General features: G+C 64.8%; 52 protein-coding genes and 1 tRNA gene (1 of these 53 cut by a window edge). 12 read left to right on the top strand and 41 right to left on the bottom strand.

Annotated elements, in window-relative coordinates:
* Positions 1-422: 422 nt before the first annotated feature.
* The 10 genes from FGS76_RS09495 to FGS76_RS09540 form a co-directional block, all read right to left on the bottom strand.
* A tRNA-Arg gene (locus tag FGS76_RS09495) sits at positions 423-499 on the bottom strand.
* Positions 500-604: 105 nt separating this feature from the next.
* Positions 605-1,084 (bottom strand): bacterioferritin, encoded by a 480-nt coding sequence (gene bfr / locus FGS76_RS09500; protein WP_138772399.1) that lies wholly within the window; start codon positions 1,082-1,084, stop codon positions 605-607.
* A gap of 226 nt (positions 1,085-1,310) precedes the next feature.
* Positions 1,311-1,544: a bacterioferritin-associated ferredoxin gene (locus FGS76_RS09505; RefSeq protein WP_138772400.1), complete on the bottom strand. Its 234-nt coding sequence runs from the start codon at positions 1,542-1,544 to the stop codon at positions 1,311-1,313.
* A 146-nt stretch (positions 1,545-1,690) separates the two neighbouring features.
* The gene (locus FGS76_RS09510) at positions 1,691-2,563 is read right to left on the bottom strand and encodes a hypothetical protein (protein WP_138772401.1); all 873 of its coding nucleotides are present in this window, start codon (positions 2,561-2,563) and stop codon (positions 1,691-1,693) included.
* Positions 2,564-2,744: 181 nt separating this feature from the next.
* Positions 2,745-3,713 (bottom strand): ferrochelatase, encoded by a 969-nt coding sequence (gene hemH / locus FGS76_RS09515; protein ID WP_138772402.1) that lies wholly within the window; start codon positions 3,711-3,713, stop codon positions 2,745-2,747.
* A gap of 195 nt (positions 3,714-3,908) precedes the next feature.
* A complete protein-coding gene (adk, locus tag FGS76_RS09520) occupies positions 3,909-4,565 on the bottom strand; it encodes an adenylate kinase (protein WP_138772403.1) in 657 nt (218 codons plus the stop codon).
* Between the two features lie 102 nt (positions 4,566-4,667).
* Positions 4,668-5,693, bottom strand: a complete 1,026-nt coding sequence (locus tag FGS76_RS09525; RefSeq protein WP_240692491.1) for a tetratricopeptide repeat protein — start codon at positions 5,691-5,693, stop codon at positions 4,668-4,670.
* Positions 5,690-6,106, bottom strand: a complete 417-nt coding sequence (locus tag FGS76_RS09530; RefSeq protein ID WP_138772404.1) for a cytochrome c-type biogenesis protein — start codon at positions 6,104-6,106, stop codon at positions 5,690-5,692. Before FGS76_RS09530 ends, FGS76_RS09525 begins: the two co-directional genes overlap by 4 nt.
* Positions 6,103-6,657, bottom strand: a complete 555-nt coding sequence (locus FGS76_RS09535) for a DsbE family thiol:disulfide interchange protein (protein WP_138772405.1) — start codon at positions 6,655-6,657, stop codon at positions 6,103-6,105. Before FGS76_RS09535 ends, FGS76_RS09530 begins: the two co-directional genes overlap by 4 nt.
* The gene (locus FGS76_RS09540; protein WP_138772406.1) at positions 6,654-8,624 is read right to left on the bottom strand and encodes a heme lyase CcmF/NrfE family subunit; all 1,971 of its coding nucleotides are present in this window, start codon (positions 8,622-8,624) and stop codon (positions 6,654-6,656) included. The genes FGS76_RS09535 and FGS76_RS09540 overlap by 4 nt, the downstream gene beginning before the upstream one ends.
* A gap of 356 nt (positions 8,625-8,980) precedes the next feature.
* On the opposite strand from FGS76_RS09540, the gene fabA reads away from it, so the two are divergent.
* Together fabA and fabB are read left to right on the top strand one after the other, a co-directional pair.
* On the top strand, positions 8,981-9,502 hold the full coding sequence (gene fabA, locus FGS76_RS09545; RefSeq protein WP_138772407.1) for a 3-hydroxyacyl-[acyl-carrier-protein] dehydratase FabA: 522 nt from the start codon (positions 8,981-8,983) through the stop codon (positions 9,500-9,502).
* A 47-nt stretch (positions 9,503-9,549) separates the two neighbouring features.
* On the top strand, positions 9,550-10,761 hold the full coding sequence (fabB, locus tag FGS76_RS09550) for a beta-ketoacyl-ACP synthase I (protein WP_138772408.1): 1,212 nt from the start codon (positions 9,550-9,552) through the stop codon (positions 10,759-10,761).
* Positions 10,762-10,906: 145 nt separating this feature from the next.
* On the opposite strand, the gene FGS76_RS09555 is transcribed toward fabB, so the two are convergent.
* From FGS76_RS09555 to cysM, 7 genes are all read right to left on the bottom strand, one after another.
* Positions 10,907-11,971, bottom strand: a complete 1,065-nt coding sequence (locus FGS76_RS09555; RefSeq protein ID WP_138772409.1) for a porin — start codon at positions 11,969-11,971, stop codon at positions 10,907-10,909.
* A 249-nt stretch (positions 11,972-12,220) separates the two neighbouring features.
* Positions 12,221-13,252 carry a porin gene (locus FGS76_RS09560; protein ID WP_138772410.1) on the bottom strand — a complete coding sequence of 344 codons (1,032 nt, stop codon included), beginning with the start codon at positions 13,250-13,252 and terminating at the stop codon, positions 12,221-12,223.
* A gap of 257 nt (positions 13,253-13,509) precedes the next feature.
* Complete coding sequence (gene mazG / locus FGS76_RS09565) at positions 13,510-14,304, bottom strand: nucleoside triphosphate pyrophosphohydrolase (RefSeq protein ID WP_138772411.1); 795 nt, start codon at positions 14,302-14,304, stop codon at positions 13,510-13,512.
* Positions 14,305-14,513: 209 nt separating this feature from the next.
* Positions 14,514-16,757: a GTP diphosphokinase gene (gene relA / locus FGS76_RS09570; RefSeq protein WP_138772412.1), complete on the bottom strand. Its 2,244-nt coding sequence runs from the start codon at positions 16,755-16,757 to the stop codon at positions 14,514-14,516.
* Positions 16,758-16,769: 12 nt separating this feature from the next.
* Entirely contained in the window at positions 16,770-18,128 is a 1,359-nt protein-coding gene (gene rlmD / locus FGS76_RS09575) for a 23S rRNA (uracil(1939)-C(5))-methyltransferase RlmD (RefSeq protein WP_138772413.1), read from the bottom strand.
* Between the two features lie 91 nt (positions 18,129-18,219).
* Entirely contained in the window at positions 18,220-19,005 is a 786-nt protein-coding gene (locus FGS76_RS09580) for a 3'-5' exonuclease (protein ID WP_138772414.1), read from the bottom strand.
* Entirely contained in the window at positions 19,002-19,916 is a 915-nt protein-coding gene (cysM, locus tag FGS76_RS09585) for a cysteine synthase CysM (protein WP_170214445.1), read from the bottom strand. Before cysM ends, FGS76_RS09580 begins: the two co-directional genes overlap by 4 nt.
* Before the next feature lie 92 nt (positions 19,917-20,008).
* On the opposite strand from cysM, the gene FGS76_RS09590 reads away from it, so the two are divergent.
* Both FGS76_RS09590 and pdxJ read left to right on the top strand, forming a co-directional pair.
* Complete coding sequence (locus FGS76_RS09590; protein ID WP_138772416.1) at positions 20,009-22,738, top strand: response regulator; 2,730 nt, start codon at positions 20,009-20,011, stop codon at positions 22,736-22,738.
* A gap of 261 nt (positions 22,739-22,999) precedes the next feature.
* The gene (gene pdxJ, locus FGS76_RS09595; RefSeq protein WP_138772417.1) at positions 23,000-23,737 is read left to right on the top strand and encodes a pyridoxine 5'-phosphate synthase; all 738 of its coding nucleotides are present in this window, start codon (positions 23,000-23,002) and stop codon (positions 23,735-23,737) included.
* A gap of 47 nt (positions 23,738-23,784) precedes the next feature.
* Here the strand turns inward: pdxJ and recO are convergent, their stop codons facing one another.
* The 10 genes from recO to rpoE all read right to left on the bottom strand — a co-directional run bounded on the left by recO (position 23,785) and on the right by rpoE (position 33,015).
* Positions 23,785-24,447, bottom strand: a complete 663-nt coding sequence (gene recO, locus FGS76_RS09600) for a DNA repair protein RecO (RefSeq protein WP_138772418.1) — start codon at positions 24,445-24,447, stop codon at positions 23,785-23,787.
* On the bottom strand, positions 24,431-25,330 hold the full coding sequence (gene era, locus FGS76_RS09605; protein WP_138772419.1) for a GTPase Era: 900 nt from the start codon (positions 25,328-25,330) through the stop codon (positions 24,431-24,433). Before era ends, recO begins: the two co-directional genes overlap by 17 nt.
* The gene (gene rnc, locus FGS76_RS09610) at positions 25,327-26,010 is read right to left on the bottom strand and encodes a ribonuclease III (protein ID WP_138772420.1); all 684 of its coding nucleotides are present in this window, start codon (positions 26,008-26,010) and stop codon (positions 25,327-25,329) included. The genes era and rnc overlap by 4 nt, the downstream gene beginning before the upstream one ends.
* Positions 26,007-26,384 (bottom strand): DUF4845 domain-containing protein, encoded by a 378-nt coding sequence (locus tag FGS76_RS09615; RefSeq protein WP_138772421.1) that lies wholly within the window; start codon positions 26,382-26,384, stop codon positions 26,007-26,009. Before FGS76_RS09615 ends, rnc begins: the two co-directional genes overlap by 4 nt.
* 23 nt (positions 26,385-26,407) lie before the next feature.
* Positions 26,408-27,202: a signal peptidase I gene (gene lepB / locus FGS76_RS09620; RefSeq protein ID WP_138772422.1), complete on the bottom strand. Its 795-nt coding sequence runs from the start codon at positions 27,200-27,202 to the stop codon at positions 26,408-26,410.
* Positions 27,203-29,002 (bottom strand): translation elongation factor 4, encoded by a 1,800-nt coding sequence (gene lepA, locus FGS76_RS09625; RefSeq protein WP_138772423.1) that lies wholly within the window; start codon positions 29,000-29,002, stop codon positions 27,203-27,205.
* A 220-nt stretch (positions 29,003-29,222) separates the two neighbouring features.
* Complete coding sequence (locus tag FGS76_RS09630; RefSeq protein ID WP_138772424.1) at positions 29,223-30,740, bottom strand: DegQ family serine endoprotease; 1,518 nt, start codon at positions 30,738-30,740, stop codon at positions 29,223-29,225.
* A gap of 96 nt (positions 30,741-30,836) precedes the next feature.
* Entirely contained in the window at positions 30,837-31,799 is a 963-nt protein-coding gene (locus tag FGS76_RS09635; protein WP_138772425.1) for a MucB/RseB C-terminal domain-containing protein, read from the bottom strand.
* Positions 31,800-31,802: 3 nt separating this feature from the next.
* Positions 31,803-32,423 carry a sigma-E factor negative regulatory protein gene (locus FGS76_RS09640; protein WP_138772426.1) on the bottom strand — a complete coding sequence of 207 codons (621 nt, stop codon included), beginning with the start codon at positions 32,421-32,423 and terminating at the stop codon, positions 31,803-31,805.
* A gap of 4 nt (positions 32,424-32,427) precedes the next feature.
* Positions 32,428-33,015 (bottom strand): RNA polymerase sigma factor RpoE, encoded by a 588-nt coding sequence (rpoE, locus tag FGS76_RS09645; protein WP_138772427.1) that lies wholly within the window; start codon positions 33,013-33,015, stop codon positions 32,428-32,430.
* A gap of 149 nt (positions 33,016-33,164) precedes the next feature.
* Here rpoE and nadB point away from each other — a divergent pair, with 149 nt between their 5' ends.
* On the top strand, positions 33,165-34,772 hold the full coding sequence (gene nadB, locus FGS76_RS09650; protein WP_138772428.1) for an L-aspartate oxidase: 1,608 nt from the start codon (positions 33,165-33,167) through the stop codon (positions 34,770-34,772).
* A gap of 275 nt (positions 34,773-35,047) precedes the next feature.
* Here the strand turns inward: nadB and FGS76_RS09655 are convergent, their stop codons facing one another.
* Genes FGS76_RS09655 through FGS76_RS09665 form a run of 3 tightly spaced genes read right to left on the bottom strand, consistent with a single transcriptional unit; the run spans position 35,048 to position 37,190 of the window.
* Positions 35,048-36,508, bottom strand: a complete 1,461-nt coding sequence (locus tag FGS76_RS09655) for a protein adenylyltransferase SelO (RefSeq protein WP_138772429.1) — start codon at positions 36,506-36,508, stop codon at positions 35,048-35,050.
* Positions 36,509-36,550: 42 nt separating this feature from the next.
* On the bottom strand, positions 36,551-36,934 hold the full coding sequence (locus FGS76_RS09660) for a hypothetical protein (protein WP_138772430.1): 384 nt from the start codon (positions 36,932-36,934) through the stop codon (positions 36,551-36,553).
* On the bottom strand, positions 36,915-37,190 hold the full coding sequence (locus FGS76_RS09665; protein WP_138772431.1) for an FAD assembly factor SdhE: 276 nt from the start codon (positions 37,188-37,190) through the stop codon (positions 36,915-36,917). Before FGS76_RS09665 ends, FGS76_RS09660 begins: the two co-directional genes overlap by 20 nt.
* Positions 37,191-37,287: 97 nt before the next feature.
* Here FGS76_RS09665 and ygfZ point away from each other — a divergent pair, with 97 nt between their 5' ends.
* Positions 37,288-38,253 carry a CAF17-like 4Fe-4S cluster assembly/insertion protein YgfZ gene (gene ygfZ, locus FGS76_RS09670; RefSeq protein ID WP_138772432.1) on the top strand — a complete coding sequence of 322 codons (966 nt, stop codon included), beginning with the start codon at positions 37,288-37,290 and terminating at the stop codon, positions 38,251-38,253.
* A gap of 210 nt (positions 38,254-38,463) precedes the next feature.
* On the opposite strand, the gene FGS76_RS09675 is transcribed toward ygfZ, so the two are convergent.
* The 8 genes from FGS76_RS09675 to FGS76_RS09710 form a co-directional block, all read right to left on the bottom strand.
* Entirely contained in the window at positions 38,464-39,465 is a 1,002-nt protein-coding gene (locus tag FGS76_RS09675) for an NAD(P)H-dependent flavin oxidoreductase (RefSeq protein WP_170214447.1), read from the bottom strand.
* A 301-nt stretch (positions 39,466-39,766) separates the two neighbouring features.
* Positions 39,767-40,876, bottom strand: a complete 1,110-nt coding sequence (locus FGS76_RS09680) for an enoyl-CoA hydratase/isomerase family protein (RefSeq protein WP_138772434.1) — start codon at positions 40,874-40,876, stop codon at positions 39,767-39,769.
* Positions 40,877-40,897: 21 nt separating this feature from the next.
* Entirely contained in the window at positions 40,898-41,596 is a 699-nt protein-coding gene (gene ung / locus FGS76_RS09685) for a uracil-DNA glycosylase (protein WP_138772435.1), read from the bottom strand.
* Positions 41,589-42,242, bottom strand: coding sequence for a TetR/AcrR family transcriptional regulator (locus FGS76_RS09690; protein WP_138772436.1), 654 nt, complete (start codon positions 42,240-42,242; stop codon positions 41,589-41,591). Before FGS76_RS09690 ends, ung begins: the two co-directional genes overlap by 8 nt.
* A gap of 79 nt (positions 42,243-42,321) precedes the next feature.
* On the bottom strand, positions 42,322-43,833 hold the full coding sequence (lysS, locus tag FGS76_RS09695) for a lysine--tRNA ligase (protein WP_138772437.1): 1,512 nt from the start codon (positions 43,831-43,833) through the stop codon (positions 42,322-42,324).
* 4 nt (positions 43,834-43,837) lie between these two features.
* Positions 43,838-44,957 (bottom strand): peptide chain release factor 2 gene (prfB, locus tag FGS76_RS09700; protein WP_205717233.1). Its coding sequence is split into 2 segments (ribosomal slippage): positions 43,838-44,884 and positions 44,886-44,957, totalling 1,119 coding nucleotides; the frame shifts between segments, so codons are not numbered across the junction.
* Between the two features lie 24 nt (positions 44,958-44,981).
* The gene (locus FGS76_RS09705; RefSeq protein ID WP_138772439.1) at positions 44,982-45,266 is read right to left on the bottom strand and encodes a DUF7352 domain-containing protein; all 285 of its coding nucleotides are present in this window, start codon (positions 45,264-45,266) and stop codon (positions 44,982-44,984) included.
* Between the two features lie 196 nt (positions 45,267-45,462).
* Positions 45,463-47,757, bottom strand: a complete 2,295-nt coding sequence (locus FGS76_RS09710) for an NADP-dependent malic enzyme (RefSeq protein ID WP_138772440.1) — start codon at positions 47,755-47,757, stop codon at positions 45,463-45,465.
* A 243-nt stretch (positions 47,758-48,000) separates the two neighbouring features.
* Between FGS76_RS09710 and FGS76_RS09715 the strand changes: the two genes are divergently transcribed.
* Positions 48,001-48,759 carry a transposase gene (locus FGS76_RS09715; protein WP_138772441.1) on the top strand — a complete coding sequence of 253 codons (759 nt, stop codon included), beginning with the start codon at positions 48,001-48,003 and terminating at the stop codon, positions 48,757-48,759.
* A 78-nt stretch (positions 48,760-48,837) separates the two neighbouring features.
* On the opposite strand, the gene recJ is transcribed toward FGS76_RS09715, so the two are convergent.
* Entirely contained in the window at positions 48,838-50,541 is a 1,704-nt protein-coding gene (gene recJ, locus FGS76_RS09720) for a single-stranded-DNA-specific exonuclease RecJ (RefSeq protein ID WP_138772442.1), read from the bottom strand.
* A gap of 225 nt (positions 50,542-50,766) precedes the next feature.
* Between recJ and fadB the strand changes: the two genes are divergently transcribed.
* The 5 genes from fadB (at position 50,767) to FGS76_RS09745 (ending at position 55,309) form a co-directional block, all read left to right on the top strand.
* Positions 50,767-52,914: a fatty acid oxidation complex subunit alpha FadB gene (fadB, locus tag FGS76_RS09725; protein ID WP_138772443.1), complete on the top strand. Its 2,148-nt coding sequence runs from the start codon at positions 50,767-50,769 to the stop codon at positions 52,912-52,914.
* A gap of 24 nt (positions 52,915-52,938) precedes the next feature.
* Entirely contained in the window at positions 52,939-54,114 is a 1,176-nt protein-coding gene (fadA, locus tag FGS76_RS09730) for an acetyl-CoA C-acyltransferase FadA (RefSeq protein WP_138772444.1), read from the top strand.
* Between the two features lie 259 nt (positions 54,115-54,373).
* Positions 54,374-54,631, top strand: a complete 258-nt coding sequence (locus FGS76_RS09735) for a type II toxin-antitoxin system ParD family antitoxin (RefSeq protein ID WP_138772445.1) — start codon at positions 54,374-54,376, stop codon at positions 54,629-54,631.
* Between the two features lie 2 nt (positions 54,632-54,633).
* On the top strand, positions 54,634-54,927 hold the full coding sequence (locus tag FGS76_RS09740; RefSeq protein WP_138772446.1) for a type II toxin-antitoxin system RelE/ParE family toxin: 294 nt from the start codon (positions 54,634-54,636) through the stop codon (positions 54,925-54,927).
* Positions 54,896-55,309 carry a hypothetical protein gene (locus tag FGS76_RS09745; protein ID WP_138772447.1) on the top strand — a complete coding sequence of 138 codons (414 nt, stop codon included), beginning with the start codon at positions 54,896-54,898 and terminating at the stop codon, positions 55,307-55,309. The genes FGS76_RS09740 and FGS76_RS09745 overlap by 32 nt, the downstream gene beginning before the upstream one ends.
* A 14-nt stretch (positions 55,310-55,323) precedes the next feature.
* Here the strand turns inward: FGS76_RS09745 and FGS76_RS09750 are convergent, their stop codons facing one another.
* Positions 55,324-55,533, bottom strand: a complete 210-nt coding sequence (locus FGS76_RS09750; protein ID WP_138772448.1) for a KTSC domain-containing protein — start codon at positions 55,531-55,533, stop codon at positions 55,324-55,326.
* A gap of 12 nt (positions 55,534-55,545) precedes the next feature.
* Positions 55,546-56,905: the 3' portion of an ATP-binding protein gene (locus FGS76_RS09755; protein ID WP_138772449.1), read on the bottom strand. 416 nt of this gene lie beyond the right edge of the window; only the last 1,360 of its 1,776 coding nucleotides appear in the window; the start codon falls outside the window, past its right edge; its stop codon occupies positions 55,546-55,548.

Consider the following 56,905-nt stretch of genomic DNA (forward strand, 5'->3'; position numbering starts at 1 on the left):
TGGGCGTGGGGAGAGATGGGCCCGCTAGGCTTTGCTTCGCTCGCCTAGCTTGGGTGGGCGTTGTTGTGTGCCTTTGTAGGAGCCGCTTTAGCCGCGATAGGCGTTGGGGCGAGATCGGCGTTGGGGCGAGATCGGCGTTGGGGGCGCCAGGCTTCGCGTTGCTCGCCTGGCTTGGGTATATGGCGAGTCTTGGGCTGAGATGGGAGTGGGTCCGGGTAGAGGGGCACCGGGGAGGATTGATTCGCCCGGGCCTTTGGGCCCGGGCTCACCCCTTCGGGGCGCCGCCGCGTGCGGCGGCGTCCTGCGCCGGCCCGTAGGGCCGGCTTGTCGAACCCGGGGGGGTTCTCTAAATACTTCCCCAGTATGGCATCTGAAATGAAAAGGGCCCCGCTTCTTTGAAGCGGGGCCCTTTTCATTTCAGATGGCGCACCGGGGAGGATTCGAACCCCCGACCTCCTGGTTCGTAGCCAGATGCTCTATCCAACTGAGCTACCGGTGCGGGCTTGTCGGCGTTGGCCGTCAAGAGGCGCGCATTATTCCCAATGGGCCGGGGGGAGTCAAGCCGGGGTCGGTGAATTCTTGCGCAAACAGTCGGATTTCGTGGTTAGTCGTCCGCGGTTTCCATTTGTTTCTGCAGGTAATTCTCGATGCCGACCTTGTCGATCAGCTCGATCTGAGTTTCCAGCCAGTCGATGTGCTCTTCCTCGGATTCGAGGATGCGGCGCAGCAGGTCCCGGGAGACGTAGTCGCGGATGGATTCGCAGTATTCCATGCCGTCGCGCAGGTCCGGGAGGGCCATATGCTCCAGTTTCAGGTCACATTCGAGCATTTCGCGGGCGTTTTCGCCGATCATCAGCTTGCCCAGGTCCTGCAGGTTGGGGATGCCTTCCAGGAACAGGATGCGTTCCACCAGCCAGTCGGCGTGTTTCATTTCGTCGATGGACTCGTGGTATTCCTTCTCGTACAAGGCGTGCAGACCCCAATCCTTGTACATCTTGGCGTGCAGGAAATACTGGTTGATGGCGATGAGCTCGTTGCCCAGGGCGCGGTTGAGGTGTTCGATGACTTTCTTGTCGCCTTTCATGCCATGTCTCCGGTGCCGGGGTGCGATGGCGCCTATTGTTGTGCAATAGACCACCCCCGACAAGGGTCGGCGACAAAAAAATTCAGTAAATACAAGTAGTTATAGAAATGAGAATCAGTCTTCTCGAATCCGCCGGAGGCCCGCTCCTGGCTTGGCGCCCTACCCCTGGGGGTATCTTGCCTGGCTGGGCGGCCACGGGCCCGGGTGGTTCCGAAGTGCGGTACGGTCAGGCGGTCCTTGGCCAGAACTGTACGACTTCACCCAGGCTGGCGGAGAGAGAGGAGGTCGCCGGCATGGCGTTACGGGTATCACGCAATACCTGACGGGCGTGCCGTGCACATTTAGCACACTGACTGCCAACCCCAAGTTCCCGACGAAGATCACGCAGGCTGTCGCAACCGCTTTCGGCTGCTTCCCGTATTTGGCTGTCGGTGATGCCGTTGCAGAGACATACGTACATGGCTACGCCCACTCCTCAATCTCAGGGAACAGGCTAACTCTAATGCGAATTGTTATCAACACCTTTTCGGCACACCGTTTACGGCGTCACAAATAACACCGCCCCCGGAAAGGGGGCGGTGTCAGTGCGACCGGTCCGGGGACCGCTCAGCTTTGCGTGGTGCCGTCGCTGTTGCCGGTGGTGCTTTGCTTGCGGGCCGGGGTCTTGCGGGCCGCGCTCTTCTTGCGGGGGGTGGTTTTGCGGGCGGCGGTTTTGCGTGCCGGCGCTTTCCGGGTGCTCTTCTTGGCGGTGCTTGCCTTACCGGCGGTGCTCTTCTTGGCAGCGCTCTTCTTGGCGGTGCTGCTCTTCTTGGCGGCGGTTTTTTTCGCCGCGCTCTTACCGGCGGTGGTCTTCTTCTTGGCGGCGGCTTTCTTCGCCGCGCTCTTTTCCTTGGCGGCGGCCTTGCGGGCGGCGCTCTTGGCCTTCTGCTCGGCTTTCTTCTGAGCGGCCTTGGCTTTCTTCGCCAGCTTGCGCTCGTAGTCACGCATCTTGGTGGAAAGATTGCGCTGAGCGGTACGCAATTTTTTCTTCTCGCGGGTGACCACTTGCTTGGCGGCCTGAATCTCGGCGCGAATCACTTTCGACTCGCCGCGCAGATCCTGAAGCTTGAGGCGCTGGGTGTTCATCTTGCCACGAGCGGTGTCCACGGCGCGCTTGGCGGCGGCGGTGGCATTCTTCTTGGCTTTATCCCGGCGTGCGGCCAGATCGGCGCGCAGCTTACCGAGCTTGCCGTCCTCGGTTTCGATCTTTTTCTTCTGACGGTCCAGTCGGACTTCCGCCTGGGAAACTTTCTTCTCCGCCTGGGCAACCGCCTTGTCCTGAAGCTTGAACTTGGATTCGGCGTTGCTTACCGACTTGGGAACAGCCGGTGCCTTGGCGGTGGTTTTCTTGGCCGCCGTCTTGGCGGCCGGAGTTTTGCGAGCGGCGGCTTTCTTGCGCGTTGCGCGTTTGCTCGCTGCTTTTTTTGCTGCTCGGGCCATGATCGATCTCCTAATCTATGACGTCGTTTTTCTGCGACAGTCGGAAAGTAGCATAAAAAAAAATACGTTGGTACATTATTTGATCAGGAGACGGGGCTACTAAAGTAAAAAATAAAAAAGAGGGACTTTTCAGTCCCCCTTCTTGGTCATCGACCGCTTTTCTTTTGTGTTTTCCTGACAGTCACGAAGGCTTCGGCAGATTCTCTTCAACGATGCGCGCCAGCGCTTCGATGTGTCCCTGGTCGGCATTGAGCGCGGGAATGTATTGAAAGCGTTCACCGCCGGCACCAAGAAAGATTTCCCGATTCTCCGCGTCGATTTCCTCCAGGGTTTCCAGACAATCGGCGGAAAAACCGGGGCACACCAACTGCACCGAACGCACGCCCTGCCCGGCCCAGGCTTCAAGACTTTTATCGGTGTAAGGCTGCAGCCATTCCTTGGGGCCGAACCGTGACTGGAAGGTGATCGCCCATTCGTCATCGGCCAGCGCCAACCGTTCCGCGATCAGATGGGCGGAGCGCCGGCAGCGTTCGCCATAGCGGTCACCCTTGTCTTCGTATTCCTTGGGAATGCCATGGAAGGAAAACACCAGCTTGTCGGCGCCGCCATGCTGTTCCCGGAAGGCGCGGATGCTGTCGGCCATGGCCTCCACCCAGGCCGGGTGCTCCCAGTAGTCACGGATCAGGGACAAGCCGGGCAGCTCCCGGCGACCGTGCATCCAGTTCGCCACCACGTCGGCCACGGCGCCGGTGGTGGAGCCGGAGTATTGCGGATAAAGCGGCAGGATCACCAGGTGGTCGTAGCCTTCACCGGCCAGTTCATCCAGCAGCGGGCGCATGGCCGGGCGGCCATAGCGCATGGCGTAACGGACGGTAACACCGAGCCGGGTTTCCAGTTCCCGGGCCTGGCGTTCGGTGATCTCCCGAATCGGCGAATCCTCATTCCACACCGAGGCGTACAGGCGCGCCACCCGGCGCGGCCGGAACGGCAACACCACCAGACGCAGCACGAAGAACCACAGCCAGCGCGGCGCTTCCACCACCCTCGGATCGGACAGAAATTCCTTCAGATAGGCACGTACCGCCGGCGCGGTGGGCGCATCCGGCGTTCCCAGATTAACAACGACCACGGCGGTCTTCGATGCGGACATAGGTTTCCTCCTTGGCGCGGCATCAAACCCGAGCCAGGGTCAATGGAGAGTGAGCGGCATTCTAGCGGCTAAAAAACAACGCCCCAAGACCGGCATCAAGATACCGGCCGGAGGGCCCGGCGCGATAAACAAAAAAGGGGAAGCTTCCGCTTCCCCTTTCTTTCCGGTGGCGCGTCCTCTGAAAAGAGGGCGGCGTCAGCCCTTGAGCTTGGCCATGATGCGCTGGCGGATGTCCTCGACACCGCCCACGCCGGCCACGCGCACATAGGTGGGCGCGTTGGGCTCGCCGCTGTCGGCGATCTTCTTATAGAAGTCCACCAGCGGGCGGGTCTGCTCCTGGTACACCTGCAGACGTTTACGCACGGTGGCTTCCTTGTCGTCGTCGCGCTGGACCAGTTCGTCACCGGTCTCGTCATCCTTGCCTTCCACCTTGGGCGGATTGTGCTTGACGTGGTAGACCCGGCCGGAGGACGGGTGCACGCGGCGGCCGCTCAGGCGCTCGATGATTTCTTCATCGTCCACATCGATCTCGACCACGAAGTCGATGTTGACGTCCTGATCCACCAGCGCCTGGGCCTGGGGAATGGTGCGCGGGAAGCCGTCGAACAGAAAGCCGTTGGCACAGTCGTCCTGGGCGATGCGTTCCTTCACCAGGCCGAGAATGATGTCGTCGGAAACCAGGCCGCCGGCGTCCATGACTTTTTTCGCTTCCAGACCCAGAGGCGTGCCTGCCTTCACCGCGGCACGGAGCATGTCGCCGGTGGAAATCTGGGGAATGGAAAATTCGTCCTTGATGAACTGCGCCTGAGTGCCCTTACCCGCACCGGGCGCGCCAAGCAGGATGACACGCATAGGAATCTCCGATTTGCCACGAAGAGGAAGGAAGAGAGCCTTCCAAAGGGGGGCAACTGTACCGTGCGGGTCACCCTGGTACAAGAGCGGGCAGGCGCCGGCTCAGCGGCCAAGTTCGATAATCGCCGCCGGCTGCGCGTCCGGATCCAGGCTCTGCGGGGCGCTGCCCAGGTGCGCCTGCTCCACGCTGGAGCCCGGCGCCGGGGTGTAACGGGCCGCCACTCGCAGGGTGTCGATCCGCTCCGGATAGTTACGCAGCCAGTCGTCGGCGCCCAGGGTCACGGTGACCGGAAAGGAGTCCACCAGCACCCGCCGCGCCGCCAGCGGCTGGCCGCTGCCGCCCTCCTGGCGCAGGAACACGAACAGGGTGCCGCCATCGGGCAGGTCCGGCGCGCGCACCGTGAAGGTCAGGTTCTGAAGCCGGGCACCCCGCTGCTGCTGGGCCTCGGCGCGGGCCAGACCCTGGCGGATCAGATTACCGGCCTCGCCGTCGCCGTGGCGTACCAGCAGGGCCCGCCAGGAGTCGGCGGCCAGCTCGAAGCGGCGCGCCTCGGTGGCGGCCATGGCGCGCAGCATCAGGGCGCCGTCATGGGTGGGGTTGTCGGCCAGCACCTGGCGAATCTGGGCGTCGGCCTCATCGTTGAGGCGGCCCTGGTTCTGGGCGATCAGCCCCCGGGCCAGCAGCAGGCGGGCACCGTCGTCCCGCGGGTCCAGGGCCAGCGCCCGCCGCGCCGCTTCCTGGGCCTGGGCCGGTGCGCCCAGTTGATCGTAGAGCAGCCCCAGGGTGTACCAGCCCGGCAAGGTCGGGTCGCGCACTACCTTGGCCTGCAGCACCCGGGTCAGGGCCTGGGCGGAAATATCGTGGTCCTCATCGCTGGGGCCTTCGCCACGGATCACCCGCTCCGCCACCGCATCGTAGCGGCGCTGTTCGGAGAGCCAGTCCAGGGTTTCCGGATGCAGGCCCAGGGTCAGATAACCCAGCCCCGCCAGGCCCGCCACCAGCAGCGGCAGGGCCAGCCCGCTCCATGTCACCGGGGCGCCGGCGCGGCGGCTTTCGCGCCGCCACAGCAGAAAACCCACCAGCACCGCCAGCACCAAAACCAGCGGCAAAATCACGAAAACGGTCATGTCCGGTCGTCCTCCTCCAGCTCGGCACTCCGGCTGGCGCGGCGCACCAGCATGACGATGGCCAGCACCCCGATCAGCATCAGCCCAAGCGGGCCCATCCACAGGATCGCGGTGCGTTCATTGACCGGCGGCCGGTAACTGACGAAATCGCCGTAGCGGGTCACGAAGAAGTCCACCACTTCCTGGTCGCTGTGGCCTTCGCGGATCATGCTGGCGGTGCGGTCACGCATGTCCCGGGCAATCTGCGCGTCGGAATCGGCGATGCTCTGGTTCTGGCATTTGGGGCAGCGCAGTTCCTCGGTGAGCCGGTGGAAGCGGTCCTGCTGGTCGGTGGTATCGAACTGATAGATATCGATGGCCGCCTGCAGCGGCGCCGCCAGCACCAGGGTCAGCAACAACAGCCAGCGAATCATGACGGGCCTCCCAGCGGATTACCCGCCTGACGCAACACCGGCGCGAACTTCTCGTCCCAGGCGCGCTGGTTCAGCTCGCCCACATGACGCAGCACGATCTCACCACGGGGGTTGATCAGAAAAGTTTCCGGCGCGCCGTACACGCCCAGATCCAGACCCAGCTGGCCATCGGCGTCGACGATCACCTCGCTGAAGGGATTGCCGTAGCGGGCTAGGTAATCCCGGGCCTTGTCGTCCTCGTCCTTGTAGTCCATGCCGACGATGGGCACGCCGCGCTGGGCCAGTTCCAGCAGATAGGGATGCTCCACGTAGCAAGTGGGACACCAGGTGCCCCACACGTTGAGCAGCTGCCACTGGCCGGTGAGGCGCTCCTCGGTGAGCGTGTCTCCGGTGATCAGCGACGGTTTGGAAAACCCGGGCACCGGCTTGCCGGCCAGGGCCGACGGCAGTTCCTCGGGGTTACGACCCAAACCGCTGGCCAACAACAGGGCCAGCGCCACGAACCCCACCAGGGGCAGGAATACCCAAAGTCCGGTGTTTTTCTTACTCATGACGGTTGCTCATAAGCCGGTTCCTCGTCACGGCGGCCGATGTTCTTGCGATAGCGCGCATCGGTGAGCGCCAGCGCCCCGCCCAGGGCCATGATCAGCGCCCCCAGCCAGATCCAGCGCACCATCGGCTTGTAGTAGATGCGCACCGCCCAGGCGTCACCTTCAAGGGGCTCGCCCAGGGCCACGTAGAGATCGCGCATCACCCGGCCGTCGATGGCCGCCTCGGTCATCACCTGACCGCCGGCCCGGTAGGTGCGCTTCTCCGGGTTCATCTCGGTCACCGCCTTGCCGTCCCGGGTGACCAGAAAATGCCCGCGCCGGGAGTCGAAGTTGGCGCCACGGTAAGTGCTCATCTGGTCGAACTCGAAGCGGTAGCCGCCCACCTCGGCCACGTCGCCGGGGGCCATGCGCACATCGCGCTCCACTTCGTGGTAGCTGACCACGGTAACGCCGGCCACCAGCACCGCCAGGCCGCAGTGGGCCAGGACCATGCCGTAGTAACCGCGCCCCAGCTTGCCGAGGCCGCCGGCCAGGCCCCGGTCGTAGGCCAGCGCCCGGCGCACCACATCCTCCACATGGGAGAACACCACGAACAGACACAGCATGATCGCCAGCACCCCCACCCAGGGGGTCGGCCCGGGCAGGCGCGCGGCCAGCCAGCCGGCCACCGCCGCCGCCGGCACCAGCCACACCAGCCGGCGTACCAGTTGCGCGCCTTCCTGGCGTTTCCAGTTGCTCATCACGCCGGGCACCAGCAACACCATCAGCAGCATGGCCAGGGGCACGAAGAAACTGTTGAAGTAGGGGCTGCGAATCGACACCTTCATGTCCAGGGCCTCACCCAGCAACGGGTAGAGCGTGCCCATCAGCACCGCCGAGGCGGCGATCAACAACAGCAGGTTGTTGCCCAGCAGGAAGGTCTCCCGGGACAGCCCCTTGAAACCGCCCTTGCCTTCCAGTTGACCGGCGCGCAGCGCGAACAGGGTCAGCGCGCCGCCGGCCACCACCACCAGGAAGCCGAGGATAAAGGCGCCACGGCTGGGGTCATTGGCGAAGGCATGCACCGAGGTGAGCACGCCGGAGCGCACCAGGAAGGTACCCAGCAGGCTCAGGGAAAAAGCGATGATGGCCAGCAGCACGGTCCAGGCGCGGAACAGATTGCGCTTTTCGCTCACCGCCAGGGAGTGGATCAGGGCGGTGCCGGCCAGCCAGGGCATCAGGGAAGCGTTTTCCACCGGGTCCCAGAACCACCAGCCGCCCCAGCCCAGTTCGTAATAGGCCCACCAGGACCCCAGGGCGATGCCGACGGTGAGAAAACACCAGGCCACCGTGGTCCAGGGCCGCGCCCAGCGGGCCCAGGCCGGGTCCAGGTTGCCGGCCAGCAGACCGGCCACGGCGAAGGCGAAGGCCACCGAGAAACCCACATAGCCCATGTACAGCATGGGCGGGTGCACGATCAGACCCGGGTCCTGCAACAGCGGATTGAGGTCCACGCCGTCGATGGGGAACCAGGGCAGCGAGCGGTCGAAGGGGTTGGAGGTGAACAGCATGAAGGCCAGAAAGCCCACCGCGATCATGCCCATCACCGACAGCACCCGCACCACCATATCCAGCGGCACCTTGCGACTGAACAGGCCGACCAGGGCGCTCCAGCCCCCCAGCATCCAGGCCCACAGCAGCAGCGAGCCCTCGTGGCCGCCCCAGATCGCCGACAGGCGATAACCCAGCGGCAACTCGGAGTTGCTGTGGTTGGCCACGTAGGTAATGGAGAAGTCGTCGATATAAAAACAATAGCCCAGGGCGACGATGGACACCGTCAGCGCCAGCCATTGCAGCCAGGCCAGAGGACGAGCGTAGCGCTGCCAGGCTTCCACCCGGCGGTAAACGCCGATCAGGGGAAACACCGCCAACACCAGGGCCGTCGCCATGGCCACCCACAGGGAGAGATGTCCGATTTCCGCCGCCACTTGTTCCTCCGGCTCATGTGCGCGGGCATCATCGCAGATGATGACCGCTTTGCAAGTGTTCCCGGGCCCCGAAAAGTCCGGGAATGACCGGCCATTGTCCGAATCAGACAGACCCATGATCCAGACCGGGTATATGGACATATTTTGAGACGCTTACCGGTCGTACCTGGAGAAAGCGCTCTGATACCATGTCAGATTCGTGAAAGGTCGACACGGTGTAAACTAAGAGTCATCCGGCTTACTTATACTTCTCATCCGGTTCGCGAGGGTCCCGCCGGGGGGCCATCCGATGCCGACCTGATCTATCTGGAGTCAACGGTTTGAGCCCTAACGCTAACGACAGCAACACAAACGACATGAAGGTAGAGCAAAAGTCATCCTATTCCCGTGATGACCTGCTTGCCTGCGCCCACGGCGAACTCTTCGGCCCCGGCAATGCCCGTCTGCCCCTGCCCAACATGCTGATGATGGACCGCATCGTCCATATCGCCGAAACCGGCGGTCACTATGGCAAGGGCCAGATCGTGGCCGAATTGGACATTGATCCCGAGCTTTGGTTCTTCCAGTGCCACTTCGAGAGCGACCCGGTGATGCCGGGCTGCCTGGGCCTGGACGCCACCTGGCAGCTGCTGGGCTTCTTCCTCGGCTGGCTGGGCAACCCCGGCCGTGGCCGCGCCCTGGGCGTGGGCCAGGTGAAATTTTCCGGCCAGGTGCTGCCCACCGCCAAGAAGCTCACCTATCGGATCGACATCAAGCGGGTAATCGCCCGCAGCCTGACCATGGGCATCGCCGACGCCACCGTATCCGTGGACGGCAACGACATCTACCAGGCCAACGATCTGCGTGTGGGCCTGTTCACTTCGACGGAAGGTTTCTGAACGGAGCCCCGTTGAAGACGACCTTATTCTCTTAATGGAGCACTAGTATGCGACGCGTTGTGATTACCGGCATGGGCATTGTTTCCTGCCTGGGCAACGATGCCGATACCGTATCCCGGGCCCTGCGGGAGAGCCGGCCCGGCATCCGCTTCAAGGAAGCCTACAAGGAAATCGGCATGCGCAGCCAGGTGGCAGGCACGCCGGAGATCGACCTGGAAGAGCATATCGACCGCAAGGCGCGCCGTTTCATGGGCGACGCGGCGGCCTATGCCTACGTGGCGATGCAAAAAGCCATCGCCGACGCCGGCCTGGACGCGGACCAGATCAGCCATGAGCGGGTCGGCCTGATCGCCGGCTCCGGCGGCCATTCCTCCCAGAACCAGGTGGAAGCCGCCGACATCGCCCGCCAGCGTGGCGTCAAGCGCGTCGGCCCCTACATGGTGCCCCGGGTGATGGCCAGCACCGTGTCCGCCTGCCTGGCCACGCCGTTCAAGATCAAGGGCGTCAACTACTCCATCGCCAGCGCCTGCGCCACCAGCGCCCACTGCATCGGCAACGCGGTGGAACAGATCCAGCTCGGCAAACAGGACATGATCTTCGCCGGCGGCGGTGAAGAAGAGCATTGGACCCTGAGCTGCCTGTTCGACGGCATGGGCGCCCTCTCCACCAAGTACAACGACACCCCGGAAAGCGCTTCCCGCGCCTATGACGCCCACCGCGACGGCTTCGTCATCGCCGGCGGCGGCGGCATGGTGGTGGTCGAGGAACTGGAGCACGCCAAGGCCCGCGGCGCCAACATCCTGGCCGAGATCGTCGGCTACGGCGCCACCAGCGACGGCCATGACATGGTCGCCCCCAATGGCGAAGGCGCGGCGCGCTGCATGCGCCAGGCCCTGGCCACGGTGGACGGCAAGGTGGACTACATCAACGCCCACGGCACCAGCACCCCGGTGGGCGACGTGGCCGAACTGAAAGCGATTCGGGAAGTGTTCGGCGATCAGGTGCCGGCGATCAGTTCCACCAAGAGCCTCACCGGCCACAGCCTGGGCGCCGCCGGCGTGCAGGAGGCGATCTACTGCCTGCTGATGATGCGCGGCGGCTTCCTGGCCGGCTCAGCCAACATCAGCGAGCTGGATGAAAACGCCGAGGGCCTGCCGATCCTGCGCCAGACCGTGGAGCAGCGTCCGGAGCTGGTAATCAGCAACAGCTTCGGCTTTGGCGGCACCAACGCCACCCTGGCGCTGAAGCGCTGGGATTGATCTCCAGCATCGCCTGGAACACAAAAAAGCCCGCCATTGGCGGGCTTTTTTGTGTTCGGCGTGGGGCTGATCGCGGCTGAAGCCGCTCCTACGGACAGGGCGATGCTTCCGTAGGAGCGGCTTCAGCCGCGATACACTCCGAGCCTCAGAACTTGTGTTCCATGCCCACCGAGAACAGATTGCCACTGTCGTCCTGACGCAGGCCCCCCGGGTAATCCAGGGTGGGGTCGGAAGCGGCCACCAGGCCGTAGACCTTGGTGCCCTTGGCGAGCTTGTAGTCCGCGCCCACGATCACGATGTCGTTCTCGTAACCGAAGTCGTCGCCGTCCACCCGGCCGACCTGCGCCTTGAGGGTCAGGCGCGGCGGCAGACGCCAGCCGGCGCTGACCATGTAGGAGGTCGATTCACCCTTCTGCCCGGGCTGGTCCGGATCGATGCGGGTGCGTTCCACCAGGGCGCCCAGGTCCACGGGCCCCACGGTAATGCCCAGGGCGCCGCGCAGCAGCTCCAGATCGGCGGCCACCGCCACCGGCGTCAGCGCCGGGTTGTTCAGTTCCAGATAGCTGCTCTCGTAGGCCACGGCGGCGTACAGCCGGTCCGGGTTCCAGGTGGCGGACACGCCCCAGGTATCGGCCAGGCCGTCCTTCTCCTCGCCGGCCACGTCCTCGGCCTCGCCGGGGGCGATCTGGGCGCGCAGTTGCAGATCGCCCCAGCGCGGGCTCAGCCAGTTCAGAGTGCCGTCGTTGCGGCGCTGCCCGTAAAAGTAGTGGCTGATGTCGGCGGCGGTGTTGTTGAACTGATCCACCCGCCCCTCGGCCATTTTCACCGGGCTGTCGTAACGGCCGGCGAACACTTCACCGATGGGCGTATCCAGGCCGAGAAAGCTGTTACGGGTGGAAAAGGTGTCGTTGTCACCGTCCACGTCGTAGCCCACTTCCAGCTGGTAAATCACGCTCAGCGGCGTCACGTCCAGCGGCTGACGGCCACGCACGCCCAGACGCGACGCGTTGCTTTCCACGAACCAGCCGTCTTCCAGCGGCGAGCGGCCGGCGCCCACGCCGTTCAGAGCGCCGGGCAGATTGCCGTCCTGATAATCGGACAGCCGGTCCAGGCTGATATTGATGCGACCGTAGAACTCCGGCGCCGCGGCGGCGGACAACGGCAGGCTCAGTGCCAGGGCGGAAGCCCCCAGCCAGATAATGGAACGCATGCGCCCCTCCCTCTTTTTGTCGGTTTCAAAGCGGGCACTATATGACCGTTTGGTGACAATGCCAAAGACGGAACCTGCATAAGAAAATAACAAGCAAAAAATTTCACTGGGATAATCCGGCGGCGGGATCAGCGGATCGCGGACGTACCATGAACAAAAAAAAGCCCGCCGGGGAGGGCGGGCCACGCTGTTATCCGCGTCGAGGAAAAGCCGGGCCTGGTGCGCCCGGCAAGGTTGCTCTGATGAAACTTAGAATTTGTGTTCCATGCCGACGCCCAGGGTGCGGGTCTCGTCGTCGCCACCGGTCAGTTCGTACTTCAGGTTGTTGTAGTACGCGTAGACCTTGCTGTTCTTGGCCAGTTTGTAGTCGGCGCCGAGGGCGTACTGGGTGCCTTCGTCGTCGGTCTGGTCGCCTTTCACGTGACCGTACTGGGCTTTCAGCTTGACGCGGTCGATTTTGAAGGCGCCACTCAGCACGTAGCTGGTCTCTTCACCGTCGCCTTCGGATTCTTCCGCCAGCTGGTAGAGAGCGCCCAGTTCGAACTGATCCATGTTCATGCCGGCGGCCACACGGGTGATGTCGAGTACCGGGGAGACACCGGTGGAGTCGACGATCAGGTCGTCTTTGATGTCGGTGTCGCGGGACACGGCGGCGTAGAAGGCGTCTTTTTCCAGCACCAGGGAGATGGAGCTGCTGTCGGCCAGGCCGTTTTCATTTTCGCCGTCACCGTCGAAGTCGTCGTTGTCTTCGTTGGGGATGAAGGCCAGGTTCAGGGTGATCATGTCAGCCAGCTTCGGAGTGCTGTACTGGATGATGTTGGACACCCGGTTTTCGCCGGAAGCGATGTTCTTGATATCACCGCTCAGGTCGTTGAACTGGTCCACGTCCATTTGAGCGACTTTGGTGGGGGTGTCGAATTTACCGGCTTTCAGAGTACCGAAGCCACCGGACAGACCACCGAAGATGTTGCGCTGTGCGAACGTCTGGCCGTTCTTGTCGCCGTCGTCCACGCTGATCTCGAACTCGGCCTGGTAGATTGCCTTGAGATCGGCCACGTCCAGATCGAAATCGCCTTTCACACCCAAGCGGGAAGCGTTGCTGTTCAGCTCCCACTCGTCGTCATTTTTCGGAGCTGACGGCGCCGGGTCGTACTTCTGGTGTTCCAGGGAAATGTTTACCTTACCGTACACCTTGGGACCGTCGGCTTGAGCCAGCGCCGGTACCATCATCGGCGTAGCGAGTGCCGCCCCCACAGCGATCGCGAGCAGGTTCTTCTTCATCGGAGCATCTCCTTCCATCAGGCAATTTTGAAAAGCAGGGGATGCGACGGGCGACTCCCGAAGCATCCTGAGTGCTTGGGAGCGGAGTATGGTGAGAGGGGATGACCGAAAAGTTTCTGTAATGTGAAGATTATGTGGCAGCCCGCGGGAGCCGCCGTGGCAGCGGCTTCAGCCGCCATAGGCTGTGATGGGCACGGTGGTCCGGAAGAGAACGGCGGCCGTTGATCGCGGCTGAAGCCGCTCCTACCGAACAGGTCTCAGGGGGTTTTCTTGGCCTGGCGCCAGAGGGCGTCGAGGGAGGCTTCGTCGTAATCGGCGAGCGGCCGGTTGGCCAGGGTTTCCACCTTGCGGAAACGCCCTTCGAATTTGTCCGAGGCGCGCCGCAGGGCCAGGTCCGGGTCCAGCTTCAGGTGCCGGGCCAGGTTCACCAGGGTAAAGAACACGTCCCCCAGCTCGTCCTCCATGGCGTCCCGGTCGCCCTGCTCCAGGGCCTGGTCCAGCTCCGCCAGCTCCAGGCCGACCTGGTCGCGCACCGGCCCGGTCTGGCGCCAGTCGAAGCCCACCTTGGCGGCCTTCTTCTGCAGCTTGAGGGCCCGCTGCAGCGCCGGCAGCCCATCCGGCACCCCGTCCACCGCGCTGTGATGCTCGCGCCCCTTGCGGGCCCGCTCATCGGCCTTGATCACCTCCCAGTTGACCTTCACCGCGCTCTCGTCGGCGGCCTCCACTTCACCGAACACATGGGGATGGCGGCGCACCATTTTCTCATTGAGCACCGCCACCACCTCGGCGAAGTCGAACAGCCCCTGCTCGCGGGCCATCTGCGAGTGGAACACCACCTGCAACAGCAGATCCCCCAGTTCCTCGCGCAGCTCCGGATAATCCCGCCGCGCCACCGCCTCGGCCACCTCGAACGCCTCCTCCACGGTATAGGGCACCACGGTGTCGAAGGTCTGTTTCAGATCCCAGGGACAACCGCCATCCGGGTCCCGCAGGCGGGCCATGATGGACAGGAGTTTGGTGATGGCGGCTTCGGGGGTAGAGGCGTCGGGCATCAGGGAGACTCCGTGGGGTCGGGTAAGGGCCAGTTAAAAGTTAAAAGTTGAAAGTTAAAAGGGCGAGCCGGTCCGGGATTTGCCGTGGCCGCTGGCCGGGGAAGACCCGATTTCACGCCGCCAAGCGCGGGCACTGGCCCGCCGCCTCGTGGGCCCCGCTCGCGTTGTCACTTTTAACTTTTAACTTTCAACCGACGATCACCAGGTTGCTATTTTTTGTAGCGCCGTACTTCCAGGACGCCCTTGATCTGATCCATCTTGGCCAACACCTTCCCGAGACCGCCCAGGGAAGCGATTTCCAGGGTCAGCAGCATGGTGGCGGTGTTGTCCTCGGTGTGGGACTGGGTGTGCACGGCGGTGACGTTGACCTTTTCGTTGGCGAGCACCGCGATCACGTCGCGGAGCAGGCCCTGGCGGTCCCAGGCGCGCAGGAAGATGTCCACCGGGTAGAGGATGCGGTCGGCTTCGCCCCAGTTGACCTCGATCACCCGGTTCGGGTCCTCGCCCTGCATCGCCAGCAGGTTGTGGCAATCGGCGCGGTGCACGGTGACACCCCGGCCCTGGGTGATGAAGCCCATTACCGGGTCGCCGGGCACCGGCCGGCAGCAGGCCGCCATGTGGGTGAGCAGGTTGCCCACGCCCTGGATGGTGACGTCGCCGCTCTCCGAGGCCTTGGAGCGGGCCGGCACGAACTCCAGCTGCTGCTGGGGATCGTCGGGCAGCAGCGCCTGGGCCTGGTTGACCACGTGACCGGGGCGCAGGTCGCCGGCGCCCAGGGCCGCCAGCACGTCGTTGCCGGTCTTCAGGTTAAGCTGCGGCGCCAGCTGGTCCAGGTCGATGCGGTCCAGGGCCAGCCGCGACATTTCCCGTTCCAGGATGGCGCGGCCCTGGGCCACGTGCACATCCCGGTCCTGGCGCTTGAACCACTGCTGGATGCGCGCCCGCGCCGAGGAGGTGGCCACATAGCCCAGCGACGGCGTCAGCCAGTCGCGGCTGGGGCCGCCCTCCTTGGCGGTGAGGATTTCCACCTGCTCACCGGTTTGCAGGTTGTAGCTGAGCGGCACGATATGGCCGTTGACCTTGGCGCCCCGGCAGCGGTGCCCCACTTCGGTGTGGATGTGGTAGGCGAAGTCCACCGGGGTGGCACCGGCTTCCAGGTCCACCACATGGCCGTCCGGGGTGAACACATAGACCCGGTCGCTGACCAGACCATGCTGCAGCTCTTCCATCATGGCGTTGGTGTTGGCGTTGTCGCCCAGTTCCTCGTGCCATTCCAGCACCTGGCGCAGCCAGGCGATGCGCTGCTCGTAGGACTGGCTGCGCCGGCCGGCCTTGCTGCCTTCCTTGTAGCGCCAGTGGGCGCACACGCCCAGTTCCGCCTCCTCGTGCATGTCGAAGGTACGGATCTGTACCTCCAGCATTTTGCGCTCCGGGCCCACCACCGCGGTGTGCAGGCTCTGGTAGCCGTTTTCCTTGGGGCTGGCGATGTAGTCGTCGAATTCCTTGGGCACGTGCTTCCACAGCGAATGCACGATGCCCAGGGCGGCGTAGCAGTCGCGCACCTCACGCACCAGCACACGCACCGCGCGCACGTCATAGACCTCGCCAAAGTCCAGGTGCTTCTTCTGCATCTTCCGCCAGATGCTGTAGATATGCTTGGCGCGCCCGTACACCTGGGCGCCCTTGATACCGTTGCGCTCCAGGTGGCCACGCAGGCTCTGGATCACCTCGTCGATGTACTGCTCGCGGTCCAGGCGTTTTTCGTCCAGCAACCGCGCCACCTTCTTGTAGGCGCCGGGTTGCAGGTAGCGGAACGACAGGTCCTCCAGCTCCCACTTGAGCTGGCCCACCCCCAGGCGGTGGGCCAGGGGCGCGTAGATATCGAAGATTTCCCGGGCCACCTTCAGCTGACGCTCCGGGTCGGATTCCTTGACCGCGCGGATGATCACCGTTCGCTCGGCCAGCTTGACCAGGGCCACGCGCACGTCGTCGACCATGGCCAGCAGCATCTTGCGAACATTGTCGAGCTGACCGTCCTGCTGGCCGAGCACCGCCTTGCGGGTGGGGTTGAGCGAGGCGCTGATCGCCGCCATGCGCAGCACGCCCTCGATCAGGGTGGACACCGAGGAGCCGAATTCCCGCTCCACGTCCAGCAGCGACAGCTGGCCCTCACGGACCGCCCGGTACAGCACCGCCGCCGGCAGTGCCTCGGCGTCGGCGCCCAGGTCGGCCAGCACATCGGCCATTTCCAGGCCGATGGTCAGGCAGCCCTTGCCATAGGGCCAGTGGCCTCCGGCGGCTTCGCCGGCGCGCTCGCATTGTTCCGCAAGGGCACAGGCGCGCTCCAGGGAGTGCGAGTCACGCACCGGAACCCGGGCGGTAAGATGCTCCAGCCACTGCTGCCAATCCCTGGCCTGGTCCTCGTCGGGCTGTTGCCGGCGTACGGTTACCATTTCGATTCCTTTTTACTGCGTCCGGCGTCGATCGAACACGGCGATCGATTCCACATGGGCGGTGTGCGGAAACATATCCATCACCCCCGCCGCTTTCAGACGGTAGCCCCTCTCTACCAGTTCCCCGGCATCCCGGGCCAGCGTGGCCGGGTTGCAGGAAACGTACACCAAAAGGTCCGCACCGAAATGGGGCATCAAGCGCACCATTTCAAGCGCACCACTGCGGGGCGGGTCCAGCAGCACACGGTGGTAGGCCTCCCGGGCCCAGGGCTGGCCGTCCGGCGCCTGGGTCAGATCCCAGGCGTGGAATTCCAGATTCTCCAGGCCGTTGAGGCGGGCGTTCTCGTAACCACGCTCGACCATGGCCTGGCTGCCTTCCACGCCCACCACCCGGGCCGCGCGGCGCGCCGCCGGGATGGTGAAGTTGCCAAGACCGCAGAACAGATCGAGCACCTGATGATGCGCCTCCACCTCCAGCAATTCCAATGCCAACGGCACCATGCGGCGGTTGATATCGGCGTTTACCTGGGTGAAATCCGTGGGGTGAAACGCCAGCTCGGCGCCCTCCCGGTCCGGCCCATGGGGGGCGTGGCGGTAGTACAGCCGCTCCTCGCCCTGCTCCGGCCACACCCGGTGCACGGTGGACTCGTTGCCCGGCTGCAGGTACAGCTGGAAATCCGCCGCCCGGCAGAAGTTCAGCAGCTTCTCCAGGTCCCCGGCGGGCAGCGGGTCCATATGCCGGATCACCAGGGCCACGGCGTCGTCGCCCCGGGCCACCTCGATCTGGGGAATGCGGGCGCGCAGGGCCAGATCGCTGATCAGGGCGCGCAGCTCATTGAGGCGGTGGCCGACTTCCGGGATCAGCACTTCGCAGCGGTTCAGGTCGGCGATAAAGCTGTTGCGCTTCTCGCGGAAGCCCACCAGGGCCTCGCCCCGGGCCTCCACGTACTTGACCCCCAGACGGGCCTTGCCCCGGTAGCCGGTGACCGGCCCGGTGAGCGGCTCCAGCCAGGTGTCCGGGGCCAGGCCGCCGAAATGTTCCAGCTGCTCCGCCAGCACCGCCTGCTTGCGGGCGATCTGGCTGGCCGGCGACATATGCTGCAGGCTGCAGCCACCGCAGACCAGGGCATGGGCGCAGGGCGGTTCCACCCGTTCCGGGGACGGCTGGAGAATCTCCACCGCCCGGCCTTCGTCGAACTTGCGGCGCATGTAGGTGTACTGGAACAGCACCTGCTCGCCGGGCAGAGCGTTGTCGATAAAGGTGGTCTTGCCGTCCAGGCGGGCGATGCCCCGGCCATCGTGGCTGAGGCTCTCGATGGTGGCGGCCACCGGCGTTTCCGGCAGTCTTTTCTTGCGGCTTCTTCGGGCCATGGAATCTCGATGCTCGCGGGTGAGCGCCGCCGGCACGGGGCGGCGTTTGTGGCAATTCGGGGGCGGATTGTACTGGCTTGGGGGGCCGCCGTCAGACTTCGTCGGCGGCCTTTTTCCAGGCTTCCAGAAAGGCCAGGAAGTGCGGGTGGCCTTCCTGTTGCAAATAGTCGCGTAGCAAATCCAGTTCGGCCTGGTAGCCGGTGGCGTCAATCTCGCCGCGCATCAACTGGAAACGCAGGAACACCAGCCAGGTGTTGAGCACGTCGGTTTCGCAGTAATCGCGGATGCCCTTGAGGTCGCCGTCCTGGAAGGCATCGAACACCTTGGCGCCGCTCATGCCCATCTTGCCGGGGAAGCCCAGCAGGGTGGCGATCTGGTCCAGGGGCGCGTTGGCCCGGTTGTTGAACATGGCCAGCTGTTCCATCAGGTCCAGGTGGCGCTGGTGGAAACGGCTCAGGTAGTTGTTGAAACGGAAGCTGGTGTCCTCGTTGCCGGTTTCCCAGAAGCGACGGGCCACCACGCCATGCTTGAGGGCGCGGTAGTTGAGCACCGGCAGATCGAAGCCGCCGCCGTTCCAGCTGACGATCTGCGGGGTGAACCGGTCGATGCCGTCGTAGAAGCGCTCAATCAGCTCTTTCTCGCTGGCGCTCTCGTCGCCCAGGGACCACACCTTGACGCCCTGGGCGGAGCGCAGCACCACCGAGATCGCCACCACGCGGTGCAGGTGCAGGCGCAGGAACTCGGAGCCGTTCTCCTGGCGGCGCAGGTTGAACAGGGCGCTGGCGGTGTCCTTGTCGTCCAAGCCGTCCAGATCGTAGAGACGGCGGCCGCCGTCCAGGTCCGGAATGGTCTCGATGTCGAATACCAGTACGTTCATCGGCCGGGCTCCTCGTCTTTCTCCGGCCTGAACACGCCGGTTGAAAGGTAACGGTCGCCCCGGTCGCAGACGATGGCGACGATCACCGCGTTCTCCAGCTCCTCGCTGAGCCGCAGGGCGCCGGCCACCGCACCGCCGGAGGAGACCCCGCAGAAAATGCCCTCTTCCCGGGCCAGCCGGCGCATGGTGTGCTCGGCCACCTCCTGGTCCATATCGATGACCTGGTCCACCCGGGACTCATCGTAGATGCTCGGCAGGTATTCCTTGGGCCAGCGGCGGATACCGGGGATCGAGGCGCCGTCGGTGGGTTGCAGGCCGACGATCTGAACATTGGGGTTCTGTTCCTTGAAGAACATGCTGCAGCCCATGATGGTGCCGGTGGTGCCCATGGAACTGACGAAGTGGGTCATGGCGCCGCCGGTGGCTTCCCAGATTTCCGGGGCGGTGCTTTCGTAGTGCGCCATCGGATTGTCCGGGTTGGCGAACTGGTCGAGCACCTTGCCCTCGCCCCGGGCCTGCATGGCCTGGGCCAGGTCCCGGGCGCCCTCCATGCCCTCCTCCTTGGTCACCGAGATCAGCTCGGCGCCGTAGGCGGCCATGGCGTCGCGGCGCTCCTGGCTCTGGTTGGCGGGCATGATCAGCTTCATCCGATAGCCGCGCATGGCCGCCGCCATGGCCAGGGCAATGCCGGTGTTGCCGCTGGTGGCCTCGATCAGGGTATCGCCGGGCTTGATCTCGCCCCGCTCCTCCGCCTTGCGAATCATATTGAGCGCCGGCCGGTCCTTGACGGAGCCGGCCGGGTTATTGCCTTCCAGCTTCACCAGAAGGGTATTGGTCGTGTTCCCCGGCAGGCGCTGCAGCCGCACCAGCGGCGTACGCCCGACCGTGGACTCAATGGTCTTGTAGGTCATGGCCCGCATTGTAGCTCAACAAGCGGACCCCTGGCAGTGACGCTCAAGTCGGTCATAATGCCGGATCAGACAAATCACCGGACCGGGGGATCATGGCCCGTACCAGCCTGCGCACCCGCATCATGACGATGACCGCGCTGCCGGCGTTTCTGGCGGCTCTGTTGATCGGCGGCTATACCCTGGCCACCCGGGTCATCAGCGAGCGCGCCGACACCGCCCTGCGCCAGCAACTGATCGTGGAAAGCTACGCCGCCCGGCTGGCGGCGTTGGACGCGGACGACCGCGCCGCCTACGAGGCGCTGCTGCGGGATCTGCTGGAACAGCCGGACGTGCGCGCCACCACCCTGCTGGACCAGCGCGACGGCTGGCAGCTGCACACCGGCCCACGGCTGCGCCCGGTGGAGGCGGCGGAGCAACTGGACAGCGGCGCCACCCGCCTGATCACCGATTCCGGCTGGCGGCTGGTGCGCCCGCTCCCCGGCGCGGCGGACCGCATGCTGACCGTGGAGTTTTCCCACCAGGGCCAGTACGTGCGCATCCTGGAGGCGGCGCTCACCCTGATCGGCGTGATCACCCTGGTGATGATTCTGGCGATTCTGCCGGCCACCCATTTCTCCCGGCGGCTGGTCCTGCCGATCCAGATTCTGATCGACAACCTGCGGCGGGTGCGCGACGGCGACCTGAGCACGCCGCCCCGGGCCAACGCTCAGGGAGAACTGCACGAGCTGGAGCAGGCCCTGCGCGACATGGTCGGCGCCCTGGACGAAGCACAGGCGGAACTGCAGCAGAATGTGGACCAGGCCACCCAGGACCTGCGCGAAACCCTGGAAACCATCGAGATCCAGAACATCGAACTGGACATGGCCCGCAAGGAAGCCCTCAAGGCCAGCCAGATCAAATCCGAATTCCTGGCCAATATGAGCCACGAAATCCGCACCCCGCTGAACGGCATCATCGGCTTTACCCGGCTGCTGGAGCGGTCGCCGTTGAGCGAACGGCAAAGCGACTATCTGGACACCATCCGCAAGAGCGCCGAGTCGCTGCTGTCGATCATCAACGACATCCTCGACTTCTCCAAGATCGAGGCCGGCAAGCTGTCCCTGGAGCACGTACCCCTGGACCTGCACGACCTGATCGAGGACGTGCAGACCATGCTGGCGCCCATGGCCCAGGACAAGGGCCTGGAACAGGCGGCGATCATCTACAGTGACGTGCCCACCCGATTGATCGGCGACCCGCTGCGAATCCGCCAGGTGCTCACCAATCTGGTCAGCAACGCCATCAAGTTCACCGAGCGCGGCTCCGTGGTGGTGCGCGCCATGCTGGAGGAGGAACGGGGCGCCGAGGCGATCATCAAGGTGGCGATCACCGACACCGGCAACGGCCTGCCCCGGGAAGTGCAGAAAAACCTGTTCAACGCCTTTACCCAGCTCGACCAGAGCGCCCGCCGCAAGGAAGGCGGCACCGGCCTGGGGCTGGCCATCTGCAAGCGCCTGGTGGAAGGCATGGGCGGCGAGATCGGCCTGGACAGCACCGCCGGTCGCGGCTCCACCTTCTGGTTCACCCTGCGCGTGGAGCGCGACGGCAACGCCGGCCCGGAAGCGTCCCCCACCCTGGAGGGGCTGTCGGTGACCCTGGTGGAAGCCAACGAACATGCCCGCCTGGGCCTCTACCACATGCTCGGCGGCTGGCGCATGCGGGTCACCGAGCTGCAGGCCCTGGACACCCTGGAGAGCCAGCTGCACGGCGACAAGCTGGCGCTCACCGATTTCTATGTGCTGGGCGTGCCCGCCTCCATGCCGCAGCCGGCGGACCTGGCGCCGCTGGTGGAGCGGCTGGCCGCCGCCACCGGCAAGCCGGTGCTGGTGCTGGCCGCCCACGCGGATGCCCTGGCCGGCCGCCTGAACAGCCCGCCGGCGCCCTGCCGGGTGCTGGGCAAACCGGCCACCCGCCGGCGCCTGCGCGACGCCCTGCTGGAGCTGGGCGGGCTGGCCACGCCGACGGCGCCGGGCAGCCCCCTGGGGCCGCTGGGCAAGAGCGTGCGGGTGCTGGTGGTGGACGACCACCCGGGCAACCTGAAACTGGCCCGGGTGTTCCTGGAAGAGATGGCCGTGCAGGTGACCGCCTGCGCCAGCGGCGAAGCCGCCCTGGAGGCCTTCGCCCGGGAAACCTACGACCTGGTGTTCATGGACGTGCAGATGCCCGGCATGGACGGCCTGGAAACCACCCGCCAGCTGCGCGAACGGGAAGGCGAAGGGCCGCGCACCCCGATCATCGCGCTCACCGCCCATGCCCTGGACAGCGAACGCCGCTCGCTGCTGGCCGCCGGCATGGACGATTACCTGAGCAAGCCGATCACCGAAACCCAGCTGCGCCACACCCTCAATCAATGGGTACTGGACAACCCCGAACCGGACCCGGGGCCTGAGCCTGAGCCTGAACCTGAGACCACCCCGGACACTCCGACACCGGCCGACGACGACGACGGCGAAGCACCGGTGCTGGACCCGGAGCTGGCCCTGCGCCGGGTGGGCGGCCGCCAGGCCCTGGCCGAAGAAATGTTCACCATGCTGCAAGCCAGCCTGGACCAGGACGCCCCGGGCATCAACGCGGTGGCGGAATCCGGCGACCGGGAGGCGCTGCTGGAACGGGTCCACAAACTGCACGGCGCCACCCGTTACTGCGGCACACCGCGCCTGGAACAGGCCGCCGGCGAGCTGGAGGAAGCGCTCAAGCAGACGGTACCCGACCAGGGCCTGGAGCCGCTGGTGGCGGTTCTGCTCGCGGAGATCGAAAACGTGCGGCGGGAAGGAAGGGGATAGGGCAGTTGAAAGTTGAAAGTTAAAAGTTAAAAGTTAAAAGGTCCCGCCCGATAGGCCTTCCCTCGGCCTGCGGCCGAAAGGCCTCCGTGCGGCGTCGATGCCCGTTGAACGCGGGCACGACCGTTCCGCCCCCAGGGGCCCGGCCCGCGTTTCAACTTTTAACTTTCAACTTTCAACTGCTCTATCCCCCCTCCCCTAATCCAACCCCCACATCCTCTGCTACCATACCCCCCCGTTACCCACCCACCCCCGGAGCCCCCCATGCCCGTTCTGCTCGGCGTTAACATCGACCACATCGCCACCCTCCGCCAGGCGCGCGGCACCCGTTATCCGGAGCCGGTGCAGGCGGCGCTGGTGGCGGAGCAGGCCGGCGCCGACGGCATCACCGTGCATCTGCGCGAGGACCGGCGGCACATCCAGGACCGGGACGTGGAATTGCTGGCGCAGACGCTGCAGACGCGCATGAACCTGGAAATGGCCGCCACCGAGGAAATGGTCGGCATCGCCCGGCGCATCCGTCCGGCGCACAGCTGCCTGGTGCCGGAAAAACGGGAGGAGCTGACCACCGAGGGCGGTCTGGATGTGGTCGGCAATGAGGAATGGATCAAGCGCTGCACCGGGCAACTGGGCGAGGCCGGCATCCAGGTGTCCCTGTTTATCGACGCCGACCCGGCGCAGATCGAGGCGGCGGTACGCTGCGGCGCGCCGGCCATCGAGATCCACACCGGCCACTATGCCGATGCCACCGACAGCGACACCGCCCAACGGGAGCTGGGGCGCATCCGCGACGGGGTGGCCCTGGCCCGGGACGCCGGCCTGATCGTCAACGCCGGCCACGGCCTGCACTACCACAACACCCGCGAGATCGCCGTTTTGCCGGGCATGAACGAACTGAACATCGGCCACGGCATCGTGGCGCGGGCGGTGATCACCGGGTTGGATGAGGCGGTACGCGCCATGCGCGTGCTGATCGATGAGGCGGTGCGGGATCGCGGCTGAAGCCGCTTCTACGTGTGTTGTAGGAGCGGCTTCAGCCGCGATTGGACCTAGCGGAACAACTCCCGGCTGCGCAGCGGCCGGTCGCCCAGGTGCGGGGCCAGGGCCTCGCGCAGCAGCGCCTTGGCCATGCGGCGCACGTCGCCGTTCCAGCGGTCCTCGCCCAGCGCCACCAGCCACTCACCGGGATAACCCCCGGCGGCCACCAGAAAGCCCTGCTCCGGTACCCAGCGATAGGTGAGGCCCGCCTCCAGCGGGCGGCCCTCCGCGTCCTGGTCCAGGGTCAGGCCGTAGCCCACCTCTTCCAGCAGCATCAGTTCGAAGCGCCGCAGGCTCACATCCAGGGGCGCGTCGCCGGCCAGCTGGCCCAGGGTGCGTTCGTAGATCGGCCACAGATCCGGGTGGGCGTCGTCCCGGTGCAGCAACCGCATCACCAGTTCATTGACATAGAAACCGCAGAACAGGGCACGGCCGGCCAGGGGCAGCGCGGCGCCCCGGGGCTCGCTGTGACGCAGGGTGAACAGTTCGCCGCCGGCTTTCAGGCTGACCCACAGCGGCACGAACGGCGCCAGGGCCGGGTTGCGGCGCCCTCCCCGGGCCACCGCGCCGAGCCGCCCCCGCTCGGGGACGAACAGATCGACAATCAGGCTGGTATTGCGGAACGGGCGCCGGTGCAGCAGCCAGGCCGGCGCCAGATCATTGGTTGCGGTCATAGCCCAGCGAGCGCAGGGCGCGCTCGTCGTCGGACCAGCCGGCCTTGATCTTCACCCACAGGTTGAGCATCACCTTGCGTTCGATCAGACGTTCGATGTCCTGGCGGGCCTGGGTGCCAATCTGCTTGATGCGGGCGCCCTGATCGCCGATCAGGATTTTCTTCTGGCCGCGCCGCTCCACCAGGATGGTGGCGGCGATGTCGGTGACCTTGGGGCCGTCTTCCCAGAGGTCGATTTCCACGGTCATCTGGTGGGGCACTTCCTGACCCAGCTGGCGCACCACTTTTTCACGGATGATCTCGGCGACCATGAACCGCAGGCTGCGGTCGGTGAGCTGATCTTCCTCGAACCAGAAATCCCCTTCCGGCAGGCGCGAGGCCAGGGCCTGTTCCAGGGCTTCCAGATTATGACCGCGCAGCGCCGACACCGGGATCACCTCGGCGAAGCTGAAACGGCTGGCCAGGGTCTGCAGGTGCGGCAGCAGCACGTTCTTGTCTTCCAGGCTGTCCACCTTATTGACCAGCAGCAGCACCGGCGTGTCCCCGGCGCGTTGCAGCAGGCCGAGTACGTGCTCGTCGCCCTCGGTCCATTTCATGCCATCGACCATGAAGCAGATCACATCCACGCCGCTAAGCGCCGACATGGCCGCCTCGTTCATGGCCCGGTTAAGGGCCTTGCCCTCACCGGTATGGATGCCCGGGGTGTCGGCGAACACGATCTGATAGTCGTCCCGGCTGAGAATGCCGTGAATACGATGCCGGGTGGTCTGCGGCTTGCGCGAGGTGATGCTCACCTTCTGGCCGATCAGGTGGTTCATCAGGGTGGACTTGCCCACGTTGGGGCGTCCGACGATGGCCACCAGGCCGCAACGGGTACTGCTCATGAGGATTGCTCCAGCCAGGTCAGTGCCTGTTCCGCCGCCTGCTGCTCGGCGCGCCGGCGGCTGGCGCCGGCGGCCACGAAGCGCTGCTCCAGGTCGGGCAGCGTGCATTCCACCTCGAAGGTCTGGCGCGGCGCCTGGCCGGTCACCGACAGTACCTCATAGGCGGGTAGTTCATGCTTGCGCGCCTGCAGCCATTCCTGCAAGCGGGTTTTGGCGTCCTTGCGCACGGACTGGGGCGATATCTGTTCCATGCGCTCGGCGAACCAGGCCAGCACCACCTGCCGGCAGGTTTCCTCACCGCCGTCGATGACAATGGCCCCGATCAGGGCTTCCAGGGCGTCGGCGAGGATCGAGTCGCGGCGGTTGCCACCGCTTTTCAGCTCACCGCCGCCCAGGATCAGGTATTCACCCACACCCAGTTCCCGGGCCACTTCCGCCAGGGTCTGGCCGCGTACCAGAAAAGCGCGCATGCGGGTCAGCTGCCCTTCGGCGGCTTCCGGAAAGCGCTGAAACAGTTCCGTGGAAATAAACTGGCTGAGCAGGGCATCACCGAGGAATTCCAGCCGCTCGTTGTTGCGGCGGCGGCTGACGCTGCGGTGGCTCAAGGCCAGCTCGAACAGATCCGGGTCCTGGAAACGGTAGCCCAGGCGCCGGGCAAGGCGATCCAGATCGTCCATCAGCGACCAATATTCTTGCTGAAGGTGTCCTCGAAATGCATGACCAGGGACACGTTGTAGAACAACGGCCGGCGCACTTCGTAATCGACCCCCACGGCGAGATCACCACCGTTCTTGCTGATCGCCAGATCGTTGACGCCGATCACGTCCACCTGATTGATGGTGAAACGTTTGGACAGCGCCGAACGTACTTCATGTTCGGACATCCGTGCGGTCTTGCTGTCTTCGAGCACCGAATTGATGGTGCTGCGGATGGTGTTGTATTCCATGTAGGCGGGCACCATGCGGAAGGCGGCGGTGCCAAACACCGCCAGCACGATCAGCACGACCACCCAGCCGAGCAGGGAAAGCCCCCTTTGACGGGTTCGGGTTATCATTGTTGGTCCGTCTCCACCTTGATTCAGTCGTTCTCGACTTTGTCGATTGACCCGTTGCGGGAGAAGCTGGGCAGCGAGAAGATCGGGTCCCAGTGCATCCAGATCATGAACGCCTCGCCCACGATCAGCCGCTCCGGGACCACGCCCCAGAACCGGCTGTCGTTGCTGTTGTCCCGGTTGTCCCCCATTACGAAATAGCTGCCCTCGGGCACCTGCCATTCGCCCTGGGTACCGCCCTGGGGAATGCGCGGCTCGCCGTCGTAGGGGCTGAGCACGCCTTCCTGCCAGATCAGATGCTTCGCTTCACCCAGGTGTTCAATGTACTCGCGGCGCCACATGCGGGCGTTGCGGCCCTGCTCCACCAGCTTGCGTTCCACCGCTTCGCCGTTGATGTAGACCACGTTATCGCGCACCGCCACCCGGTCACCGGGCAGCCCCACCACGCGCTTGATGAAGTTCTGGCTGGTGTCCTCCGGGAACTTGAACACCATCACGTCACCGCGTTCCGGCTCACCCAGCGGGATGATCTTGGTGTTGGTCACCGGCAGGCGCAGGCCGTAGGAAAACTTGTTCACCAGAATAAAATCATGAACCTGCAGGGTCGGCAACATGGAACCGGATGGAATGGTGAACGGCTCGACAATGAAAGAGCGGATCACCAGCACGATCAGCAACACCGAAATCAGCGAGTTGGAGGTCTCCACGGTGGTGCCGAGCATCCCCTTGCGCTGACGCAGCTTGAGGAAACGGTCCGCCAGCCAGATCACCACGGTGATCAGCAGCGCCAGAGTCAGCCAGAAACCCACATCAATATCCATTTAGTCATCCACCTTGAGCACGGCCAGGAAGGCGGCCTGGGGAATTTCCACATTACCCACCTGCTTCATGCGTTTCTTACCTTCTTTTTGCTTCTGCAGCAGTTTTTTCTTACGCGACACGTCACCGCCATAGCATTTGGCGGTCACGTTCTTGCGCAGTGCCTTGACCGTCTGGCGGGCGATGATCTTGCTGCCGATGGCCGCCTGGATCGCCACATCGAACATCTGCCGGGGCACCAGTTCCTTCATCTTCTCGGTGAGCACCCGGCCACGGTGGGCGGAGTGGTCCAGGTGACAGATCATCGCCAGGGCATCCACCTTGTCGCCGTTGATCAGCACGTCCACCTTCACCAGCTTGGCCGGCTGGAAGCGCTCGAAGGCGTATTCCAGGGACGCATAGCCACGGCTGGCGGATTTCAGCCGGTCGAAGAAGTCCAGCACCACCTCGGCCATGGGAATGTCGTAGGTCAGCGAGATCTGCTTGCCCAGATACTGCAGGTTGAGCTGCTCGCCGCGCCGCTCGGTGCACAGGGTGATCACGTTGCCCACGTATTCCTGGGGGGTGAGGATATTGACGCGGGCGATGGGCTCGCGGAACTCCTCGATCTTGTTGCCTTCCGGCAGCTCCGAGGGGTTGTCCACGTAGACCGTTTCACCGTCGCTGAGCAGCAGCTCATAGACCACCGTGGGGGCGGTGGTGATCAGGTCCAGGTCGTATTCCCGCTCCAGGCGCTCATGGATGATTTCCATGTGCAGCATGCCCAGGAAGCCGACCCGGAAGCCGAAGCCCAGGGCGTCGGAGTTTTCCGGCTCATAGAACAGGGAGGCGTCGTTGAGCGCCAGCTTGCCCAGGGCGTCGCGGAAATCCTCGTAGTCGTCCGCGTTGACCGGGAACATGCCGGCGTACACCTGCGGCTTCACCTTCTTGAAGCCGGGCAGCATTTCCACGTCCGGGGTGTTGGCGTGGGTCAGGGTATCGCCCACCGGGGCGCCCTTGATGTCCTTGATGGTGGCACTGACCCAGCCCACCTCGCCGGCCTCCAGCACATTGGTTTCCTTGCGCTTGGGGGTGAAGATGCCGAGGCTGTCCACCACATGGTTCTGGCCGGTGGATTTGACGTGGATCTTGTCGCCCTTCTTGAGGCGGCCATAGCGAATCCGCACCAGCGAGATCACGCCCATGTAGTTGTCGAACCAGGAGTCGATGATCAGCGCCTGCAGGCGGCTCTCCCGGTCGCCCTGGGGCGGCGGGATGCGCTCGATCAGCTGTTCCAGCAGGTCGGGCACGCCGACCCCGGTCTTGGCGGACACATGGCAGGCGTCCAGGGCGTCCAGGCCGATGATCTCCTCGATCTCCTCGGCCACCCGGTCCGGCTCCGCCTGGGGCAGGTCCACCTTGTTGAGCACCGGCAGCACTTCCAGGTCCTGTTCGATGGCGGTGTAGCAGTTGGCCACCGACTGGGCCTCCACGCCCTGGGCGGCATCCACCACCAGCAGAGCGCCCTCACAGGCGGACAGGGAACGGGACACCTCGTAGGAAAAGTCCACGTGGCCCGGCGTGTCGATGAAGTTGAGCTGGTAGGTCTCTCCGTTGCGCGCGGTGTGGTACAGAGTCACGCTCTGCGCCTTGATGGTGATGCCGCGCTCACGCTCCAGGTCCATGGAATCCAGCACCTGCTCCTTGAGCTCGCGGTCGGACAGACCGCCGCAGACCTGGATAAACCGGTCCGCCAGGGTGGATTTGCCGTGATCGATATGAGCAATAATGGAGAAGTTGCGAATGTGCGTAATGTCGGTCACAGATACCCGCCAAATGGTGGAAACATGAAGATGGACACAATGGTGGGCGATTCTATCGGATTAGGGCCGCCGGGGATAATCCCCCGGCCTCGGAGCCCGCTTGCAGGCCCCCTGTAGGAGCGGCTTCAGCCGCGATCCCCACCAACGGCTTATCGCGCGTCAGGTTGATCGCGGCTGAACCAGAACCCCCGCCCGGCCGCTCCCACGGCCTTTGGCGGGATCAGTCGCCGAGTTTCAGCGCCAGGAAGCGGGCATTGCCGCCCCGGTTGATCAGCGCCGGTACCGAGCCTTTTTCCGGCAGTTCACCGATGATACGGCGGTAGTCATCCGGGCTTTTCACGTCCTCGCCGTTGAGGCTCACCAGCAGGTCACCCTGGCGCAGGCCGGCGGTGGCCGCCGGGCCCGGCTTCACGCCGGTGACGATCACGCCGCTGCCGGCTTCCACCCGGGACAGCTCCGCGGGGCTGGCCTCGCGCACGCTCAGACCGAGCCGGTCGGCGCCCGGGCCGGCCTGCTCGCCACCCTGGTTCATGGCCTGCTGCGGATTACTGGGCAGCTCACCCACGGTCACGTCCAGGGTTTTCTCGTCGCCGTTGCGCACCACGGTCATTTCCGCCTCGGTGCCGGCCTTGAGCGCCCCCACCCACTTGGGCAGCTGGGCGGACCGCTGGATTTCGTGGCCGTCGAAGTGAGTGATCACATCGCCGGGCTGCAGGCCCGCTTCCGCCGCCGGGGAGCCCGGCTGCACCTGGGCCACCAGGGCGCCCATGGGCTTGGCCAGGCCGAAGGACTCGGCCAGATCCCGGTCCACTTCCTGGATCAGCACGCCCAGCCAGCCCCGACTCACCTGGCCGCTGTCCTTGAGCTGGTCGGCCACGTCCATGGCCAGGTCGATGGGGATGGCGAAGCTCAGGCCCATGTAGCCACCGGAGCGGCTGACGATCTGGGAGTTGATGCCGACCACCTGGCCTTTCAGGTTGAACAGCGGGCCACCGCTGTTACCCGGGTTGATCGCCACGTCGGTCTGAATAAAGGGCACATAGTTATCGCTGGGCAGGCTGCGGCCCTTGGCGCTGACGATGCCGGCGGTCACCGAGCTGTCGAAGCCGAACGGGGCGCCGATGGCCAGTACCCACTCACCGACCTTGAGGTCGTCGGACGAGCCGATGTCCACCACCGGCAGGTCGGCGGCATCCACCTTGATCAGGGCCAGGTCGCTCTGCGGGTCGGAACCGACCAGCTTGGCGTCCAGTTCACGGCGGTCCTGCAGGCGCACCACGATCTCGTCCGCCTCGCCGACCACGTGATAATTGGTCAGCACATAACCGTCGCTGGAAATGATGAAGCCGGAGCCCAGGGATTCCACGTCCTGGCGACCGCCGGGCCCCTGCGGGCCGGGGCCACCGGGGCCGCCGGGGCCACCGAACTCGTCGAAGAAGCGGCGCAGCATCTCCGGCAGCTGGCTGGTGTCCGGGCCCTTGCCCGCTTCCCGGTGGGTCACGGTGGAGATGTTGACCACCGCCGGTGCTTCCTTCTCCACCAGAGCGGTGAAATCAGGCAGGCCGGTAACCAGCTTCTCGCCGCCCCGGTCATCGCCCTGGCGGGCGGAATCGGACAGCGACGCCTTGGGCGCGCCCTGCTCGCCGTCCGCGGCGTTCTGGTTATCCTGATTCTGGCCGCAGCCGGCGATCAGGCCGGCCAGCAATAACGGCAACAGATATTTGTTTATGGTCCCCATTGGAAGGCTCCCTTCTGGCGTTTTTCGAGCAACGCCGGCCGGCGCCGCCTGGGCGAGCGGCCGGCGACCGATGGTGAATACCCCGCGATACCCGGATCATGGCCGTTCGGCCACCTCCAGGTCGAGGCCCTGCATGATGCGTTCGGCGGTGGGCTGGGGAATCTCGCCCACCAGAGTGAGCAAATAATTGCGTCCGGAGGCGCCCACGGTGCGGCTGATCGCCACCGTCGGCCCGATGCGGCTGACGCCTTCCTCCACGCTGCCGGAGTCCAGCCCCTCCACGAACACCGTGAAGGTGGCCAGGCCGTCGCTGTAACTCTGGGCGGCCACCGGCTGACGCTCGGCGGTAACCCGGCGCCAGTCGCTGTCGGCGGCGCGGAAACCGCCGGGCAACCAGCCGGCGTTCACGTGCACGCGGTCGCCGTGGTTGCCGGGCACCGGCTCCAGGGCCCGCTCGGCGATCACCTTGGGCAGTTCGAAATCGCCCCGGCCCAGGCCCGGGCTCAGGTCCAGGGTGACGAATTCCACCCGTTCCAGGGCCAGGCCACCGGGGTCCACCATCTCCGACTTGAGCAGCAGATGGCTCTCGTTATCCAGCCACAGGCGATAGCCATAGCGGTGGTTGTCCAGCGGCGCCACGCGCATGCGCGTGGTGGCGCGACCGGCCACCCGGCCATCGCCGTCCACCAGCACGTTGTACTGGTCGGGAATCTGTGAGGAAAGCCGCTGCCGGAACGACAGCAGGCCCTGATCCTGGTCATCGATGCGGGTCAGGGTGCCGTTGGGGTGCAGGCACACCAACTCGTCACCGAGGCGCAACACCTCCACCAGACGACCGTCCAGGTGGGTGAAGCGCTGGTATTGCTCGCCGTCGATCACGGCGTGACGAATTTCCATGGTGCTCACTTCCCCACCCAGCTGGTAGAGGAAGCGGCCCTGGTAATCGAGCTCCTGGGTCGCTTCGGTCATGCGTTCCAGGAGGCTCTGGGCGGGAAGAGTATCGGCGATCGCTAGGGGGGCGGCGGTCAGTGTCAGCCCCAGGGCGAGGATCCGCATCATGCGTTAGCGCGCTCCGTTACGGGCGTCCATGCTGACCAATCGGGCATAGGGCATCATGCCCTGGCCACTGTGGCGGGCGGTGAATTCACTGTGGCGCAGCAGCATGGCGTTAACACGCGGTTGCTGATCGCTGGCCACGGTACGGGGCTCGGCGGATCGCAGGGCGCTTTGCGCCACCAGCGAGGTCTCGCCGAACGGACGGGTCATTCTTTGGGTGGCGGCCGGCGCGCTCAGCGACGCCTGGGTGGCCACGCCGTCATTGGCGGCACCGGTCATGGCCACCGCCGGCACGGCATTGCCGGTGTCCGCGGCGCCGCTCCAGTACTGCCAGCCGATCACGGTGACGGCGGCCACCGAGGCGGCCACCGCCACCCGGGCGAAGCCGTGCACCACGCCGGCGCGGCGGCCGGGTTTGGCTTCCGCGGCCAGGGCCTCGGACAGCCGCGCATTGAAGTCCGTGGGCGCCGCCATGGCGGCGTGGCCGTGCAGCACGTCACTGACGCTCTGCCAGCGGCCCAGGGTCTCCAGATCGTCCCGGTCCAGGTCGCGCAGCACACGACGGGTTTCGAATTCGGTGGTTTCACCGTCCAGGAAAGCGGAAAGCGCCTCGTAATTCCTGCTCATAGCCTCACCCTTTGTCTCCGCGCTGCGACCCCAGCAAGGGGCGCACCGCTTCATCGATGGCTTCGCGGGCCCGGAAGATACGGGAACGAACGGTTCCCACCGGGCATTCCATGACCGCCGCGATATCCTCGTAGCTGAGCCCCTCGAATTCACGCAGGGTGACCGCGGTTTTCAGCTCCTGGGGCAGGTCATCGATCGCCTTGTGAATCACTGCCTCCAGTTCCTCGGACAACACATGGGACTCCGGGGTTCCAATTTCGTGCAGCATTTCCGCGCCGCTGTACTGTTCAGCCTCGGCGGCATCCAGGTCGGAGCCCGGCGGACGGCGGGAAAGGGCCACCAGATGGTTCTTGGCGGTGTTGACGGCGATGCGATACAGCCAGGTATAGAAGGCGCTGTCGCCACGGAAGCGGGGTAACGCCCGCCAGGCCTTGATGAAGGCCTCCTGGGCCACATCCTGCACCTCGTCGTGGTCGCGCACATAGCGGCTGATAAGCGCGAAGATGCGTTGCTGGTACTTGACCACAAGCACTTCGAAGGCACGCTGATCGCCGGCCTTGGCTTTCTTGACCAGTTGTTCGTCTGAAGACACCGGGTGCTGGCTCCCTGGAGGACGTAATTATCCCGTGGCGGCGGGTAAAGCGCGGTATTGTAACAGGTGTTCCGCAGGCCGCTATACTAGCGCCCCCGTCCGCGGCGGTTTTCACATTGGTTCAACATTTACCCGGGCTGCGAGGATCCATGGCCACTTACCGTTACGACGTGCTGATCATCGGCTCCGGCGCCGCCGGACTGACCGTTGCACTGCGCCTGCCCGAAGGGGTCCAGGCCGCGCTGCTGTCCAAGGGCAAGCTCACCCATGCGAGCACTTACTACGCCCAGGGCGGCGTGGCGGCGGTGCTTGACGACGACGACTCCCTGGAAAGCCACGTGCAGGACACGCACCGGGCCGGCGGCGGCCTGTGCCATGACGACGCGGTGCGCTACACCGTGGAGAACGGGCCGGCGGCGATCCGCTGGCTGATCGACCAGGGCGTGGACTTCACCCGCCTGGGCGGCAGGGAGAGCAACGAAGACAATCCCCTGCCCTACCATCTGACCCGCGAGGGCGGCCACAGCCACCGGCGCATTATTCACGCCGCCGATGCCACCGGGGTGGCCATTTCCAGCACCCTGATCGAACGGGTCACCGAGCGCGACAATGTGCATCTGTTGGAGCACCGGGTGGCGGTGGACCTGATTCTGCAGCGGCACGATGGCCCGAACGGCCCGGAAAAACGCTGCTGCGGCGCCTATGTGCACAACATCCAGACCGGCGAGACCGACGTGATCCTGGCCCGCTCGGTGGTGCTGGCCACCGGTGGCGCCTCCAAGGTCTACCTGTACACCTCCAACCCGGACGTGGCCACCGGCGACGGCATCGCCATGGCCTGGCGGGCCGGGTGCCGGGTGGGCAACATGGAGTTCATGCAGTTTCACCCCACCTGCCTGTACCACCCCAAGGCCAAGAGCTTTCTGATCACCGAGGCGATCCGTGGCGAGGGCGGCCGCCTGCTGCTGCCCAACGGCGAGCGCTTCATGCCGCGCTTCGACGAGCGCGCCGAGCTGGCGCCCCGGGATGTGGTGGCCCGCGCCATCGACCATGAAATGAAGCGCCTGGGCGCCGATTGCCTGTATCTGGACATCAGCCACAAGCCGGCGGATTTCATCATCGAGCACTTCCCCACGGTCTACGCCAAATGCCTGCAGCTGGGCCTGGACATCACCCGCGACCCGATCCCGGTGGTGCCGGCGGCGCACTACACCTGTGGTGGCGTGGTCATCGACCGGCACGGCCGCACCGATGTGCCCGGGCTCTATGCCCTGGGGGAGACCAGTTTCACCGGCCTGCACGGGGCCAACCGCATGGCCAGCAATTCCCTGCTGGAGTGTTTCGTCTACGGGCAGGCGGTGGCCGACGACATCGGCGCGCACCTGGCGGAATGGCCGCAGCCCCGGGAGGCGGCGGAGTGGGACGATTCCCAGGTCACCGATTCCGACGAGGACGTGGTGATCAGCCACAACTGGGACGAGCTGCGGCGCTTTATGTGGGATTACGTGGGCATCGTGCGCACCGTGAAACGGCTGGAGCGGGCCCAGCATCGGGTGGAGTTGCTGAAAAGCGAGATCGCCGAGTACTACAGCAATTACCACATCAGCAACGACCTGCTGGAACTGCGCAACCTGGTGGTGATCGCCGATTTGATTATCCGCTCGGCGCTGCAGCGGCGGGAGAGCCGGGGGCTGCATTTCATGCGCGAGTTCCCGGGCGCTTCCGAGGTGGGCAGCGATACCATTCTGGAGCCTTGAGGGGCGGCTCCTCCATCAGGGCCGCTTCCGTGTGGGGCGCCACCGGGCCGGACACGCGGCAAGTACATCCCTGTAGCTCGTTTCCGGCATCCCTGCCTCCAACGGTCCGGCCCGGTGGCGCCCCACACGGAAGCTCCGAGGGAGCCGTCCGCGCCCTTTTGGGTTGGAGGTTGTTGTAGGAGCGGCTTCAGCCGCGATCAAGCCGTGATGCGTCCACCACCGTCGTTATCGCGGCTGAAGCCGCTCCTACAAACCCTACCCCATGGCGACCTGGATCAGGTGCCGCAGAAGGTGCGCAGCACGCGCTCCTCCTCGGTGGGGGGAAGGGTGTAGGGGTCGTTGTCCGGGCGGTCCTCATAGGGGTTGGTCAGGGCGTCCAGGAGGGCCCGGGTGGGGGCCAGGTCGTCGTGGTCGATGGCGGCGTTGAGGGCCGCTTCCACCTGGTGGTTGCGGGGTATCAGCGCCGGGTTGGCGCGGCGCATGGTGTCCCAGGCCACCGATTCGGGCTCGGGATTGGTGGCCAGGCGGGCACGCCAGCGTTGGTGCCAGTCCAGGAAGGCGTCCTGGTGATAGAGCTCACCGTCGGGGATCTGGCCGCCGATCAGGGCCCGGAAGGTGTTGGTGTAGTCCGCCCGTTGCTGTTGCATCCAATCGAGCAGATCGCGGATCAGGGCGTCGTCCCCGTCCTGGTCGCCGGTCAGCCCCAGCTTATCCTGCATCATGGCCCGCCAGGCCCGGTCATAGCGGTCGCTGAACGACTTGATCAGGGCCTCGGCGGTGGCCACCGCCCGGTCCGGGTCGTCGTCGATCAGCGGCACCAGGGTTTCCGCGAAGCGCGCCAGGTTCCATTGCGCGATCACCGGCTGGTTCCCATAGGCGTAGCGGCCACGCTGGTCGATGGAGCTGAACACGGTGCTCGGGTGGTAGGCGTCCATGAAGGCGCAGGGGCCGTAATCGATGGTCTCGCCGGACAGCGCCACGTTGTCGGTGTTCATCACGCCATGGATAAAGCCCACCCGCATCCAGTGGGTAACCAGGGCCACCTGCCGGTCCTGCACCGCTTCCAGCAGCGCCAGGGCCGGGTTGTCCGCGTCGCGGCGGTCCGGGTAGTGGCGCGCCAGGGTGTAGTCCACCAGCGTGCTGAGCAGCTCGCCGTCGCGGCGGCCGGCGGCGTACTGGAAGGTGCCCACGCGCAGGTGGGAGTCCGCCACCCGGGTGAACACCGCGCCGGGCTCCGGGCCATCCCGGAACACCGGCTCGCCGTTGGCCACCACCGCCAGGCCCCGGGTGGTGGGAATGCCCAGGGCGTGCATGGCTTCGCTGATGATGTATTCGCGCAGCATCGGCCCCAGGGCGGCGCGGCCGTCACCGCCCCGGGAAAACGGGGTGCGGCCGGCGCCCTTGAGCTGGATGTCCCGGCGCCGGTGATCCGGCGTGATCTGCTCGCCGAGCAGCACCGCGCGGCCGTCGCCCAGCATGGTCGGGTTGCCGAACTGGTGGCCGGCGTAGGCCTGGGCCAGGGGTTCCGCGCCGTCCGGCACGGCGTTGCCGGCGAACAGGCGGGCGCCCGCGTCGCCGTCCAGGGCGTCGCTGTTCAGGCCCAGCTGGTCGGCCAGGGGCCGGTTCCAGAGCAGCAGGCGCGGCGCCGCCACCGGTTGCGGTTCGGTGCGGGCGAACAGGGTGTCGGGCAGGCGGGCGTAGCTGTTGTCGAAGCGGAATCCGTAATCAGTACTCATAGGGGTTCTCTTGGGGCGGTGGCACGCATGCACAAGGGCTTATCAACGGCGGCCAAGCAGCAGCACCTGGCGCAGCGGCGTCACCGCCGCCGCGCCGATCTGATCGGGAAACACCCACACCCACCCCACCCGGGGGCAGTGCACCGCCAGCCAGCGGGCCGGCAGCAGGGCCCGGAACGGCGCCGCCACCGCCACCCGGCGACCGTCGCGCAGCCGCATCCGCAGCCCCTCCGGTGACACCGAGATCCGCGCCGGCGAGGCCGGCCGCCAGCGGCGCGCCAGGCTCAATGCCAGCAGACCGGGCAGCACCGCCACGCTCAGCGGCAGGCCGCTGGCCGCCAGCGACCACCAGGCCAGCAGCAACCCGGCCAGGCGCAGCCGGGCCGGATAGCGGGACGGACTTATCTCAAGATGTCGCGGCCACACGGCGCAGCATCCCGGCCACGAATTCACGCAGTTCCGGGTCCTCCGGTTGGCCATGGCCGGTAAACCAGTCCAGCATGTCCACGTCGTGGCATTCCAGCAGGCGACCGAAGGCGGCGCGCTGTTCCGGGGTGTCGGTATCGAAGAAGCCTTCCAGGTAGGCGTACAACACCACTTCCACCTCGGAGGCGCCACGGCGGCATTGCCACTGGTAGCGGCGTTTCAGGTCGGCGATTTCAGGAGCCGGGGAGGAAGTCATAGGCGCAATCTCTTTCGCTGATCGACTGACACAGGGGCCTTTGATTATCTATCATCACGGGTCGCACTCCCACCCTCCCGGACTGACTAGGAACTGTATGGACGCCTGGCAAACCCTGATCGACGCGCAACAGCCGGTGCACGGCGGCCGCCCGGCGCCGACGCTGGCCACCGGCGAGCACCTGGCGGTGATTCACGCCGAGGGCGAGGAAGCCGGCGCTTATCTGCAGGGGCAGCTCACCGCCGACCTGAAATTCGTGGATGAAGGCGCCCACCGCAGCGCCATGCACCTGTCGCTGAAGGGGCGCGGGCTGGTGAGCCTGCGCCTGGCCCGGCAGGACAGCGGTTACCTGCTGCTGGTACCCGCCGGGCAAGCGGAGGCCACCATCCGCAGCCTGGAAAAATACCGGCTGCGCGCCAAGGTCACCTTCCGCATCGATCCGCAAGCGCGGGTGGCGCAGCTGGCCGGCGGCGTGGACGCCACCCTGGCGGCGGCGGGCCTGCCGGTGCCGGAGCCCGGTCAGGCGGCCCACCGCGACGGCGTGGCCGTGTTGCGTTACGCCCACAGCGACCACGCCCTGCTGGTGGCCGACGGCCCGCTGCTGGCCGCCCACTGGCAGACGCTGAGCGCGGAGCGGGCGGTGACCGACGGGGCCGGCGCCCGCTACCAGGATATCCTCGCCGGCCAGGGGCAGATCCGCCCCGGCGCCGAGGATCTGTTTCTGCCCCAGGTGCTCAACTATGACGTGCTCGGCGGTGTCAGCTTCAAGAAGGGCTGCTACACCGGCCAGGAAGTGGTGGCGCGCATGCACTTCAAAGGCAAGCTCAAGCAGCGCATGGCGGCGTTTTATTACCAGGGCCCGGAGCTGGCCCCGGGCCAGAGCCTGCGCAACGACCAGGGCCGCGCCGTGGCCGAGGTGGTGGACGCCGCCCCCGCCGAGCCCGCCGCCGCCCTGCTGGCGGTGGTACGGCTGGACCACCAGGGCGACCTGTTCCTGGACGACCAGCCCCTGGGGGTGGAGCCCATCGCCCTGCCCTACGACCTGCCCAAGCCCAAGGCGTGATTTATCGCGGCTGAAGCCGCTGCTACCGGGGAGGGCTGTTGCGTTGGGGCGCTTGGGGGATCGCGGCTGAAGCCGCTCCTACAGGGTGTGTTGCGTTGGGGCGCTGGGGGATCGCGGCTAAAGCCGCTCCTACAAATGCCACCCTCCTATTGTAGGAGCGGCTGGGCGGCATCCCGCTTTAGCCGCGATGGTCGGCGCCAGGAAAGGCGTTCAGCCGGCGGCGCGGCACTCTTCCAGCAAGGCCGCCGCCAACTCCTCCACCGGCAGCACCCGGGACCGGTGGGCGCCGGTGCCGGCCCACAGGCTTTTCCATTCCGCCCCGGCGGCCTTGCGCAGCGGCGCCGTTAGCCGGTGCTGATCCGGATACGGGGCAATCTCACGGGGCGCCCGCTCATCCATCCAGGCATTGGCCAGGCCCCGGGCGTAGCGCCCGGACACCGCGGCGGTCATCACCGTGGCATCCGGGCCGGCGGCGGCCAGGGCTTGCCGCCAGGCCGGCGCGGTACCCGCCTCCGGGCAACTCAAAAAGGCGGTACCGAGCTGGGCGGCGGCGGCGCCCAGCCCCAGCACCCGGGCCATGTCGGCACCGTCCATCAGCCCACCGGCGGCGATCAGCGGCCGATCCAGATCACCACAGGCTTCCAGCAAGGCCGCCAGCGGCTGGCCAGCGCCCCGTGTTTCCACGCTACCCCGGTGGCCGCCGGCTTCCTCACCCTGCAGCACGATGGCATCAACGCCATCCTCCGCCTGGTCACGGGCTTCCGCCCGGTTGGTGGCGGTGCCGATCAGGGCGATGCCCCGGGCCCGGCAGGCGTCCCGGCGGGCCTTGTCCAGGCGACCGAAGGTGAAGCTGAAGAACGCCGGGCGGGCCTCCAGCATGGCGTCGAACTGCTCGTCGAAGCCTGGCAGTTCCGCGAAGCTGTCCGGCAGGTCCACGCCGGCGGCGTCATAGCACGGCGCCAGGGCTTCCCGGGCGGCGCGCCATTGGGCCTCGGTGGCGCCCGGTTCGCCGGGGATGAACAGATTCACCGCCAAGGCCTCGGCGCCGCCCTGGCGGGCCGCCGTCACCGCCGCTTCCAGGGCGGTGCCGCTCAGGTAGCCGGCGCCGATGGACGCCAGAGCCCCGGCGCGGGCGGCGCCCACGGTCAGTTCGGTGGTGTTGATGCCGCCGGCCATGGGGGCCTGGATCAGCGTGAAGTCGTGGAAAGGCATGGCGGGGCTCCTGTGGTCCGTTAGGGGGATTCTAGGGAGGCCCGTTGATGACGGGAAATGATGATCCGTGATGTTCGGTATCACTCGGGGGGATAGAGGGGGGATCGCGGCTGAAGCGGGGTGCCGCCCAGCCGCTCCTACCGGGGCTGCTGGGGTTGGGACGCTTGGGGGGATCGCGGCTGAAGCCGCTCCTAGCGGGGCTGCTGACGTTGGGACGCTTGGGGGGATCGCGGCTGAAGCCGCTCCTACAAGGGGATCCATAGCCCCCCCTCTGTAGGAGCGGCTTCAGCCGCGATAAGCGTCAGCCCAGATCGGCAAGCGGGTGGGCGTCAGCGGGATTACGGAAAAAGCCGTCGATATACTCGGCGCTGACCTCATCCACGGACCGGTGGCGGAAGCGCGGGCTGCCGTCCTTGTCGATCAGCAGCGCGCGCACGCCCTCGCGGAAATCCGGGTGCAGGCAGCACTGCACCGCCACGCACCATTCCATGCGGAACACTTCCGCCAGGGACAGATAGCGGGCCCGGTGCAGCTGCTCCCACACCAGGTGCATGGTTTGCGGGCAGCCGGCGGCCAGGGTTTTGCGCGCCTTGTCCAGCCAGGCGTCGCACTGCTTGTGGTCCAGAATACGGGCCACCACTTCGCCCACGGAGCCGCCGTCGCAAAGCTGCTCAATGGTGTCCCGGTGGGCGCTCACCGGCGCCTCCAGCCCGGTGGGCGCCGCCGACAGCTCGCGCAGGCGGCCGTGCAGCAGCTCCCGGTTGGCGTCGCCGTCGTCCTGGTAGCGGCCCCGGGCCAGGGCTTCCAGCACCTGCTCCGCGTCGGCTTCCATGAAGCGGTCCGCCAGCCCCAGGTCCAGCGCGTCCCGGGCGTTCAGGTGCACGCCGGTGAGGCCCAGGAACAGGCCGGTGCGGCCGGGCAGCCGGTTCAGGAACCAGCTGGCGCCCACGTCCGGGAACAGGCCGATGGTGATCTCCGGCATGGCCAGCCGGCTGCGCGGCGTCACCAGCCGGAACTGGCTGCCCTGCATCAGGCCCATGCCGCCGCCCATCACCACGCCGTCGGCCCAGCAGATCACCGGGGTGCGCGAAGTGTGCAGGCGGTAGTCCAGGCGGTATTCCTCGGCGAAGTACTGCTCCGCCTCAGGGTTGCCGGTGTGGCCGGCGTGCTTGACGGTGGCGCGGTACAGGGCCACCACGTCGCCGCCGGCGCTGAACGCCTTGCCGCCGGCGCCTTCCAGCCAGATCGCCACCACCTCATCGCGGGCCTGCCAGGCGGCCACTCGGGCGTCCAGGGCCTGGATCATCTCCAGGCCCAGGGCGTTCAGGGAGCGGGGGGCGTTAAGGGTGGCGCGGCCGATGACACGGCCGCACTCGGTGTTGATTTCGTCGAACAGGACGGTATCGGTCATGCCGGGAAAAATCCTTATCTGTCAGTTCAGGGACCAGTCGATGGGGTCCTTGCCCTGCTGAAGCAGGTATTGGTTGGCGCGGGAAAAATGCCCGCAGCCGAAGAACCCCCGGTAAGCGGACAGGGGCGAAGGGTGCGGCGCGGTCAGCACGCAGTGGCGCTGGCGGTCGATCAGCTTGCCTTTTTTCTGGGCGGAGCTGCCCCACAGCATGAACACCACGCCCTCACGCTCGCGGTTGATATGCTCGATGGCCTGGTCGGTGAAGCGCTCCCAGCCTTGCCCCTGGTGGGAAGCGGCCTGGCCGGCGCGCACGGTGAGCACCGCGTTGAGCAGCAGCACGCCCTGTTTGGCCCAGGCGTCCAGGTTGCCGTGGTCCGGCGCCGGGATGCCCAGGTCGCGCTCGATTTCCTTGAAAATATTGACCAGCGACGGCGGCACCCGCACACCGGGCTGCACGGAAAAGCTCAGCCCGTGGGCCTGGTTGGGCCCGTGGTAGGGATCCTGGCCGAGGATCACCACCTTGACCTGGTCGAAGGGCGTTTCGTTGAAGGCGCGGAAGATGTCCGGCCCGGGCGGATAGAGGGTTTCCCCGGCCTGCTTCTCCTGGCGCAGGAATTCCTTCAGCTGGCCCATGTAGGGCTGCGCGAACTGGTCGCCCAGCACCCGCTTCCAGCCCGCTTCAAGCTGAACGTCGGCTTGCGGTTCGGTCTGCTCACTCATTGGGAACCAGCTTCTCCAGCAGATGCCGCATGCGCGGTTTGACGGTGTCCTCGCCGGCCAGCTCCGGGTGGGTAAGCAACCGCACCTCCAGAGCCATGATGCGGGCGTTGATCACTTCCGCGTCCATTTCCGGGGTGGGCGACCCCACCGCCCGGCAGGCGTCCACCAGCAGCAGCGCCATTTCCTTGAGATAGAGATCCGCCAGCCCGCGCAGGCGCGGGTCCAGGATCGCTTCCTGCAGAAACGCCTGCTCCGCCACCAGGTGATCGCGGCGGTTGTGCAGTTCATCCAGGATAAAGGCGGTGGTGGCGCTGGCCAGTGCTTCGATCAGTTGCTCCCGGTCGGCGCCGCCGCGCTGGAACTGTTCGATCAGCGCGAACGCCTGGTCGCGGAACGGACGGATCACGTTTTCCAGCGCCCGTTCGGCGAACAGGGTAAAGGCATCCGCGATCAGGTCGGAGATGTCCTTGAAGTAATAGGTGGTGGCGGAAAGGGGCACGTCCGCCTCGCGGGCCACGGCCCGGTGACGCACCGCGCGAATGCCGTCGGTGACAATGATGCTGAGAGCCGCGTCGAGAATCGCCTGACGGCGTTGTTCACTGCCCGCGCGGCGGGCCTGGCGGCCCTGGTAACGGATTGCTGTCATGGGTCCGTCTGCTTTTTTATGGCGTCATCGCTAGCCTAACAGGCGCCGCCGGCAAGCGGGAGTGGCGGCGCCGTATGGGTCAGGTGCGTGGACGCATGTGCGGAAACAGAATCACGTCCTTGATGGTGGGCGAATCGGTGAACAGCATCACCAGCCGATCGATGCCGATGCCTTCGCCGGCGGTGGGCGGCAGACCGTGTTCCAGCGCGGTGATGTAGTCCTCATCGTAGAACATGGCTTCGTCGTCGCCGGCTTCCTTCTCGGCCACCTGGGCGCGGAAACGTTCCGCCTGGTCCTCGGCGTCGTTGAGCTCGGAGAAACCATTGGCGATCTCGCGGCCACCGACGAAGAACTCAAAGCGCTCGGTGACGAACGGGTCGTCGTCCTTGCGCCGCGCCAGCGGCGAGACTTCCGTGGGATAGTCGGTGATAAAGGTCGGTTCCTGCAGCCGGTGCTCGGCGGTTTTCTCGAAGATTTCGATCTGCACCTTGCCCAGGCCCCAGCCGTCCTTGAGCGGAATATCCAGCCCCTCGGCGATGCGCCGGGCACCCTGCTCGTCCGCCAGGTCGCTGGCCTGGATGTCCGGGTTGTACTCGAGGATGGCGTCGAACACCGAGAGCCGGCGGAACGGCTTGCCGAAATCATAGGTCACGGTGTCCGCCTCGCCGTCGGCGCCGGGCACGGTGTTGCGCACCAGGGTATCGCCCAGCACGTCCCGGGCCAGGGTACGCAGCATGTCCTCGGTGAGGTCCATCAGGTCCCGGTAATCCGCGTAGGCCTGGTAGAACTCGAGCATGGTGAATTCCGGATTGTGCCGGGTGCTCAGGCCTTCGTTGCGGAAGTTACGGTTGATCTCGAACACCTTCTCGAAACCGCCCACCACCAGCCGCTTCAGGTACAGTTCCGGCGCGATGCGCAGGTACATGTCCATGTCCAGGCTGTTGTGGTGGGTGACGAACGGCCGCGCGCTGGCGCCGCCGGGGATCACCTGCAGCATCGGCGTTTCCGCTTCGATGAAGTCGTGGGCCACCAGATAGTTGCGGATGCCGGCGACGATCCTGGAGCGGATCTTGAAGGTCTCGCGGCTGTCCTCGTTGACGATCAGGTCCACGTAGCGCTGGCGGTAACGGGACTCGGTGTCGGTGAGGCCCTTGTGTTTTTCCGGCAGCGGGCGCAGCGATTTGGTGAGCAGCAGGTACTCGTCCATCATCACGTACAGGTCGCCCTTGCCGGACTTGCACAGCTTGCCGCGCACGCCGATCACGTCGCCCAGGTCCCAGTGCTTGACCGCTTTCTGCACGTCCTTGTTGGCGTACACCTGAATGCGCCCGGACATGTCCTGCAGCACCTTGAAGGCCTTGCGGTCGAGCATCAGGCGGCCGGCCACGGCCACCTGGATGTCTTTCGCTTCCAGTTCTTCCTTGTCCAGCTCGCCGTAGCGCGCCTGCAGTTCGGCGGCCAGGCTGTCGCGGCGGAAGTGATTGGGGAACGCCTCGCCGGCGTCGCGCCATTCCGCCAGTTTGGCCCGGCGTTCAGCGATCAGGCGGTTTTCGTCGGCGGCGTCGTGTTGCTTGCTGTGTTCGTCGGCCATTCTCTTAGAGTCCACTTTTCAGGGAGGCTTCGATGAATCGGTCCAGGTCGCCATCCAATACCTGCTGGGTGTTATGGCTTTCCACCCCGGTGCGCAGGTCCTTGATGCGGCCATCGTCGAGCACGTAGGAGCGGATCTGGCTGCCCCAGCCGATGTCGGCCTTGGCGTTTTCCTGGGCCTGCTTCTCGGCGTTGCGCTTCTGGATTTCCAGTTCGTAGAGCTTGGCCTGCATCATCTTGGTGGCCTTGTCCCGGTTCTGGTGCTGGCTGCGCTCGGACTGGCACTGGGTCACCACGATGTGCTCCTGGCCGTTGTCCGGATCGGTAAAGGTATAGGTCAGCCGCACCGCGGAGTCGGTCCGGTTCACGTGCTGACCACCGGCGCCGGAGGCCCGGTAGGTGTCGGTGCGCAGCTTGCCGGGATCGATCTCGATGTCGATGTCGTCGTCCACTTCCGGAGCCACGAACACCGAACTGAACGAGGTGTGGCGGCGGCCGCCGGAATCGAACGGGCTCTTGCGCACCAGGCGGTGCACGCCGGTTTCGGTGCGCAGCCAGCCGTAGGCGTAGGCGCCTTCGAAACGCACGGTGGCGGACTTGATGCCGGCCACGTCGCCGTCGGAGGCTTCCACCAGCTCGGTTTTGAAACCGTGGGCCTCGCCCCAGCGCAGGTACATGCGCAGCAGCATTTCCGCCCAATCCTGGGCCTCGGTGCCGCCGGAGCCGGCCTGGATGTCCAGGTAGGCGTTGGAGGTGTCCATCTCGCCGGAGAACATGCGGCGGAATTCCAGGTCCGCCACCATCCGTTCCAGGCGGTCGAGATCCGCTTCCACTTCCGTGACGGTGGCTTCGTCGTCTTCCTCCACCGCCAGTTCCAACAGGTCCCGGGTGTCACCCACGCCCTGGTCGGCGTCGCGCAGGGTGGTCACCACGCCTTCCAGCTGCGAGCGCTCCTTGCCCAGGGCCTGGGCCCGCTCGGGCTCGTTCCAGACGTCCGGCAGGGCCAGTTCGCGCTCTACTTCGACCAGTCGCTCACTCTTCTGGTCGTAGTCAAAGATACCCCCTCAGCGCTTCGATGCGCTCGGCCAGGTCGGTGAGGTGGGTTCTTAGCGGGTTTACTTCCATAATGGCTCTCTGTTGAAACAGGTCTCAGTCGATCAACTCGTAGACGTGGAACGCCTCGGGTTTCAGGGCGTCCAGGGTGGTGCCCAGGTACACCGCGTTGTCGGGAATACCGCTGCCGGTGGTGAACACCTTGAAGCGGCGTACTTCCTTGGGCGTGTCGATGACGGTGTCCGCGTCCACCTCCACCCACATGTAAATCACGCGCTCCTGCTGGATGAAATCCACGCGAAGCACTTCACCCTCTTCCGGCAAACGGATTTCCTGCACCTCGGTGCCGATCTCCAACCGGTGTTTATGAATTGTTTTCATGCGGTCCCTCCGTCAGGGATAACCAGGCGCGGGCGGCGATAGCCACCGGCGCATTCCGGGGCCCGGCCTTGTGGGCCGGGAAAGGCGATACGGGTAATGCGCGCCAGCCGGCGCAAGGCGCAATCCTATCAGGTCCCCGGGGGGCTGGCACCAGCCCGGCGCGCCATCGCCGGCGCGCCGGGCAACGGAGCACGGTTCAGGCGCGCTGTTCCAGATTGGCGCGCAGCACGGTCAGGGCCGCCATGTTGACGATCCGCCGCACCGTGGCACTGGCGGTGAGGATGGTGACCGGCGCCTTCACGCCGAGCAGGAAGGGCCCGATGGCCACATTGCTGCCGGCGGCGGTCTTAAGCAGGTTGTAGGCGATGTTGCCGGAATCGCCGTTGGGGCATACCAGCAGGTTGGCGGAGCCCTGCAGGGTGGAGTCCGGCAGAATCTCCTTGCGGATCGACGCCTCCAGGGCGGCATCGCCGTGCATCTCGCCGTCCACTTCCAGCTCCGGCGCCCACTCGCGGATCAGAGCCAGGGCGCGGCGCATCTTCTCGCTGGCCTGGCAGCGCTCGGAACCGAAATTGGAGCGCGACAGCAGCGCCGCCTTGGGCTCCAGGTTCAGGCGCCGCATTTCCTCGGCGGCGGCGATGGTGAACTCGGCGATCTGCTCGGCGCTGGGGTCCTCGTTGACGTGGGTGTCCACCACCGCCAGGGTGCGCTCCGGCAGCAGCAGCACGTTCATGGCCGCGTAGGTGCGCGCCTCCGGCTTCAGGCCGATCACCTGGTCCACGAAATTAAGATGCTCGGCGAACCGGCCCACGGTGCCGCACACCATGCCGTCCGCCTCGCCCAGCTGCACCATCATGGCGCCGATCAGGGTCATGCGGCGGCGCATCTCGGTACGCGCCACTTCCTTGGTGACGCCGTGGCGGCCACGCATTTCCCAGTAGGCGTTCCAGTACCGGTGGAAGCGGTCGTCCTGCTCCGGATTGGTGACCTCCACGTCCTCGCCCAGCTTCAGGCGCAGGCCGTAGCGTTCGATGCGCGTGGCCAGCACTTCCGGCCGGCCCACCAGAATCGGGAACGCCAGCCCTTCGTCCACCACCACCTGGACGGCGCGCAGCACGCGCTCTTCCTCGCCCTCGGTGAACACGATGCGGGCCTTGCCGCCGTCACGCACCAGCGCCTTGGCGGCGGAGAACAGCGGCTTCATAAAGGCGCCGGAGTGGTACACGAACTGCTTGAGCTGCTCGGCGTAGGCGTCCAGGTCGGCGATCGGCCGGGTGGCCACGCCGTCGTCCATGGCCGCCTTGGCCACCGCCGGGGCGATGCGCACGATCAGGCGCGGATCGAACGGTTTGGGAATCAGATACTCCGCACCGAAACTCAGGTCATAGGTGCCGTAGGCGGCGGCCACCACTTCGTTCTGTTCTTCCTGGGCCAGGCCGGCGATGGCGTACACCGCCGCCTTTTCCATCTCCCGGGTGATGGTGGTGGCGCCGGCGTCCAGCGCCCCCCGGAAGATGTACGGGAAGCACAGCACGTTGTTGACCTGGTTGGGGTAGTCGGAGCGCCCGGTGGCCATGATCAGATCGTCGCGCACCGCCTTGGCGTCCTCCGGCAGAATCTCCGGGTTCGGGTTGGCCAGCGCCAGAATCAGCGGGCGCGACGCCATGCGCTGCACCATGTCCGGCTTGAGCACGCCGCCGGCGGACAGACCCAGGAACACATCGGCGCCGTCGATCACCTCACCCAGGGTGCGGGCGTCGGTGGCCTGGGCGAAGCGTTCCTTGTCCGGGTCCATCAGTTCCTTGCGGCCCTGGTAGACCACGCCCTCGATGTCGGTGACCCAGATGTTTTCCAGGGGCAGGCCCAGGTCCACCATCAGATCCAGGCAGGCCAGCGCCGCCGCGCCGGCGCCGGACGCCACCACCTTGACCTGGTCGATGGGTTTGCCGGCCACCTTGAGACCGTTGATGAAAGCGGCGCTCACCGTGATGGCGGTGCCGTGCTGGTCATCGTGAAACACCGGAATGCCCATGCGTTGGCGCAGCTTGCGCTCGACGATAAAGCACTCCGGCGCCTTGATGTCTTCCAGGTTGATACCGCCGAAGGTGGGCTCCAGGGCGGCGATGATGTCCACCAGCTTGTCCGGGTCGCTCTCGTTGATCTCGATGTCGAACACGTCCAGGCCGGCGAACTTCTTGAACAGCACCGCCTTGCCTTCCATCACCGGCTTGGAGGCCAGCGCGCCGATGTTGCCCAGCCCCAGCACCGCGCTGCCGTTGGTGATCACCGCCACCAGATTGCCGCGCCCGGTATAGCGCACCGCGTTCTTGGGATCGTCGACGATTTCCTCACAGGCCCAGGCCACCCCCGGCGAATAGGCCAGGGCCAGATCGTTCTGGTTGGTCAGCGGTTTGGTGGGAACGATGGCGGTTTTGCCGGGGACGGGAAATTCGTGGTAATCGAGCGCAGCGCGGCGGCTGTCGGTGGCCAAGGTGGGTCTCCTTCGGGATCGGGTGTGTACGTTGTTAAGTGACTGCTTACCAGTGTACTGCGACCACGCCAAGCCCGCACCACCCAACATGTTTTGTCACAACTCCCCCCGCATCGGGGTCACATCGGGGTCGGACCACGGCAACCCATTGATCCTGGATGTCTTTTTTTGTGAAACAGGGCTCAGCCAGGCCTTATTGCATGGTTTTTACTGTCCAAAAAACCATGCAATAAGGAGGAAAGGATGCCTCGCGCCAACCGTCATTACTCACCCGGTCACGTCTGGCACATTACCCATCGCTGCCATGACCAGCAGTTTCTGCTCGAATCCAAGCACTACCGCCGTCTCTGGGAACGCTGGCTGTATGAAGCGCGGCGCCGTTACGGCCTGCGGGTGCTCAATTACGTCGTCACCAGTAACCACGTGCATCTGCTCGTGCTTGACCGGGGCGAGGGCGAAATCCAGCGGTCCCTCCAGTTGGTGGCCGGCTGCACCGCCCGGAACTTTAACGGCCGTCACCGCCGCCGGGGCGCGTTCTGGGAAGGTCGCTACCACGCCACCGCGGTGGAAACCGGCGACCACCTGCGGCACTGTCTGGTGTACATCGACCTGAACATGGTGCGCGCCGGCCAGGTGCTGCATCCCCGCGAATGGGACGCCTGTGGCTACAAGGAAATTCAGTCGCCACGTAACCGCTACCGGATCATCAACACCGCCGCCCTGATGAATGTGCTCGGCTTCACCGACCTGGGGGAATTGCGACGGGCCCATCGGCAGTGGGTGCAGGACGCCCTGGACCGCAACGACCTGCGGCGCAACCCGATCTGGACCGAGGGGCTGGCGGTGGGCAGCCGGGAGTTCGTCGAGCAATTCCGCGACGCCCAGGGCCCGCTCGCCCGCAACCGGCCCATCGAAACCGTCGGCGGGATCTGCCAACTGCGTGACGAACCGGTTATTTATCAGCCCTACTCGGCCTTCAAAAGCGACCGTTCAAGCCGCTGAAAGCGCCTATTTTTGAGCGTTTCGTCTTGAAAAACAGAGGGTTATGGTGGTCCGACCCCGACCGACCAGCCGGGCCGGTCAGGGGAGCGGGCGGAGGTGCTCGAAGAGCATTTGCGGGCTGCGGCGGCCGCGGAATTCGTTGACCTCCAGGCGGTAGACGCCCTCCACCCGGGTAAGGCGGGCGCCCAGCAGGGACGGGTCGGCGTTGAACAGGATGCCGTCCACCACGCCATTCACCCCGGGCAGGCCCAGGGTCAGCTTCAGGTGACGCTCACCCACCACCCGGTGGTTGAGCACCTCGAATTCGCCGTCGAAACGGGGCGGCGGAAAACCCTGGCCCCAGGGAAACCGGTGCGACAACAGCTCGGCGGTGGCCAGGCTGATGTCGCCATCCGCCAGGCCGCCGTCACTCTCCACCACCGGGTCGAACAGGTCCTCGCCGGCGACCTCGGAGACCGCCGTCTGAAACGCCTCCCGGAACGCCTCCAGATCCGACGCCCGCAAGGTCATGCCGGCGGCCATGGCGTGCCCGCCGAACTTCTGCAGCATGTCCGGGTGGCGGGTGGCCACCACGTCCAGCACATCGCGCAGGTGCAGGCCGGCGATGGAGCGCCCGGAGCCCTTGAGCATCCCCGCCTCCCGGGCCGGGGCAAAGGCAATCACCGGCCGGTGCACGGCCTCTTTTACCCGGGAGGCGAGAATGCCCACCACGCCCTCGTGCCAGTCGCGGCCATGCAGGCACAGGGCCGCTGGCAACGTCTGCTCGCGCAGCCGCGCCACCTCGACCATGGCGGCGTCACGCATACCCTGCTCGATGCCGCGCCGCTCCCGGTTGATGGTATCCAGCTCCTCGGCGAACCGGCGTGCCTCGGAGACGCTGTCCGCCAGCAGGCATTCGATGCCGTGGCGCATGTCCGCCAGACGGCCGGCGGCGTTCAGCCTGGGCCCCACCGCGAAGCCCAGGTCCGCCGCCAGCGCTCGGCCCGGGTCACGCCCGGCCACTTGCAGCAGCGCACGGATGCCCGGGTTGCCCTTGCCGGCGCGCAGCCGCCGCAGGCCCTGCTCCACCAGAATGCGGTTGGCGTCGTCCAGGCGCACCACATCCGCCACCGTGCCCAGGGCGACAAGGTCGAGCAGGTCCACCACCGCGCCCTTCAGGCCCAGTTCCCGCTGCACCGCCATCAGCAGGTAGAAGGCCACCCCCACCCCGGCCAGATTGGCGGCGGGAAACTCGTCGCCCTCCAGACGCGGATTGGCGATGGCGTCCGCCTCTGGCAGGCGGTCGCCGGGCAAATGGTGGTCGGTGATCAGCACGTGCATGCCCGCCGCGCGGGCGGCAGCGACGCCCTCCACGCTGGCGATGCCGTTGTCCACGGTGATGATCAGATCCGGCTCAAAGTCCGCCCGCGCCAGCTCGACGATGGCCGGCGACAGGCCGTAGCCGTACTCAAACCGATTGGGGACCAGGAAATCCGGCTTCGGGAAGCCCAGCGCCTGCAGCCCCCGCACCATCAGGGCGGTGGCGGTGGCGCCGTCGGCGTCGTAATCGCCGACGATGCAAATGCGCCAGTGCTGCTCCCGGGCGCTCAGCAGCAGCGCCACGGCGGCGGTGAGGCCCTGGAAGGTGTCCGGATGGGGCAGCCGCCCCAGGGTCAGCTCCAGTTGCTCCGCGGCGGTGAGGCCACGGTTGGCGAGGATGCGCGCCAGCAGCGGCGGCACGCCGGGCCAGTCCACGGAAACGGGCGGGCGACGGCGAATACGGGGGTAGGAACTTACGGTCATGACATCCGGCGGTGGGTGCAATGGCGGCAAGCGTCCGGGTATCGACCGGCGCCGTCAAGGGAAACGACCCACAAGTCACACAGGGGGGCTAACATCAAGCGGCCGTGCTTCTTATACTTGGCGACCCTGAGCGGGCTCGACCGAAAACGTGAGCAAACACTCACATGAAACGGCGGGCCACGCCCGCGGCCCCTCCGCGTACTTTGGGACTGGAGAGCAATCGTTATGATTTACCAAGGCAACGCCGTAAGCGTAGAACTGCTTGACGACGGCATCGCCGAACTGAAGTTCGACCTTCAGGGCGAGTCCGTGAACAAGTTCAACCGTGCCACTCTGGAAGACCTGAGCAAGGCCACCGAGGCCCTCAAAGGCAACGACCAGGTCAAGGGCATCGTGGTCACCTCCGGCAAGAAAGTGTTCATTGTCGGCGCCGACATCACCGAATTCACCGAAATGTTCGCCAACGACGAGGCGGAGATCGCCAAGTGGTCCCGTGAGGCGAACGACATCTTCAACGCCTTCGAAGACCTGGACGTACCCAAGGTCGTGGCCATCAACGGTTTCGCCCTGGGCGGCGGCCTGGAAATGTGCCTGGCCTGCGACTTCCGCGTCATGGGCGAAGCCGCCCAGGTGGGCTTCCCGGAAGTGAAGCTGGGCATCTACCCGGGCTTCGGCGGCACCGTGCGCACGCCGCGCATCGTCGGCGTGGACAACGCCATCGAGTGGATCGCCACCGGCAGCCAGAACAAAGCGGACAAGGCCCTGAAAGTGGGCATCGTCGACGCGGTGGTAAAAGCCGGTGACGAACGTGACGCCGCCCTCGACCTGGTCAAGCAATGCCTGGCCGGCAAGATCGACTTCCGCGCCAAGCGCCAGGAAAAACTGGAACCCCTGCCGATGCCCCCCATGGAGCAGATGATGGCGTTCCAGACCGGCATGGCCATGGTCCAGCAGCAGGCCGGCAAGAACTACCCGGCCCCGGTGGAAGCCGTGAAGTCCATGCAGAAGGCCGCCGGCATGAAGCGCGACGACGCCCTGGACGTGGAATCCAAAGGCTTCGCCAAGGTCGCCAAGACCCAGCAAGCCACCGCCATGGTGGGCCTGTTCCTGGCCGACCAGCAGGTCAAGAAAGTGAACGGCAAAACCGCCAAGGGCAGCCGCGAAGTGAAGCACGCCGCGGTACTGGGCGCCGGCATCATGGGTGGCGGCATCGCCTTCCAGTCCGCCCTCAAGGGCACGCCCATCGTGATGAAGGACATCAACGACAAGGCGCTGGACCTGGGCATGAACGAAGCGTCCAAGCTGCTCGCCAAGCGCGTCAGCAAAGGCAAGATGGACGCCGCCGGCATGGGTAAGGTGCTCTCCGCCATCCGTCCCACCCTCAGCTATGAGGACTTCAAGGACATCGACGTGATCGTCGAAGCGGTGGTCGAGAACCCCAAGATCAAACAGTCCGTACTGGCCGAGACCGAACAGAAAGTGGAAGGCGCCATCCTCGCCTCCAACACCTCCACCATCTCCATCAACCGGCTCGCCGAAGCGCTGAAAAAACCGGAGAACTTCGCCGGCATGCACTTCTTCAACCCGGTGCACATGATGCCCCTGGTGGAAGTGATCCGCGGTGAAAAAACCTCCGACGAAACCGTCGCCACCCTGGTCAACTACGCCCAGAAAATGGGCAAGAACCCGGTTGTCGTGAACGACTGCCCCGGGTTCCTGGTAAACCGGGTGCTGTTCCCCTACTTCGCCGGCTTCAGCATGCTGGTCCGTGACGGCGCCGACTTCCAGCAGGTCGACAAAGTCATGCAGAAATTCGGCTGGCCCATGGGCCCCGCCTATCTGCTCGACGTGGTCGGCATCGACACCGGCGTGCACGCCGCCCAGGTGATGGCGGAAGGCTTCCCGGACCGCATGGAGCACGACTTCAAGGACCCGACCGAGATCATGTTCGAAAACGAACGCTATGGTCAGAAGAACGGCATCGGCTTCTACAAGTACGAAGAAGACAAGAAGGGCAAGCCCAAGAAAGTGGTCGACGAAAAGACCTATGAGCTGATCAAGCCCGCCGTTACCAGCGAAGCGAAGGACTACGACGCCGACGAGATCATCGCCCGCATGATGATCCCGATGTGCACCGAAACCGTCCGCTGCCTGGAAGACAACATCGTCGGCTCCCCCGCCGAAGCCGACATGGCCATGATCTACGGCATCGGCTTCCCTCCGTTCCGCGGCGGCCCGCTGCGCTACATCGACAGCATCGGCACCCAGGCCTTCGTGGAACTGTGTGACAAGTACGCCCACCTGGGCGCGCTGTACGAAGCGCCGCAAATGCTCAAGGACAAAGCCTCCAAAGGCGAGTCCTTCTTCGGCTAAGGCACGGGCAAAGGAGATTTTGAAATGAGTTTGAATCCGAAAGACGTGGTCATCGTCGATGCCGTGCGCACCCCGATGGGCAAAAGCAGAAACGGCCAGTTCCGCAACGTACGCGCGGAAAAACTCTCCGCGCTGCTGATCCAGGCCCTGATGGAACGCAACGCCGGCTGGGACACCGCCACCACCGAGGACGTGATCTGGGGCTGCGTGAACCAGACCAAGGAACAGGGCATGAACATCGCCCGCAACATCGCCATGCTGGCCGGCGTGCCCCGCACCACCGCGGCGCAAACCGTCAACCGCCTGTGCGGCTCCTCCATGCAGGCCCTGCACAGCGCCGCCCAGGCGATCATGACCGGCAACGGCGACGTGTTCGTGATCGGCGGCGTGGAACACATGGGCCATGTAGCCATGGACCACGGCGTGGACCTCAACCCGGAACTGTCCAAGTACACCGCCCGGGCCTCCAACATGATGGGCCTGACCGCGGAAATGCTCGGCCGCATGCACGGCATCACCCGTGAACAGCAGGATGAATTCGGCGTGCGCTCCCACAAGAAAGCCTGGGAAGCCACCGAACAAGGCCGCTGGAAAAACGAAATCGTACCCGTGGAAGGCCACGACGCCGACGGCCACAAAGTGCTGTGCGAAATCGACGAAACCATCCGCCCCAACGCCAGCCTCGAAGACATGCAGAAACTGCGCCCCGTCTTCGACCCGGTCAGCGGCACCGTCACCGCCGGCACCTCCTCCGCCCTCTCCGACGGCGCGGCGGCGATGCTGGTAATGACCGCCGAAAAAGCCCAGGCCATGGGCCTCAAGCCCCGCGCCAAGATCCGCAGCATGGCCGTGGCCGGCTGCGACGCGGCCATCATGGGCTACGGCCCGGTCCCGGCCACCCAGAAAGCCCTGGCCCGCGCCGGCCTGACCATCGACGACATCGACTACGTGGAGCTCAACGAAGCCTTCGCCGCGCAATCCCTGCCGGTACTGAAGGACCTCAAGCTCCTCGACAAGATGAACGAGAAGGTCAACCTCAACGGCGGCGCCATTGCCCTGGGCCACCCCCTGGGCTGCTCCGGTGCCCGCATCACCGGCACCCTGCTGAACGTACTGGAAGGCAAGGACGGCCAGATCGGCCTCGCCACCATGTGCATCGGCCTGGGTCAGGGGATTGCCACGGTGATTGAGCGGGTCTAACCACCCTTCTCTTCACCGTTGCCGAGAACTGAAAAGCCCCGGCGGGTTCGCCCGCCGGGGCTTTTTCGTGGGTTCATCGCGGCTGAAGCCGCTCCTACCCGGGGGGCTGGGTTCTTGATGTAGGAGCGACTTCAGTCGCGATGAAAATGGCACCACCGCTGATCCAGCCAGAAGCCCTCGCCTTTCTGAACCCCCAAAGATTGACAAACTTTGTCCGCCGCATAGCATAATCATGTACCCCAACCCCAGGAGAGTGAGCATGCACATCTCACTAACCCCCGAACTGGAAGCCCGCATCAAAACCAAAGTGGAAAGCGGGCTCTACAACAACGCCAGCGAAGTCATCCGCGAGGCCCTTCGTTTCGTGGAAACCCATGAAGAATGGATCAACGAACTCAAGCTCGCACGCCTGCGTGAGCAGCTAAGGGAAGGCGTAGATCAACTGGACCGCGGCGAGGGCACCCGTATCACATCCAAGGCCGGCCTGGACGATCTGTTCGAAGACCTGAAGGCGTAACAATGCCAACCTCACTGGTCCTCTCACCCGCCGCCCGCGAGGATCTGGTAGCGATCCGGAAATATGGTGCGCTCCATTGGGGAAAACATCGCTCCGATCAATACCTGGACACTCTAAAGGAAGCCATCTGGTCGCTTCTTGAGTATCCAGAGACAGGCAGGACGCGCCCTGAATTGTCGAGTGAAATACGCAGCCTTCCGGTGTCCAGTCACGTCATCTTCTACCGAATAGAGCGAGAACAGCTGGAGATCATTCGAATCCTGCATGCACGGCAGGATGTTGATCAGCAACTTTGATGAAAGGCTTACAGTTTTCTATCGTGAACACCTGAGAACCGGTAAAATCTTTTACGCTGCACTCAACATTGTAGCGGTCCATCACACGTCGCTGGATGAACACTTCCTGCGAGGGCCGCGAGAGGTGCATGAAAACGTCGACGAGATGCAGACCGATTTGGACGACTACCTGGCTCGCTACAACACCAAGCAGCCCTACCAAGGGCGCGACATGAAGGGCAGAACACCCTATCCCATGTTCGTGAAGGGCCTGCACAAGGAGAAGAAAACCGTTGCCAAAACCGCCGCACAAACGGAAAAAATGAACCTGCCTGTCAAGAGGCGGCCATCAGGTAATAACCATCACCGCAAAGAAAAACCAGTACACCAAAGACCTCATTAAGACTCGGAATAAAATCAAACTTCCTGGCAAGGAAACACACCTCGAACATAAGCCCATAAGAACTTTCCATGAGACTCCGCATTAATAAAACCTTCATAAGTTTCTTGGGGAACATCAAAATATTGATATACACCACCATTGAGAAATTCGACCTCAAGAATTTTCTCGCCCTCATCATAACCGATAGAGGCAATATTGCTTGAACTTACTGAAATACGCTCCATTTTTATCTCCTGTCAATTATTACCCGGATCGAACCTTGCATCTTGGTTATGCCAATTTATTACCAACCCCTTAAAACTACTTTCTTTGTAATTGCCGCTCCAACTTTCAGACACACTAGGATCTTTGCTATCAGGATACCGGCCTTCTGGCGGAAGGGAGAATCTACAACGCATAGGAATTTTTGTAGCCTCACCAGTAATAAAAGCTTCACCAGTACGAAGAATCGGCAAAAAATCTATCATCCCAGATAGCCCATCCGACATTGCAGATTTTATCTTCGATCTATCCGATGCATTATTTATTCTCAATGCAAAAAAAGTCCCACATTGAGACAAAATCGTATCATCAATTTCCGAAGGCCTTTGGCTAATCATCATCAACCCAACACCAAACTTTCTCCCTTCTTTGGCGATCCTTCTCACCATATCTTTTGCGACACCATTCATGTCATTTGAAAGGTATCTATGAGCTTCCTCCATAACAAGAAGAAGAGGGATTTCTTTCATCCCATAAGGCAAAAACCTCCCCCATATTGCAGCCTCGAAGAGAACGTCGAGCATCGATCCCAAAATAAGATCAAGTCTTGAAGAGGGCATCCCGGAGATATCAAGTATCGTAACGGGGAAATCATCACCAACCCAGTCAAAAATAAGATTTTCAAGGCGTCTATCTGTAGATCCATTACCCCCAATAGACCAAGGACCGGGATCCAAAAAAAACGCGTATTGTCCGTCTACAAGTTTCGACCTCATCGCTTCCAAATTTCTTTTGAATGCTCCAGCCCCCCCTTTATTAGGTGGAGCATTACCAGGGGATGGCGGCGAAAACCTAGGTGGCAAAAGATCATCTACTGAGCCGTCAGACTCTATCGCCGGAATAGTTCTATCGGCATCGCTCCAGGTTACGGAATCATCATAATACAACTTGTACCAAACTTTTTTTAAATCGAATGGAATGGGGGAGTATGGCGTTACTTTTATTGAGTCTATTTCTGGAAAATTCTCACTGGCGTATTGGCGCTTTAAGTCAACCATACAGTCAATAAATTTTATTTTCAGTTGTTCGTTTTTTCCACAAAGAAAGTCAATCAGGCTATCCGGAGAAATACACCAGTAGGGAACGTACAGGTTTTTCTCTTGTCCCGATGGATTTACAGAATAGACATTAGCCACATCAGAGAACGCCGCCGAATATTCACCATGCAAGTCAAAAATGATAATTCTTGATGACGGCCTCAAAACCTTTCCCTCGTCACAACCCACTATTGACCGAATAAGGCTAACCACACCAGTAGATTTCCCCGATCCGGTAGATCCAAGAATGGCAGAGTGCTTATTTACCAGTGAATCCAAATTTATTCCTGCCTTGACT

The sequence above is a fragment of the Alloalcanivorax gelatiniphagus genome (assembly GCF_005938655.1).
In the GTDB taxonomy this organism is placed as follows: domain Bacteria; phylum Pseudomonadota; class Gammaproteobacteria; order Pseudomonadales; family Alcanivoracaceae; genus Alloalcanivorax; species Alloalcanivorax gelatiniphagus.

Excerpts from the sequence above, each read along its gene's own strand:
- bfr (WP_138772399.1), bottom strand. The coding sequence starts at position 1,084 with ATGAAAGGCGACAAGAAAGTCATCGAACACCTCAACCGCGCCCTGGGC.
- FGS76_RS09505 (WP_138772400.1), bottom strand. The coding sequence starts at position 1,544 with ATGTACGTATGTCTCTGCAACGGCATCACCGACAGCCAAATACGGGAA.
- FGS76_RS09510 (WP_138772401.1), bottom strand. The coding sequence starts at position 2,563 with ATGGCCCGAGCAGCAAAAAAAGCAGCGAGCAAACGCGCAACGCGCAAG.
- hemH (WP_138772402.1), bottom strand. The coding sequence starts at position 3,713 with ATGTCCGCATCGAAGACCGCCGTGGTCGTTGTTAATCTGGGAACGCCG.
- adk (WP_138772403.1), bottom strand. The coding sequence starts at position 4,565 with ATGCGTGTCATCCTGCTTGGCGCGCCCGGTGCGGGTAAGGGCACTCAG.
- FGS76_RS09525 (WP_240692491.1), bottom strand. The coding sequence starts at position 5,693 with ATGACCGTTTTCGTGATTTTGCCGCTGGTTTTGGTGCTGGCGGTGCTG.
- FGS76_RS09530 (WP_138772404.1), bottom strand. The coding sequence starts at position 6,106 with ATGATTCGCTGGCTGTTGTTGCTGACCCTGGTGCTGGCGGCGCCGCTG.
- FGS76_RS09535 (WP_138772405.1), bottom strand. The coding sequence starts at position 6,657 with ATGAGTAAGAAAAACACCGGACTTTGGGTATTCCTGCCCCTGGTGGGG.
- fabA (WP_138772407.1), top strand. The coding sequence starts at position 8,981 with ATGAAGGTAGAGCAAAAGTCATCCTATTCCCGTGATGACCTGCTTGCC.
- fabB (WP_138772408.1), top strand. The coding sequence starts at position 9,550 with ATGCGACGCGTTGTGATTACCGGCATGGGCATTGTTTCCTGCCTGGGC.
- FGS76_RS09555 (WP_138772409.1), bottom strand. The coding sequence starts at position 11,971 with ATGCGTTCCATTATCTGGCTGGGGGCTTCCGCCCTGGCACTGAGCCTG.
- FGS76_RS09560 (WP_138772410.1), bottom strand. The coding sequence starts at position 13,252 with ATGAAGAAGAACCTGCTCGCGATCGCTGTGGGGGCGGCACTCGCTACG.
- mazG (WP_138772411.1), bottom strand. The coding sequence starts at position 14,304 with ATGCCCGACGCCTCTACCCCCGAAGCCGCCATCACCAAACTCCTGTCC.
- relA (WP_138772412.1), bottom strand. The coding sequence starts at position 16,757 with ATGGTAACCGTACGCCGGCAACAGCCCGACGAGGACCAGGCCAGGGAT.
- rlmD (WP_138772413.1), bottom strand. The coding sequence starts at position 18,128 with ATGGCCCGAAGAAGCCGCAAGAAAAGACTGCCGGAAACGCCGGTGGCC.
- FGS76_RS09580 (WP_138772414.1), bottom strand. The coding sequence starts at position 19,005 with ATGAACGTACTGGTATTCGACATCGAGACCATTCCGGACCTGGACGGC.
- cysM (WP_170214445.1), bottom strand. The coding sequence starts at position 19,916 with ATGACCTACAAGACCATTGAGTCCACGGTCGGGCGTACGCCGCTGGTG.
- FGS76_RS09590 (WP_138772416.1), top strand. The coding sequence starts at position 20,009 with ATGGCCCGTACCAGCCTGCGCACCCGCATCATGACGATGACCGCGCTG.
- pdxJ (WP_138772417.1), top strand. The coding sequence starts at position 23,000 with ATGCCCGTTCTGCTCGGCGTTAACATCGACCACATCGCCACCCTCCGC.
- recO (WP_138772418.1), bottom strand. The coding sequence starts at position 24,447 with ATGACCGCAACCAATGATCTGGCGCCGGCCTGGCTGCTGCACCGGCGC.
- era (WP_138772419.1), bottom strand. The coding sequence starts at position 25,330 with ATGAGCAGTACCCGTTGCGGCCTGGTGGCCATCGTCGGACGCCCCAAC.
- FGS76_RS09615 (WP_138772421.1), bottom strand. The coding sequence starts at position 26,384 with ATGATAACCCGAACCCGTCAAAGGGGGCTTTCCCTGCTCGGCTGGGTG.
- lepB (WP_138772422.1), bottom strand. The coding sequence starts at position 27,202 with ATGGATATTGATGTGGGTTTCTGGCTGACTCTGGCGCTGCTGATCACC.
- FGS76_RS09630 (WP_138772424.1), bottom strand. The coding sequence starts at position 30,740 with ATGGGGACCATAAACAAATATCTGTTGCCGTTATTGCTGGCCGGCCTG.
- FGS76_RS09635 (WP_138772425.1), bottom strand. The coding sequence starts at position 31,799 with ATGATGCGGATCCTCGCCCTGGGGCTGACACTGACCGCCGCCCCCCTA.
- FGS76_RS09640 (WP_138772426.1), bottom strand. The coding sequence starts at position 32,423 with ATGAGCAGGAATTACGAGGCGCTTTCCGCTTTCCTGGACGGTGAAACC.
- nadB (WP_138772428.1), top strand. The coding sequence starts at position 33,165 with ATGGCCACTTACCGTTACGACGTGCTGATCATCGGCTCCGGCGCCGCC.
- FGS76_RS09655 (WP_138772429.1), bottom strand. The coding sequence starts at position 36,508 with ATGAGTACTGATTACGGATTCCGCTTCGACAACAGCTACGCCCGCCTG.
- FGS76_RS09665 (WP_138772431.1), bottom strand. The coding sequence starts at position 37,190 with ATGACTTCCTCCCCGGCTCCTGAAATCGCCGACCTGAAACGCCGCTAC.
- ygfZ (WP_138772432.1), top strand. The coding sequence starts at position 37,288 with ATGGACGCCTGGCAAACCCTGATCGACGCGCAACAGCCGGTGCACGGC.
- FGS76_RS09675 (WP_170214447.1), bottom strand. The coding sequence starts at position 39,465 with ATGCCTTTCCACGACTTCACGCTGATCCAGGCCCCCATGGCCGGCGGC.
- FGS76_RS09680 (WP_138772434.1), bottom strand. The coding sequence starts at position 40,876 with ATGACCGATACCGTCCTGTTCGACGAAATCAACACCGAGTGCGGCCGT.
- ung (WP_138772435.1), bottom strand. The coding sequence starts at position 41,596 with ATGAGTGAGCAGACCGAACCGCAAGCCGACGTTCAGCTTGAAGCGGGC.
- FGS76_RS09690 (WP_138772436.1), bottom strand. The coding sequence starts at position 42,242 with ATGACAGCAATCCGTTACCAGGGCCGCCAGGCCCGCCGCGCGGGCAGT.
- lysS (WP_138772437.1), bottom strand. The coding sequence starts at position 43,833 with ATGGCCGACGAACACAGCAAGCAACACGACGCCGCCGACGAAAACCGC.
- FGS76_RS09705 (WP_138772439.1), bottom strand. The coding sequence starts at position 45,266 with ATGAAAACAATTCATAAACACCGGTTGGAGATCGGCACCGAGGTGCAG.
- FGS76_RS09715 (WP_138772441.1), top strand. The coding sequence starts at position 48,001 with ATGCCTCGCGCCAACCGTCATTACTCACCCGGTCACGTCTGGCACATT.
- recJ (WP_138772442.1), bottom strand. The coding sequence starts at position 50,541 with ATGACCGTAAGTTCCTACCCCCGTATTCGCCGTCGCCCGCCCGTTTCC.
- fadB (WP_138772443.1), top strand. The coding sequence starts at position 50,767 with ATGATTTACCAAGGCAACGCCGTAAGCGTAGAACTGCTTGACGACGGC.
- fadA (WP_138772444.1), top strand. The coding sequence starts at position 52,939 with ATGAGTTTGAATCCGAAAGACGTGGTCATCGTCGATGCCGTGCGCACC.
- FGS76_RS09735 (WP_138772445.1), top strand. The coding sequence starts at position 54,374 with ATGCACATCTCACTAACCCCCGAACTGGAAGCCCGCATCAAAACCAAA.
- FGS76_RS09740 (WP_138772446.1), top strand. The coding sequence starts at position 54,634 with ATGCCAACCTCACTGGTCCTCTCACCCGCCGCCCGCGAGGATCTGGTA.
- FGS76_RS09745 (WP_138772447.1), top strand. The coding sequence starts at position 54,896 with ATGCACGGCAGGATGTTGATCAGCAACTTTGATGAAAGGCTTACAGTT.
- FGS76_RS09750 (WP_138772448.1), bottom strand. The coding sequence starts at position 55,533 with ATGGAGCGTATTTCAGTAAGTTCAAGCAATATTGCCTCTATCGGTTAT.